Origin of the sequence: Sulfurimonas sp. (assembly GCF_041563495.1) — a bacterium.
Classification (GTDB): Bacteria; Campylobacterota; Campylobacteria; order Campylobacterales; family Sulfurimonadaceae; genus Sulfurimonas.
The window spans coordinates 115,344-173,014 of record NZ_JBFFMZ010000005.1 but is presented as its reverse complement, the minus strand read 5'-3'; the positions used below and the strand labels follow the sequence as shown (position 1 = coordinate 173,014).

The following is a 57,671-nucleotide window of genomic DNA, read 5'->3' as shown; positions in this document are numbered from 1 at the left end:
CAATGAGAGAAAGTATGAAGAGGAAAAAGAAGATTAAATCTCTTTAACAGCTTCATCCATATTTTTGTAGAATTCCACTTTATCAAACACGCGTGTTTTGTTAAGTTTAAGCAGTTGGGCTTTGTCTGCATCTTTTGCGAGTATCATTACTTTTATATCATCTATCTGTAATTTTGAGATGAGGTCTTTGAGCGTAAAAATAGCAGTTATATCTATAAACGGTACATCCAAGATATCAATGATAACGACTTTTGTATTTAAAACGGAGTTGGCCGTGCTCTCAAATGCAGTGCTTGAGCCAAAGAAAAATGCACCGTTTATCTTAATGACTCTCACATTTTTGTCTGCCAAGTCGTACTCCGAATCTGTTAGTATATTTTTATGATGAGTGTCTACAAGGGTTATCTTTGCTTCTTTTGTGATTCTATAAACTATCAGAAGAGATGCAAGGACTATACCGACTCCAACAGCAGTTATAAGATCGACAAAGACGGTTATGAAAAATACTACAAGCATTACACTTAAATCATTTTTCGGAGAATCCTTCCAGACAGATAAAAATCTATAGTCTAAGATATCAACACCGACTTTTATAAGTATACCCGCTAAAATCGCAAGAGGTATCTGAGATGCAAGGGGAGCTAAGAATAAGACAATAGCTAAAAGAATAAGAGAGTGAATCATTCCCGATATCTTATGAGTTCCGCCGCTTTTTATGTTTATAACAGTTCTCATAGTAGCACCTGCACCGGGAAGAGAACCCGTAAGTGCACAAATAGAATTTCCTATTCCTTGACCTATAAGCTCTTTGTTAGGGTTATGTTTCGTACCCGTTATAGAGTCGGCTACTATGGAAGTTAAAAGGGTGTCTATCATCCCCAAAACAGCCAAAGTAATAGCTAAAGATATAACGGTCGTGTAGTGTTGTAAATCCATAGTGGGCATTACAAACGAAGGCAGACTAGCAGGAATCTCACCGATAGTGTTTACGTTTAGGTTTAGATAGAAGCTAAAAGGTGTTAGAACTATAAGTGCAATAAGTGGAGTAGGTATTACTTTGGATATTTTACTTGGTGTAAAAAACATGATAATCATAGTGGCAGTAGCTATGATAAAAGCACTAAGATTTGCACTTGAGATATTTGATGGAAGTGTCATGAGTATATGAACTATAGATGCATCACTTGCAAGACCTAGATATGGGTTTATTTGCAAAATAATAATAATGATACCGATTCCACTCATGAAACCTGATATTACAGGATACGGAATATACTGAACAAACTTACCGATTTTGGAGATGCCAAAGATGATTTGAAAAATACCAGATAGTAAAATAGTTGTGACTATAAGACCTAAGTTACTCTCAAGAGCGATAACCGCTGCAGCAATAACTACTGTCATCGGTCCCGTGGGTCCTGATATTTGTGATGGCGTTCCACCAAAAAGTGAAGCAAAAAATCCTAAAATAATAGCACCGTAGATTCCTGCAGTAGCGCCCAAACCACTGGCAACACCAAATGCGAGACCTAAAGGTAGAGCAATGACTGCAGCTGTTATACCACCTAATAAATTTTGTTTTATATTCACTGTTTTTTGTCCATACAATTATTTGAACGCATTATATATCTACTTGCCTTAAGACAATACTTAAACACCGAAAATGTGATATTTAAACTTGAATTATTCTAAATGTTGATACTATTGTGTAAGTATCAATATTTAGTTAGTCAGAGGCTTATAATGAAAAAAATTGTCATTGATCCCATCACAAGAATTGAGGGGCATCTAAGAGCTGAGGTAGAAGTTGATGAAGATGGTGTTGTCCAAGAGGCATATGTCAGCGGGCAGCTTTTTCGCGGTATAGAAATTATATTGAGGGGTCGTGACCCGCGAGATGCAGGACTTATGGCAGGCAGGATGTGCGGTGTCTGTACAAACTCTCACTTTAGAGGAGCAATTTCGGCAGTTGAAGATGCATACTCCATACCCATTCCTAAAAATGCTGAGATTATCAGAGACCTCATAGCAATGGCTCTTTTTATACAAGACCATGTAGTTCATTTTTACCATCTTCATTCATTAGACTTTGTAGATATAACATCTGCCTTGCAAGCTGATGCGAAACTGACTTCAAAAGAAGCACACAAATACTCAGATAAACCCTTTAGAAACTCTCATTCTCATTACGAAGAGACAATAAAAAAGCTGCAAAATTTTGTAGATGCGGGTAAGCTAGGTCCATTTTCAAACGGCTACTGGGGGCATAGTGACTATAAACTCACACCTGAGCAAAACCTTGTTATGATATCTCACTATCTTGAGGCTTTAAAGTTTCAGACAAAGATATCAAAAGCAGTGGCCATTTTCGGCGGTAAGACTCCGCATCCTCAAAGTTTGGTCGTAGGCGGGGTTACAAGTGTTGCCGATATGCTGAATCCTCAAAGACTAAACGATTATCTTTTTGTTATAAAAGAGGCAAAAGAATTTATAGACCGTGCATATCTTCCGGATGCAAAACTTCTTGCAACTGCTTACAGAGATGAGATAAAAGCAGGAATTGGCCGTGCAAACGGTAACTTTATGTCAGTAGGCGGTTATGAGTTTGAGGGAGAGCAGAGACTCTTTTGTAACGGCGTAATCTATGGACATGACTTTGAAAATATAGAAGAGTTTGATGCAGATAAAATCACTGAAGAAATAGACCGTGCTTGGTACAAGGAAGATAAGGTGATGGGACATGAAGTTTGTTATACAGACTTAAATGAAGACGGAAGCCTGAAAACAGCAAATAATGATGATAAGTATTCTTGGATAAAAGCTCCAAGATATGACGGCAAAGTCATGGAGACAGGACCGCTTGCAAGGGTCTTGATTAGTTATAAAAAAGACAACACACTTATCAAATCTTTTGTAGATGAGTTTTTGCAAGACACTGATTTAGAGTTAATAGATTTATCTAGTACAGTCGGTAGAAATGCTGCTAGGGCTATAGAGACACTCTATATATGCGAGTATATTTTTAAGCTTGTATCTAGACTCATACAAAACATTAAATACTACGATACGGATACTTGGACCAAGTATGATTTTCAAACCTTAGACACAGAAGCAAAAGGTCGTATGTTTTTGGAAGTTCCGCGAGGTACACTGTCGCACTTTGTAAGTATCAAAGAGCAAAAAATAGAGAACTACTCTGTAATAGCTCCTACGACTTGGAATGCTACACCTAAAAATTTCGATGGAATACGGGGAGCTTATGAAGAAGCACTTGTGGGAATTAAGATAGAGGACAGTTCAAAACCGCTTGAAGTTTTAAGAGTTCTTCACTCTTTTGATCCATGTCTGGCTTGTGCGGTTCATATAGTAGATACTAAAGGTAAAGAGCTTAGTCGTTACAAAATAAAGAGTCTATAAAGAGCAGATTATAATTTTTTAGGGTTTGTTTTTTTCTTTCTCTCTTTACGTTTATATTGAAGTCGTTCACTGAGGTCTCTTATTTTATCCATATCTTGTTCTTTCATCTTAACTTCTGCATGTTGGATGCTTTCTCCAGGGTCTATGTCTAACATGTCAGATTTTTTCATTGCCAATATCTGTGATGGAAATACACTGCGATGTCCTGTCATCAAAAAACTGATAACTACGGATATAGCCGCATAGTGGGCTACTTCTATGCCAAAGAGTTCCATTGCCATAATGGTCGCTGCGATAGGCGCGTTTGTAGTCCCTGCTAAAACACTAACAAAACCAAGGGCTGCAAAAAAAGCTATATGGTCACCCATGAAATTTCCAAATAGATTACCGCTTGTTGCACCGATATAAAAGATTGGAGTAACAACCCCGCCGCTTCCGCCAAGACCCAAAGTGACAGAAGTAAACAGTGTCTTAAGAATAAATGCATACCAGGGAATGTCATCGGCAAACAGTTGATTTGGCTGTAGTGCATTATCTATGGTATCCAGTCCCAAGCCAAAATATTCATCTCCTACTATAAATGAAAGTAAGATTAAAATAGTTCCACCAAGAAAAGCTTTAACATAATTATTAAAAGGAATCTTTCCAAACATTCTGCTTGAGCGTTTCAAAAAAGTTATGGTAAAGTCAGAGATAAAACCAAAAAATAGTCCGGCTAACACAACTTGAAGAATAAGAGGAAAATCAAGTGCTATACGTTGATGAAAGTTTATATCAAAATAGGTATATTGGATTCCTAGATATTGAGCGGTTGTAAATGCTGAAAAACCTGCTATAAAAGAGGGAAGAAGTACTTCATAACGTATTAAGCCTATGATGAGAACTTCGACTCCAAAGATAGCTCCTGCAATCGGTGTGCCAAATACAGATGCAAATCCGGCACCGATGCCGCAGATAACAAGCTTTTTACGGTCCTCTTTTGTAAAGCGAAAAATGTCTGATACAAAAGAAGCCATCCCTGCACCAATTTGTGCTCCAGGACCTTCTTTACCTGCTGAACCGCCTGAAAAAATTGTCATGACGGTAGCAAGAAGTTTGATTGGAATAACGGCGATTTCTATCTTACCGTTTTTTTTATGTACTGCCTCAATTACCTTTTCAGTGCCGTGACCATCTGCATCCGGGGCAAACTTTTTTACTAACCAGATTGTTGCAACAAGCGCGAAAGGGAGTAAATAATAGTTTGGAAACGGCAGTAAATCCTGACTATGCTCCGAAAACTTCAGTATTTTTAAAAAGAGCGTAACACTTGCTCCAATGATTATCCCGATAATGGAAGAAAGGAAAAGCCACTTAGTAACACTTATAAAGATAGTTGTTTGCTCAATAGTGTGTTTTTTCATATATAGGGTATTGTACTCTATTTTATGAATTTATTGATAATCAAGTATAAATATTAGTAAATTATTCTGTCTTTTTTTTGTAGCCATGTTTCAAATAGTTTTGCATTGATTTTATGATCAATCTGCTTAAGTACTAAATCATTGTTTTGACCTTGTAGCATCTCATAAAAACGTTTATCATCAAAACCGCCTTTTGCAGCTTCCTCTTCTGTGGCACCGTAATAAACAGTATTGATCCTTGCCCAAAAAATAGCACCTAAACACATAGGACAAGGCTTGCATGTTGTATAAAGTATGCATCCGGATAAATCAAAACTATCAAGTTTTTTACTGGCTTCTCTTATTGCATTTATCTCAGCATGAGCAGTAGGGTCGTTACTTCTTAGAACTTCATTATGTGCCTGAGAGATTATTTTGTCATTCTTAATGATAACAGCACCGAAAGGACCGCCTTCATTAGCAAGCATTCCCTTTGTTGCTTCGTTATAAGCTATTTTCATCCATTTGTTCATAGCTTATGATACCAGAATTAGATTTCAAAACTACGCAACATGTTAGTTTTAATATCTTCTAGTTTTAACTCTTTGTTTACAAAAAGCTCATTTGCCAAAACACCTTGACCAAGAAGCATATCTGCTCCATCTTTAAAAGTAATGTTTTTTTCTTGTGCCAGACGTAAAAATGGTGTAACTTTTCCGTATATGGCATCTGCGACAAATGATGTATTCTCAAGGGCATCTACTATAATCTCCTTTGGTGCAGGAAGCTCTTCATCTTTTAGTCCTGCACTTGTTGTATTTACAACTAAGTCGTACTTTTTCGTAGAGTAACTTTCCCAGTCTGAAGTATTACAGCCAATCTCTTTAAAGTAAGAGAGTCTGCCTTGACTTCTGTTTAAAACAGATACTTTGATGTTGTCCTGCATAAATCTGGATGCTAATGCTTTTGCAGTTCCGCCTGCTCCGAGAATAAGGACATTATTAACTTTACCAAAGTCCTTTATAGCATACATAAAACCGTCGGCATCTGTGTTATATCCGATGAGTCTGCCGTTTTCGTTTATGAGAGTGTTTACCACACCTATATTTTTTGCAAAACCTCTAACTTCATCACAGGCTTTGTATGCTTCTTCTTTATGAGGGACAGTCACGTTTGCACCGCTAAGGCCAAGAGAGAAAAAAGTTTTTTTTAATTTTGATCCATCAAGAAGATGAACTCTTGTATAACACGCTTTATAGTTTAGTTTTTTAAATACACAGTTGTGCATAAGAGGAGAGTGGGAGTGTGATACGGGATCACCAAAGATCGCAAACAATTTCATTTAGTCTAAATCTTCTAGTGAATGTACAAGAGCTCCAAGTTTGTTTGTTACTTCTAAATATTCAAGCTCGTTTTGGCTGTCAGCAACAACACCTGCACCTGCTTGAAGCACAACTTTGTCATCTTTTACCATAGCTGTTCTTATCGTTATGGCAGTGTCCATGTTTCCGTCAAATCCGAAGTAACCTATACTACCGCTGTAAAAACCACGTTTGATTCCTTCATACTCGGCTATAAGCTCCATTGCTCTGATCTTTGGTGCTCCTGTCATTGTCCCTGCTGTAAATGTAGCCATAAAAAGGTCAAACATATCTTTATCGTCATCTAATTTTGCAGTAACATCTGAGACGATATGCATAACGTGAGAAAAACGCTCAATGTGCATCATGTCTTCAACTTTTACAGTTCCTGTTTTTGCAACACGGCTTACATCATTTCTGCCTAAGTCAATAAGCATTAGATGCTCTGCTAACTCTTTAGGGTCAGCTAGTAGCTCTTCTTCTAGCTCTTTGTCTCTGTGTTTATTTTTACCTCTTTTTCGTGTTCCTGCAATTGGACGAAGAAGTAATTCTCCGTCACTGAGTCTGACCATAACTTCAGGAGAACTTCCGACAATGTTGAAGTCATCATATTCAAGTAAAAACATGTATGGAGAAGGATTCTTGGTTCGAAGTATTCGGTAAAAACTAAAAGGGTCAACTTTGATTTTTCTTGTAAAACGATTTGTCATAAGTATCTGAAATACATCACCGCTTCTAATCATCTCTTTAGAATCTTCAATCATTTTGAAAAATTTTTCTTTTGAGTGGGCAAAACTGCCTTTGTCAGAACCTATGTTTTTCTTCATATGAACATATTCATAAGGACTTTTTAGTGATTCTTCTATGGAATCAAATTTCTGGCTCAACTCTTCTAGCGTACTGACAAGAGTGATTTGGTGATTTTTATGTGAATATACCAAAATAAGTTTAGGAAGCATTAAATCAAGATCAGGTGTATTTAACTCATCTGTCAAGTTATCCATACTTGAACCTAGTTTTGGCTCAAAAACTTTGACCATATCGTAACCGATATAACCTATAAAACCATCAACATAGCCAATCTTCAGTTCAATTGTTGCTTCTTTATATTTTGTAGTATCTATTTTGCTGTAATACTCTTTTAAAAATGTAAAAGGATTTTCTTTTTTTATATGTTTAACACCGTTGGCATCTGTATAGATAGTTTTATCGTCTATATATTGGAGCCTCTCTCTTGCTCCTATACAGATAAAACTATAGTTTCCATCACTCTGTCCAGCACTCTCTAAAAGGTGAGAAATCTCACCTTTGAACATACTTTTCAGTTTAGAATAAACGGCAATAGGCGCTAGTTGGTCTAGTATAAATTGTTTAGAGTATATCATTGTTGTTTAATTAAAAAAGCACCGGCTTCTATGTTGCTTCTAATAGTTCTTAGAGCAGCTCTTGCTTCTTTTTCAGTATAAAAAGGTCCAACTAAAACTTTGTTTAATGTTTTAGAATCTTTAGTTACTTTGTGAAACTCATACTTATAACCTTGGTTCAGTATAGAGTCTAAGAATTTTTTGTTTGGTGCGTATTTTGAAAAAGAACCGACTTGAACGAAGTATGCTTTTACATTAGAGACTTCAGCTTTTGGAGCCTCTTTTTTAACAGAAGTAACTTTTTCCGGTGTCGGTTTCGTTGGAGTTTTTACTTTTTGTTCTTTAGGTTTAGCAATAGCTTTGTTGTCTAAAGACTCTTGTTTAAGTCTTTGGGCGATTTCATCCAGGTTATCATTATTTTTTGAGTCTTCTTTGATTACTTGTACTTCTTCAAAAAGTGGTTCATCTTTAGGTCCAGAGATTGAGTTTGCTTCTTCTTTAGGAAGAGGAATGGGCTGTGGCAGATTGTCTTTTGCATCCGGAGTCAGGGTGCTCATTAACATTACTACAATGATTAATATTACTCCAAGTGTAGCTACAGCTAAAATGATTTTTTTATTACCGTTCGTAGATCCACCCCTATTTAAAATAATATCGTTTAATTCATTTTTTTCATTCATAAAATCACCCTTTTAGTTTTCTTGTTATTATCATACCAAAATTTTTTAATTATTACATATGTTTCGACCAAGAAGCTCCACGCTCCTTGGCATAAACTTCGTAAGGAAGCGTTAAAATATTATATTCATCTGGCATATCCGCATTTGGAAACATTCTCCATTGTTTAGGTTGTTTCGCTGCAAGTTTCATAGAGATCATTTTACCAAGCTGTATAGCTTCTTGAAGGGTTGTATGCCCTTTGTGGATATAGACATGCAGATGACCTTCTGTTTTTGTTTGATAAGCTGTAAAGTTTATATAACCTTCTTCACGAAGAAGAAGTTGAGCTTTGTGATAAAATCGTTCAGGATCTCTTCCATTGTAGTCTATAACAATATTTTCTACTTTATTACGACTGTTAACAAGAGAGTGTGCAACGGTGATTTCACCTTTAATATGTTGGTTGATGATTGACTGTGTCAATGGAGCATTTACTTTTTCAAACTTGTTGTAAAAAGTACGACCTTTAAAGGTTAGTTTATCCACTACTGTATCACGTTTTATCCAGTAGTGGTCACTGACCATTTTAATAAGTTTTAAGTCCATTGCAGTCATTTCATCCCTTTAATTTTATTTTATAAAATGAAAGGTTTCCTTTCATCTATTAAGTACGATGTCGGAACTAATTCCACCATCTACGTTAACACTGGGTTTCCTTCGGCAGGAAGCCCAAGGCACTAGTGCCTTTTAAATTTTAGTAAGTTGATTGATTATAAATTACAAAGTTTTGAGCTAAAGCTTTTAGTTCTTCTTTTATACTGGCTTGAAGTTCAGTGTTGTTGATATCATCAAGTACATCAGCCATTTTATTAGCAATAAATTCAAACTCTTTTTCTTTCATACCACGAGATGTAAGAGCAGGTGAACCTACACGGATACCAGAAGTAACAAACGGACTTCTAGTCTCACCGGGTACTGTGTTTTTATTGATAGTTATACCTGCATTACCAAGAGCTGCATCTGCATCTTTACCAGAAATATCACTACCTACAAAAGATACTAGAATCAAGTGATTGTCGGTACCGCCTGATACCACATCATATCCGCGTTTCATCATAACTTCAGCAAGAACCTTAGCATTAGCTTTTACCTGTTTAGCATACTCTTTCCAAGCCGGAGAAAGATTGTATTTAAAACCGACGGCTTTTGCAGCAATGACGTGAACAAGAGGTCCACCTTGAAGTGCAGGGAAAATTGCAGAGTTCATTTTCTTAGCAATCTCTTCGTCGTTAGTCATAATCATACCGCCCCTTGGACCTGCAAGAGTTTTGTGCGTCGTAGTAGTTACAACATGAGCGTGAGGGAACGGACTAGGATGCTCTCCTGCAGCTATAAGACCGGCAATATGTGCGATGTCTGCAAATAAAATTGCTCCGACAGCATCTGCTATTTCGCGGAATTTTTTGAAGTCAATTTCACGAGCATAAGCAGAAGCACCACATACAATAATCTTAGGTTTAGTGATTTGAGCAATATCCATAACTCTGTCGTAGTTGATACGACCGTCAAGCTCAACACCATAAGTAAAAGAGTGGTAGTTTTGACCGGAAAAACTTGGTTTTGAACCGTGAGTAAGGTGACCACCGTGACTTAAGTCCATACCAAGAAGTTTATCGCCTGCTTTTAATAAGCCTGCATAAACAGCAGCATTTGCCTGAGAGCCTGAGTGTGGCTGCACATTTGCAAATTTACATCCAAAAAGCTCACATGCTCTGTCAATCGCTAACTGCTCTACACCATCAGCATATTCACAACCTCCGTAGTAACGCTTAGCAGGATAACCCTCAGCATACTTGTTTGTGAAAACAGAACCCATAGCTTCCATTACAGCAGGAAGTGTAAAGTTTTCAGATGCAATCATCTCTAAGTGGTCAGTTTGACGCTCTAGCTCTTTTTCACACAACTCAAAAATTTCGTTGTCGTACTCTTTTAAAAAACTCATGGTAAAAATTCCTTGTTAAAATTCTATGGATTATACTCAAAGTATCATAATAAAAGACTGAATGAATCTTTGATTGATATAGGAAGCTGATGTGAATTACACTAGTTTTAATTTTTAATATTATTGTATGTTGCACGGTATGTTATAATATCACATGAAAATTAAGAAAGAGAAATTTGCATGAACATCATAGGTAAAAAAATTATAAAACCGCTTGGTGCAGTTTCTCTGCAGCGAAAGTTGTTTATGTTTATTGTTGTCGCTTTATCGTTGATAATTATCATTAGTGGCGCATTTATTTATAAGTTGGTCAACAATACATGTATGAAATCAGAAAATACACATATTGCAGTAATCGCTGAATCCTTAGCTCCTAGGGTAAGTGTATGGTACTTTATAAACAAGCAAGCTGACAACTCCCAAATGAATGAGTTTTTAAAAGAGATGCTAGTTTCGTATAAGCTGGAATATATAGCCTTTAGAGACAAAGATGGAGTTCTTATATCTGAGAGTAATACGTCAGAATATGTAGCTGGTGATTCTTATAATGTAAAATATAAAAAAGATATATACTCTCCACAAAGCGAGAATCTTAAAAACAGCATGGGCACTATTGAAATAGTTAAAAGTAATTATATGTTGAGAGAACTATCATACAAATATACTACAACAGGGATTCTTCTCGCTGCTTTATTAGCTTTGTATTTTTATTTAGAGATGCGTTTATTAAAAGGTCTTCTAATGCCTTTAAGCAGAATTGCAACAGAAATAAAAGGATATATGCCTGGTGATAAGCTAATTTTTAAATCGTTCGCTTCAAATAAAGATGATGTTATCTTTGAGATTGTGAACGGTTTTTTGCATATGCAGAAAAATATTGATGATGCGATGAGAGAAAAGGCAATCGAAGAAGAAAACAATAAAGCGAAAGACTCTTTTTTGCTTAAGCAGTCACGCTTTATTGAGATGGGAACGATGATAAGTAATATTTCTCATCAGTGGAAACAGCCTCTTAATATAGTTGAACTTTGTATCACTGATTTAACGCTTAAAGGTATGACAGGAGAAGTTGATTCCAAGTATCAGGAAAAACTTTTTAACGAGATTCATAATCAAGTGGTTTTTATGTCAAAAACTATTGATGTTTTTAAAAATTTTCTCAGTGAAGAACATAATGAAAAAAATGTTGAGGTCTTTTCTATTAAAAAAGCTATATTGGAAAGTTTACAACTGCTAGACAGTATATTTGACAATAAAAATATAGCCATCGAAGTAAATACAGATGAAGCTTCTTTTGCATATGGATCAATCAGTGAAATAGAACAGGCTATTTTAGTCATACTTCATAACGCCGTTGATGCCATATCAGGCACAAATAAAATAAATGGCAAGATAATTATTGACTGCACGGTTGAAGAAGAAAATAATGTAATTAAAATCTATGATAACGGCGGGGGATTTGATCCTGTGAATCTTGATAAAATATTTGATGCATATTTTACGACTAAGCATCAAGCACAGGGTACAGGATTGGGACTTTTTATAACAAAAACAATTGTTGAAATAAAGTTTAGCGGTACCATAGAAGCATATAATTATAAAGATGGTGCGCTTTTTGTTATTAAAATCCCTTTAGCAAAGCAAGAGGAAAAAAGTATTTAGCCTCTTGCAGCTTTTTTAGCTTTTTTTTCTTCTCTTTTTTCTTTTAAAGTTTTAGTTGCTGCTGTTTTAGCAGATTTTTGAACGTCTTTACCTTTTGCCATAATTATCTCCTCAATTTAAGATATAACATTCATTGTATCGTAATTTTTTATTAATAAGGAAGGTTAATGAAAATGTTGGATGTTAGTTTGAGAGAAAAGGGCAGAGTTTGTATGCCCTTTAAGCCTTAGAGTAGTCCTACTCTTCTTCTGCAGTTTTTTCTTCGTTATGTACAGGTTTCATTGCAGGGAACAATAAAACGTCTCTGATTGAATGCTCGTTTGTCAACAACATTACAAGTCTATCTATTCCGATTCCTTGGCCTGCCGTCGGTGCCATCCCGTAGCTAAGTGCATCTATAAAATCTTCATCCATCTCATGAGCCTCATCATCACCGGCATCTTTAGCATCTACCTGACCTTTAAATCTTTCATATTGATCAACAGGGTCATTTAACTCGCTAAATGCATTTGCAATCTCTCTACCTGCAATAAAAAGCTCAAATCTCTCTGTAATATCAGGATTTTCATCACTTCTGCGGGCAAGCGGAGATATCTCAACCGGATACTCTGTAATAAAAGTAGGGTCAATCAGTTTAGCCTCAACAAACTCGTCGAAAAGTTCACCTTGGAGTTGACCCAGGTTCATACCAGGTTTTACAGTGATCTCTTTAGATTTTAAAAATTCTATGATTTTTTCTTTATCATTTACTATCTCTGCGGGAACTCCACCGATAGTTGAGAGTGATTCTATAAGCGGAACTTCAGTGAAGTTGTCAAAATTCACTTCCATATCGCCATAAGGAAGTAAAGTAGGCAGGTTTAAATGATCAAAAAGGTATTCAAAGTACTCTTTTGTTATTTTTATTAAATCTTTGTAAGTCTTGTAAGCCCAGTAAAACTCAATAGATGTAAACTCAGGATTATGAGTTGCATCCATACCTTCATTTCTAAAGTTACGGTTTATTTCAAATACTGCTTCAAATCCACCGACTATTAGTCTTTTAAGGTAAAGCTCCGGAGCGATTCTTAAAAATCTGTCTATTCCAAGAGCATTGTGATGTGTGACGAACGGTTTAGCATTAGCTCCGCCTGCTATGGGATGCATCATCGGCGTTTCTACTTCCAAAAAGCCTTTGTCTTCAAAGAAGCGTCTAGTCAGTGAGATTACTTTTGAGCGAATTTTAAATGTTTTACGAACATCGGCATTCATAATAAGGTCAAGATATCTTTTTCTATATCTGATCTCCTTATCTGTTACACCGTGAAATTTTTCAGGCAGCGGCGCTATAGCTTTGGTTAAAAGTTTTAAATCGGTAGCATGAAGTGATAACTCGCCTTTTCCGGTTATAAAAGGGTAACCGTTTACTTCGACTATATCACCGACTTCAATGTTCTTTTTGAAAATTGTATTATAAAAATCTTCAGGAAGATTGTCTCTTGCTACATATATTTGAAGCATTCCACTCTCATCCTCTATCTTTATAAAGCTTGCCTTACCCATAATTCTAAAAAGTTTAATTCTACCACTTACACAGTAGTGACGATTTTCATCTCTTTTATCTTCTTTATCCTCTATATCAGAGTTTACATTTAGATATTTTTCAATAGTTGTATTTCTTTTAGACTCATTAGAGTACGGGTTAAAACCAGCCTCTTTTAAAAGCTGTGCTTTTTCTATTCTTTGTTGTATAAACTTATTTTCAAAAGCCAATATTTTTCCTTTTAGTTATTAATTGCGTGAAATGTGCTTTAGTGATTTTACTATGCTTATTTCACTATTTTTTACATTTACTGCAGATGCCGTATATTTGCATCGAATGGTCTTGCATCTTAAACCCAAGCTCATTGGCAATATGGTGTTGTCTGGCTTCTATTTGCTCATCTACAAACTCAGTAATAGTTCCACACTCTGTACAAATAAGATGATCATGGTGATTCTTGGCACCAAGCTCATATTTTTTACCTTGAGCACCAAAAGATAGTGATGTAACCATGTTGGAATCTTCTAACAATGAAAGAGTTCTATAAACTGTAGCTATTCCGGTTTTTAAGTCCGGAAATTTTTCTTGTATCAGGTGATGAAGTGATTCCGGTGTCAGATGCTCATCTGAGTTGTAAAGAGTTTCCAGAATAACTTCTCTTTGAATGGTGAATTTTAGAGAGTTTTTCTTAAGAAGAGATTTAAAGTCACTCAATAACTGTTCATACTCAATAGTTCTATCATTAAAATCAGTTGTAACTGTAGACATAATTATTCTTTCTCCTGCATCTGAGATTTTATTTCCTCTGCATTGTCTTTTGCCATGTCACTCACTTGGTTTTTTGTATCTTCTACTATTTTTTGGGTTGATGTTTTAATAGTGTTGTTTACTTCATTAGTAACTTTATCTATACCGTTGTTAATGTCATCGCTTATTTCAACCGGGTCCAGTTTCATAATAAATGCACCTGTACTGATGAGAACAGGAAATAAAATGCTATTTTGCATAGGAACTTCTATGGTTGATTTTATAGCCTTTATATTATAAGCTGCATGTGCAATAACAGCGGCAATAAGAAAAAACTTACTTGCACCGAATACAAATCCTAATATTCTATCAAAGATGCCAAGTCCGCTTAACAGGCTGAGTTTTTTAAATATGTAACCTACAGTTATCATAAAAATCCAAAAAACTGCCAAAGTAACTAAGAAACCGGAAAAATTGATGGCAGCACTATTTTCAAATTTAAATACCATATCACTTATATATTGACCTACACTGTCTCCAACACGAGAAGCTACAAAAATACCACCAATGATGCCAATAAGTCCAAAAGCCTCTTTGAAAAAACCGTTAAGTATCCCTTTTAGACCAAGCATTAAAATAATTATTGAAGCTATTAAGTCAAAATAGTTAAATTCCATCTATCTCATCTCCGCATGCACTTGATTTTTACCGCTTTTTTTTGCTTTGTAAAGGGCTTTGTCTGCTCTTGCAATAAGAGTGTCAGGAGTGTCGCCTTTAGCATATTTCGTAGTTCCTATGCTCATAGTAACTCTAAGACCTTCACCCTTATAAATAAGTTTGTTTCCTCTTACCAAATCAAGCAGTCTGTTTGTGATTTTTTTACAGTGTGAGTCATCTATACGGTTTAGTATGATAATGAACTCTTCACCGCCGTATCTGAATACTTTATCACCGTCTCTAAGAGTTTTCTTTAAAATATTTGCTATGAAAATCAAAACTTTATCTCCGGCTACATGACCGTATTTGTCATTAATATTTTTAAAATCATCAATATCCAACATAAGCAGATGAAACTCATATGGAAGGTTGTCGTTTGAACAGACATTTTTGAGATAAGATGATAAAGCACGTCTATTGAAAACTTTAGTAAGTGAGTCTAGATTTGATTTCTCTTCAAGTGTTTTTACTTGAGTTGTTAATTGCGAAATAATTTCATTTGCTTTTTTAACTTCATCACTCATATGAGATTGGATTTCATCGAACTTACTTGTTAGTGAAGGTAAGTCTATATGTTGTGCGCTGCATTCCATAAGAGTTTTTTCATGCATTTTAGTCAGCTTGTCTATATTTGCGTTTGTATTAGCATATGAAGATAGACTTTTATTTGCGATATCTTTATAGGCATTGTGAAATACAGTCTCTGCAAAACCGGCACTGCTCATATCTTTTTCATTAACATTCATAATGATTTGAGCAGATTCAATAAGATAATTAGCAACTTGTTCCTTTGTTGCTTCATCCTTTTGTTCTTCTATAATTGTTGAGAGTTCTTTACACATTTCATTTGCGAGAGATATTAATTCATCTTTTTGCATAGTGATATCCTAGATAAAATATTGTCGCATTATACTTAAGACAAGCATAAGAAAAGCTTTTGTTGTGTTAATAAAATATTATTTATGTTTAATCAGAGCTATTTTAGGTGTTTTGATGTAGAATAACAAAAATTATAAATTTAAGGTTCTATTATGAGTATTTGGAGTCCAACAAGTTGGAGAGAAAAACCAATTTTACAACAACCAACGTATCCAAACAAAGATGAATTGAAAAGAGTTTTAAAAGAGTTAGGGGACTATCCTCCTCTTGTTTTTGCGGGAGAAGCTAAAAGACTTAAAGAACAACTTGCTGATGTTTCACAAGGAAATGCTTTTTTACTTCAAGGCGGAGATTGTGCTGAGAGCTTTAGTGAGTTTCATGCTGATAATATTCGTGATACATTTAAGGCTTTAATGCAGATGGCTGTAGTGATGACTTACGCGGGCGGCGTTCCTGTGGTAAAAGTTGGTCGTCTCGGCGGTCAATTTGCAAAACCACGTTCAAGTGACACAGAGACAGTTAACGGTGTCACTCTTGATTCTTACCGGGGTGATATTATTAACGGTGTAGAGTTTACGCCGGAAGCCCGTACTCCAGATCCACAGAGAATGATAAAAGCTTACAATCAGGCAGCAGCTACTCAAAACTTACTTCGTGCATTTGCTACCGGTGGTTTGGCTGATCTTCATCAAGTTCACAAATGGAATCTTGCTTTTGCACACAAGAGTGAAGTTTCAGAGAAATATGAAAAACTGGCAGAGGAGATTGAAACTTCTCTTAGGTTTATGCAGGCTTGCGGTATAACATCTAAAACATACAGAAACCTTAGAGAGACAGACTTCTATACATCACATGAAGCTCTTTTACTTCCATATGAAGAAGCCTTTACTAGAAAAGACTCAATCAGTGGTGATTGGTACGATACTTCTGCTCATATGCTTTGGATAGGTGATAGAACCCGTCAACTTGACGGTGCTCATGTTGAGTATTTAAAAGGTGTTAAAAACCCTATAGGTGTAAAAGCCGGACCCACTATGGACCCGGAAGATCTAATCAGATTGTGTCAAACATTGAATCCTGAAAATGAAGCTGGACGTTTAAATGTTATTGTTAGAATGGGAGCGGACAAAGTTGGTGAAGGCATGCCGAAACTTATTCGTGCGGTTGAGAAAGAAGGTATGAAAGTAGTTTGGAGTTGTGACCCGATGCACGGTAATACTATTAAATCATCCACTAACTTTAAAACACGTCCTGTAGATGCAATACTTAAAGAGATGAAACAGTTCTTCCAAGTGCATAAAGCTGAAGGAACTTACGGTGGAGGTGTTCACTTAGAGATGACAGGTAAAAATGTTACTGAGTGCATCGGTGGTTCATTTACCGTAACAGAAGAAGACTTAAGTTCTCGTTACCATACTCACTGTGACCCTCGCTTAAACGCAGACCAGTCTTTAGAGTTGGCATTTTTAATTGCAGATACTTTAAAAGAAGCAAAACGTTAAGAGTTGATTTGCTCCTCTTTTTCTTGAATACCTAAGAGCTCTTCGACTTTTTCTTCGTAGAGCTCTTCAAGCTTTTGAAGCTCACCTGCAAGTGTAGTTATCCCAATATCCTCATAACATTTTGGATCTGCCAGACACTCGTTTTTCTCTTGCATCTGGATTTCTAACTCTTCTATTTCAAGCGGAAGTTTTTCCAGTGCAATTTTTTCTTTAAATGTCAGTTTTAGAGTTTTTGGCTTTTGTTTGATCTCTGCTTTTTCAACTTTTTCTTTTAAAGCATCAGATTCCATCTCATCAAGTTCTTTTAACTCTTTTTCCAGTTCAAGATACTCGGAATATTGTTGATAAGACTCTTCAATATGTTTGTCTTTTTTAAAGATAAAGAGTTTTTTCGCAATCTTGTCTACAAAGTATCTGTCATGGCTTACGATGATTACGGCGCCTGCAAAGTTAGTAAGTTGCTCTTCTAAAATGTTGATAGTAGGAATATCAAGGTCATTTGTCGGCTCATCCAAAATCAATATATCAACATCTTTAGTAAAGAGAAGTGCAAGTGCTATACGGTTTTTTTCTCCACCGCTTAGGACACCTATCTTTTTATCCAAAAACTCTCGCGGAAACAAAAAGTTTTTCAAGTAACCAAAGACATGCATATCTTTACCGCGCACACTGACTCTGTCCCCGCCATGCGGACAAAAAGTCTCCATAAGGTTTTTATTATCATCGAGCATCTCACGATGTTGGTCAAAGTAACCTATTTTGAAATCACCCTGTTTGATTTTGCCGCCAGTCGGTTCTAGTCGTCCGAGAAGCGCTTTTAACAGTGTAGATTTGCCGCTTCCGTTTGGTCCTACTATGGCTATAACATCTTTTTGAAGTATACGCGTCGTAAAATCTTTTAAGAGCTCTTTATTTCCAAGAGTAAGAGACAAATGTTCTACTTCAAATAGCATCTTTTGTTTGTTTATGCTTTTGTCCCGGTTAAAGTGTTTTGCTTCACGTTGAAGCTCTACCGACATTTTACGAATCTGTGCAGGATTTGTTTTTGCATTTTGGCGGAGTTCCATCAGACGTTCTTTACGGCCTTCATTTCTTTTTAATCTGGCTCTAACACCTCTTGCATACCACGCATTTTCTCTTTTTAGCATGTCAAGAAGATTCTCGTGCTGTTTTTGAAGTGTTCTGATATATTCGGCTTTTTGCGTAAGGTAGTCACTGTAACCGCCGCTATATTCTCTAAGTGCGCAGTCTTCAACCTCTATGCTTTTAGTAGCGATTCTATCTATAAAGTACCTGTCGTGGGATATAAAGACAAGAGTAAATTTTTCTTTTAGAATAAGGTCTTCCAAAAACTCGACCATGTAAACATCAAGGTGATTGGTCGGTTCATCAAGAAGCAACACGTCAGGTTTTTGCAGAAGCAGAGATGCAAGAGCAACACGGCGTTGTTCACCACCGCTTAGTAAGATTATGGGCTTGTCCTCATACTGTTTTAAATCAAAATGCTGGATGATACGCTCTATCTTGTCGTCTAAGTTCCAAGCACTGTGATGTTCTATATAGCGCGATAGGTTTTCATGCTCGTCTATAAGTTTTTTGTTCTCAAAATCATCCGCTAAAAGCATTGAGAGTTCATTGTACCTCTCTTTTGCGATGTTGAGCTCACGCAGACCGTCTTCAACAGCTTCTCTGACGGTATGACCCTCTTTAAAGTTTGGTCTTTGGTCTAGCATCTTGACTTCTAAATCATTTTTAGTGATTCTGTGTCCGCCGTCTTGGTCAAGAGAGCCGTTTATGATTTTCATAAGAGTAGACTTTCCACTACCGTTTTTACCTATGATAACGATGCGCTCACCCTCATCTACATGAAAATTGACCTCTGTTAAAATCTTTTGTGCCGAATAATGTTTTGAAATGTTTTGTAGGTCTATTAATGCCATGAGATTTTAAGATTTCCTTTTATATAGGGCTTAGAAATTTTTTCGCTATTGTAGCATTTTTACTAAGAGAAATTTTTTACTAATGTAGCTTTATGGTTATAATCTTTAACGGCGTCTATTGTTTCATAACAAAACTATATGTGATAAAACAGTTTTTGATAAGTTTTAAAGTAGTAGTATTTAGAAATACTTTTGCATCATTAAGGATATCCAATGACAAAAAGTGAACTTAAACTCTATAACGGAAAAAACGGGGCTAAAGCTTATATAGCCTATAAAAGCAAAGTATATGATGTGACCGACAGTCCTCTTTGGCAAAACGGTGAACATGAAGGCGTACACAGTGCTGGCATTGACCTGACACCAATGTTGCAAAACGCACCGCATTCTGTTGAAGTCTTTGATGACTTTATGGTTGTTGGAACTTTGGAAGAAGAACCTCCACTCAAGGAGAGTGTATCTGATGAAGATTATAAAAAACACCTAAGAACCTGGTATAAAAAATACCATCCGCATCCCATGATAGCCCACTTTCCTATTGTCTTGCATCTCTTTGCATCCGTATTTGATTTAGTCTTTTTTGCCAATCCAAAAGAAGCCTATGCAATAGTGATATTCTATACTTTTTTTGTTGCTACAGTATTTGGATTAATTGCTATGTTGCCAGGCCTTTTAAGCTGGTGGATAAACTACGGTCTCTCGAAAAGCAAACCTTTTGTCATAAAAATCATTGTTTCAATATTGACACTTTTACTTGGAGTAATAGGAATAATCATCTATATGGAAAATCCTAATGTGGTTTATGAAACGTCTGCTCCAAGTGTAATATACCACTTTATTATCCTCGTGACAGGAGTAAATGTCATAATCCTTGGATACTACGGCGGAAAAATCACATGGGGTGACAGTTCTGAGGGTGAAGAAGTAAAAGAAAAAGAGAGTCAAAAAATAAAAGAGATTAAACAAGAGGGTGTTCTTGGAAAATTGACTCTTGCTAAAAAATATGAAGCATCTTTTATCTCAGAAATCTCTAAAGCTCCGGTTTCATTAAATCTAAATAAAGAGATACAAAGTTCTAAAAAAAGAACTAAGAGTGTTGCTATTTTAATCGGTGGAGCTGCAGGGACAGGCATAGATACTCTTGAAAAGATTCTAAGTGATACCCTAAAAAAGAGCGGATACTACATATTTTCAAGTAAGGAGTATATGTCGAGAGTGCGTGGAGGAAGCAACACCACACTTATCCGCGTCTCGGATGCACCGCTTGAAGCACCGTGTTGGGAAGTCGATCTTTTTATAGCCATAGATGAACTCTCCCTTAATCATGCTAAGCATAGATGCACGGAAAATACACTTATTTTAGTAGATGAAAGTTTTGCAGATCCGAAAAAATCACTTTGTTCCATAGCTATGAATAAAACGGCTAAAAAACTCGGTAATGCACGTTATAGCAATACCTTTGCAGCCGGTGTTATATTTGGACTTTTTGGTATAGAATTAAAGCCTTTGATTGAAAATGTAGCCCAACATTTTAAAGATGACAGTATAAATGAAGAGGCTGTAAAACTTGGGTTTGAAGCTTCTAAAAGTATAGACAATTCCAAGTTGCCGTCTTTTGTAGATGCAGATAAAGAGAGGCTCGCTAAACTGCATCTTATGGATGGAACAACAGCTTCGGGCTTTGGATTTTTAGCAGGAGGTTGTAACTTTGTTGCATCTTATCCGATGTCTCCATCAACGGGAGTTCTGAATTTTATGGCTTCAATGTCTAAAGAGTTTACAATAGCGTTAGAGCAGAGTGAAGATGAGATAGCATCTCTGCATATGGTTCTTGGAGCATGGTACGCTGGTGCGCGTGCTTTGACAACAACATCCGGCGGTGGTTTCGCTCTCATGGGAGAAGCTTTGAGTCTCTCTGGTATGAGTGAGATGCCAGCAGTCATATATCTGGCGCAAAGACCGGGTCCTGCTACAGGTATGCCCACACGAAGCGAGCAGGGTGATTTAAACATGGCACTTCATTCTGGACACGGACCATTCCCTCGTGTCATACTTGCACCCGGTTCTTTGCAAGAGTGCATTGATTACGGATATCTTGCCTTCGAACTTGCAGACAGGTATCAGTCTCCCGTTATTTATCTAAGTGATGAGTATTTGGCAGAAGCAATGGGCATGATAGATGATGTTGATTTTTCCGCATATGAGCAAAGAAGATATATTTGCCACATAGATGATGAATATGAAAGATATGTCGATACCCAAAGTGGGGTAAGTCCGAGAGGAGTTCCTGCTTTTGGTGATGGTCTTGTGTGCGCTGAGGGGCATGAACACGATGAGAGAAGCCAGATAACTGAAGACTACAACAAACGTGTGCAGATGGCAGATAAAAGAGCAAGAAAAGAAGAAGCTCTAATAGCCGAGGCAATAGAACCTGAGTATATCGGTGGTGGAGATATTGCAATCGTTGGTTGGGGTTCTACAAGAGGAGCTATAAAAGAAGCTATTGCAATGCTTGATGAGCCGAGTTTGACTCAAGTCCATTTCAGATGGATTCATCCGCTAAATCCAGAGCACCTTGAAGTGCTTAAAAAATATAAACACATCATCATGGTTGAGAATAATGCCGATGGAGCATTCTCTAATCAGCTTAAGATGCACGGTGTTAAGATAGATATGATGATTTTGCAATACAACGGATTTTCATTTTTTGCTGACCAGCTAAGAGAGATGATATCCAAAGAGATAAAGGAGCTGTTATGAGCCATGTATTTGACCGTCAAAATGTGGATGTAGCTTGGTGCCCCGGATGCGGTAACTTCGGTATCTTGAAGCTGATAAAAGAAGTCCTTGAAGAGTTGGGCTCAGATCATCGCAGCAGCGTGATAGTCTCAGGAATAGGGCAGGCTGCTAAAACACCTTACTACATAGATGTAAATATGTATGGAGTTCTACATGGCAGGGCACTTCCCGTAGCAACTGCCGTAAAAGTGGCAAATCCTGAGTTAAATGTCATAGCTGAGGGCGGAGACGGAGATATGTACGGAGAGGGCGGAAACCACTTTTTGCATACCATCAGACGAAATGTGGATATTGTCCATATAGTGCATAACAACATGGTTTACGGACTTACAAAAGGCCAAGCATCTCCTACAAGTCAAAAAGGATTTAAAACTAAAGTCCAGGTCGATGGAGTAGGCAATGAACCGTTTAACCCTTTGAGCGTAGCTTTGGCTTTAAGGGCAGGATTTGTATCTCGGGTAAACATAGGAAACCCTGCACATGCAAAAGAGGTGTTAAAAGCGGCTTTTATGCATAAAGGTTACGCTCTTGTAGATATCTTTCAGCCCTGTGTCGTTTTTAATAAGACAAACACATACAAGTGGTTCAAAGAAAACACTTATATGCTAGATGCAACTTATGATAATAGTAATATCTCAGCTGCTATGGATAAAGCTTTTGAAGAGATGCCGATGCCTCTTGGCATCTTATATAAGAATGAGAGTGTAACATTTGAAGAGCGCATAAGAAAAGGGGATACAAAGCCTCTGTATGCATCTGAGCACGACCTTAAAGAGATTCAGAAGAAGTTTGAGGCTTTTTAAACTTCTTATCATGGAATTTATACCATTTACAGCGCTTTTTATTTTTTATTGAGTAAATATTGTAGGTAAATTTTCTACTACATTCTTGACACTCAAATGTAGCACGGTTTTTAAACTTGTTGTACTGCACAAATAAGAAGTTTCCTATTTGATCGCCTTTTTTATAGATGATTTTTTCATTTTTTGCGTAAGCTTTTTCCGCGAGCAGTGCATCTTCACGCTGTTTTGTCAGCCAAGTAGGTTCTGCATCTTCTTCAAACTCATATTCCATCTCATTTTCCATTATAAAAAGGTAGTTTGTCTATCACGACATCATGAGAGTTTACATATTGTTCGCAGTTTTTCCCGCCTAGTTTTTTGCAGGCTTCTTGCCACTCTTTGGAATGCCCGTCATCTTTGGCAGAGCCTCTTTGCCCAAGTTTAAAAACAAGAGCATGAGCATACTCGTGTGCTATGACATTATCGACCATATAGTCCATACTCTCCTGCATGACTTTTTTGTTGAGATATATCTTTATTTCACCGTTCTTATAAGCGGTAAGACCGTATAGTCTGCCTTTGAATCTGTCTGTAACTATGAGAGGGACTTTAAATGCAAAACCGTAGTTTTTTTGCATAAGGACTAGTACTTCTTGTTCTTTGTCTGCTATAAGTTTTTTATAGCTTTGGGGAAGGTCGTTTGTCCTAAACATATAACTTTCATAATAGTTTTTAGAAAGTAATAAAATAGCAATAACAATAATAGCTAAAAAGATTAATTCTAATTTTTTCAAAAACATTAGATTATATTTTCTCCAACTTCTGCTCAAGAGCATCATTACATATCTCTTTTGCAGTAAACCAGTCGGCTATTCCTTGGTCATTATATTGGTATTCTATTTGTTTTATGGGGATTACACTGTTCCTGATTTTTGAGCGCACTATACCCATAACTATAAAACTTAGCAGAAGCGTTGCAATAGCTATAAAATAATCATACATAAGCCAAACGACAATAGAGATAACATATATAGAATATTGCAAGAAAATTCTCAGAGCAAATGATATAAATCTGCATTTTTTGGAATAAAGTTTTGGAGTCGGTTCCATCATCTCTATAAAATCATTATCCATAATATACCTCTATTTATTAGTTGGAAAATTATACCTAAAATAGATAAATTTGAATCTGACTAAACTTATGTGAGTCTAAATGACTAAACTTAGTTGATGTTACTTGTAACTATTAACTTTTTTTTGATAAACTACGATAAATTTTTACACAAGGATATTAAAGATGGCAAAACATCAGTTTCAAACAGAAGCAAACCAAATATTAAATTTAATGATTCACTCACTATATTCAAACAAAGAAATTTTCATACGTGAGTTGGTTTCAAATGCTTCAGATGCATTGGATAAACTAAATATGTTAGTTCTAACGGATGATAAATATAAAGACGTTACTTTTGCTCCTCGTATAGATATTGTTGCAAACAAAGAGGCTAAGACTTTAACTATTAAAGATTCCGGTATCGGTATGAACGAAGAAGATTTAATGAACAACCTTGGTACTATTGCAAAGTCGGGTACTAAAGCATTTTTAGAAAATCTTACTGGTGACCAGAAAAAAGATTCTAACCTTATCGGTCAGTTTGGTGTCGGTTTTTACGCTTGTTTCATGGTAGCTCATAAAGTTGAAGTCACAACTAAAAAAGCTGGTGAAGAACAGGCATTTCTATGGACAAGTAAAGGTGACGGCGAGTTTGACATAGAAAACACAACTCAAGAGGGTCACGGTACGACTATCGTAATGCATCTTAATGATGATGAGAGCGAGTTCTTAGAGACACACAGAGTTGAGACAATTATTAAAAAATACTCTAACCATATTCCATTCCCTATCTTTATGGATAAAGAGAACTTTGTTCCTGCGGTTAAAGATGATGAAGGAAACGAGACTGAACCTTCAAGAACTGATATAGAAAACACTCAGATAAACCGTGCAAACGCACTTTGGACTATTTCAAAAAGTGAAATCTCTGATGATGAATATAAAGATTTTTACTCTTCAATTGCTCACTCATCAGAAGAACCATTAACTTGGATGCATAATAAAGCTGAGGGCGCTATAGAGTATACTACTCTTTTCTACATCCCGTCAAAAGCACCTATGGACATGTTTAGAGTTGATTACCAAACTGGTATTAAACTTTATATCAACCGTGTATTTATTACTGATGATGAAAAAGAGTTGATGCCTACTTATTTGAGATTTTTACGCGGTGTTATTGACTCTAAAGATTTACCTCTGAATGTATCTCGTGAGATTTTACAATCAAATGCAGTTATGAACAAAATTAAAAATGCATCTGTAAAAAAAGTTCTCTCAGAACTATCTAAAATGGCTAAAAAAGATCCTGCAAAATATGAAGAATTTTTTGCTGAATTTGGAAATGTACTTAAAGAAGGTCTTTACAGCGATTTCGGTAATCGTGAGAAAATTTTAGAACTTATGAAGTTTAACACTCTTAACTCTTCTGAGACTTTGATGATTGAAGATTTTATTAAAAATATAGATGAAGATAAAAAAGAGATTTATTACATAACTGGTAAGACTTCTGTAGCTATGTTAAAATCTTCTCCGGCATTAGAGAGATTTAAGGCTAAAGGTATTGATGTTTTAATTCTAAATGAAGAAGTTGACACTATTATTTTCCCTATGGTGACTGAGTATAAAGATTATAAATTTGTACATGTTACAGATGCTAAATTTGAAGAGAGTGAAGAGGAGAAAAAAGCTGAAGAAGAGATTGCAAAATCTTTTGAAGGTTTGGCAAAAGAGTTTAAAGATGCTCTAGGTGAAGCTGTTAAATCAGTAGAGACTACTTCAGATTTAGTTGAATCTCCTGTTAAATTAAAAGAAGATAAAGAAGACCCTGCCTACATGATGGCTCAAATGATGAAACAGATGGGACAAGACAGCGGTGCTCCTGCTCCTGCTCCGATTCTTCAGATAAATCCTAAGCATGAATTAATAGTAAAACTTAAAGATTCAGCTGATCAAAACCTCATTAGTGATGCTGCTCATGTATTGCTTGATCAGGCAAAGCTGTTTGACGGTGTAGAACTTGATGATACTGCAGATTTTATCTCAAGACTAAATAGAATTATTACAAAAGCATTGTAATTTTTTTTATATGAGTGCATTTGTAGCACTCATATAACTATTTCATATTTATGTTGGGTTTTAATATATTAAATTAAGAATATATGATACTTTATTACTATGAGCATAAATATGATTCTAGAAAGAAGACAGGAAATAAATAGAGAACTTCGTGACTCTATTGAAAAAACTCTGCAGGAGAGTACTGAATTTCTTCAAAATAATCTTGACAGTTCACAAATACTTGATTACAAATATACTACTGATGAAGCTGAAAAAGAGATGGGTCTCGAAGCTGACCTTGTAAATGAGTTGGTAGAAGATTACGTCATTCAAATAATAAAATCAAAAACACAGTTTCTTCAATATATACAAACATTACAAACAGCCAAAGAAAAATTTATAGAACCTGACTATACGCTGCTTAGAGAACTGTCTCATAAAAATTTAGGTGTTGCAAAAAATCTTCGTATCAAAGATGCTATCCATATCTTAAATGAACTTATGAAAAAAGATGATTTAGCGTATCTTACATTATGCGTTAAAATTTTAGAAGCCTGTGCTATTAGACTGAACCCAAAATGTGCATATAAGACTTTAAAGTTAATAGATATAAAAAATTCATTAACAAATTATTTTAAAGAGTGAGATACCTGTTCTAATAAACCTTTTGGTATTTTTTTAATTGTTTGTTCTTTGTCATCTAAAGGAAGGGCAAATGCAAGAAGTATAAATACAAATGAAAAAACCACACCACCTAGGATACTAAGTATAAGCTTTAGTTTAAAGTCGTTCATGTTTGTATATACCTTTAAGATTAATCAGGGATTTAAATTATAACATGTTAAAATCATATATGAGAAAAAAAACACTGCTTGCAATCATTTATCTTTGTGTCACAGGTACTCTTATTGCAAAAGAGCCGCTTTTGGCAATGCTTGACAACACTTTCTCAAATGAAGTTCAAAAGTTCGGAGTCGGCAATTATACTTTTGAATGCAAGCCCTATGGCATATTGACTTTAGAGAAGCTTTATAGCGCTGCTAAAGAAGGCTCATCATGTCAGACAGCTATAGATGAGTTTTACACTAAAAAACCAAAGTTAAAATACTATTCAGATATGATTTTAGAGCGTAAACAACGATATCACATAGAGATTAAAGATACAGAATGTATTATTTATGCCAAAGGGCAGGTGACTCTTTCAGAATTGCTTTTAAATGAAGGTTTGGCCATAAAAAGACCAACGTTAAAAGATGAAGAGTTCGATGAATATTTTACCTTAGCACAAAGAAAAGCTAAGATAGAAAAAAAAGGTTTGTGGGGAGAAAAGATTTTCAGTAGTTGTATTGAAGAGTTATATAAATAATCTAATGTTCTTGATTGGTCATATATATCCAAAATTCTTTGTGCGTATGGCCCTTGTTTAAAAAATATAGTTGAAGTATAGTTACTCTGTATAGAGTGATGATCATCTTTGCATATGGGACAAAAAGACTAAGTCTGACCAACATAGACTGCTCTTTGTCTCCTTTTGATTCTATCATCTCCTGCATACCTATATTTTTACTAAGATACACCCCAAATAGGATTGAAAATAGGAAGTTCAACGTAAGTCCAAAAATTATATATGCAACAAAATCTTGTTCATGTATTCCTGCGATCATAGTTCCTCCATTAAATTTTTAGTTGTGTATTTTAGCAAATTTATGCTTTTTTATTCATAAGATTTAATCTTATTTTTTGTAAAAAAAGTTCCAAACGGTATAAGCGAAGCTACGAAAAAAATGATATTTTCACTAAATGCCCATTTACTTTCATGCCATGCTTTTACCAATAAAAGGCAAAAAAGTATAAATAAAATACCGTGAATCATTCCTGCTATTTTGACAGCCATTGGGTAGCCAAAAGCGTATTTCATCGGCATTGCAATGAAAAGTAGTAAAAGGTATGAATAGCCCTCTATCGAGTTGATTTGTCCGAATTTTTTAACACTGTTATTTGTCATTTGTCATCTTTGTTTAAATTGTGTGTCGAAGTATATAATCAAAAAGTAACAATTGCACAACTTTAAAATATTACTAAAGAATAGAAAACTTTATTTAAACTTCTTTATACTATACTCTCTAGCAAAATTGTAACAAAGGTACATTTATGGAAACTAACCTCGTATTAGAGGGCTTTAAATTTATGGGTTTAGGGATGTCAACCGTTTTTCTTTTTCTTATCATACTGATAATACTGATGAACGTAATGTCGGCTCTCGTACATAAATTTTTCCCTGAACCGCAGGCGAATTTAGATTCAGCAACAAGCACAGAAAATAATAATAACAATAATAAAAAGATAATTGCAGCCATAACAGCAGCGATTTCTCACCATAAACAAGGTTAAGGATTATAATGGCTAAAAAATATATAGACGTAATGGATACAACTTTCAGAGATGGATTCCAGTCAGTTTTTGGTGGTCGTGTACTTATGGATGATTTTTTTCCGGCAGTAGAGGCAGCTAAAACGGCAGGAATAAACCACTTTGAATTTGGTGGTGGGGCAAGATTTCAATCTTTATACTTCTACCTAAGAGAAGATGCATTTGAGATGATGGATAAGTTCCGTAAAATCGTTGGACCGGATGCAAACCTTCAAACTCTTGCTCGTGGTGTAAACACTGTAATGTTAGATACGGGTTCTAAAGAACTTATAGATTTACATGCAAAAATGTTCAAAAAACACGGTACTACAACAATTAGAAACTTTGATGCACTTAATGATGTTGAAAACCTAAAGTATTCGGGGGAGAGAATTTCTCATCACGGACTTAAGCATGAAGTTGTTGTTACAATGATGGACCTTCCTCCTGGATGCCACGGTGCACATACGACAGAATTTTATGAAAAAACTCTTCGTGAAATCTTAGACAGCGGTATTCCTTATGACAGTATCTGTTTTAAAGATGCTTCCGGTACTTCTAACCCTCAAAAAGTTTTTGACACTATCAAAATGGCTCGTGGTTTAGTTCCTGAAGGAACACACTTACGTCTTCATACTCATGAGACTGCAGGTGTGTCTGTTTCTGCATACATGGCTGCTTTAGAAGCCGGCATTGACGGTATTGATATGGCAGCTGCTCCTGTAAGTGGTGGAACAAGTCAACCTGATATCTTAACTATGCTTCATGCGACAAAAGGTATGGATTATGACCTTGGCGGATTAGAAATCGGTAAAATTCTTACTTATGAAAAAGAATTACAAAACTGTCTATCTGATTATTTTATGCCTCCTGAAGCTACGATGGTATCTCCAATCATTCCATTCTCACCAATGCCGGGCGGTGCATTGACTGCAAATACTCAAATGATGCGTGATAATGGTATTCTAGATAAATTTCCTGAAGTTATCGCTGCTATGCAAGAAGTTGTAGAAAAAGGCGGTTACGGTACATCAGTGACTCCGGTTTCTCAGTTTTATTTCCAACAAGCACTTAACAATGTTATGCAAGGTCCTTGGCAGGCTATCGCTCCAGGTTATGGAAAAATGGTTCTTGGTTATTTTGGTAAAACTCCGGTTGCTCCAGATCCTGAGGTTGTAAGAATAGCATCTGAGAAGTTAAACTTAGAGCCAACAACAGAAAAAGCTCTTGATCTGGCAAATGCAGATGAGAGTAAATCTTTAGAGACTTGGATTAACAAGCTTAAAGAAGAAAATATAGAAATTACAGAAGAAAATATATTTATAGCAGCTGCTTGTCAGGAGAAAGGTATTTCTTTCTTAAAAGGCGAAGGCGAGTTAAACGTTCGTAAAATATCTCAAATGAAAAAAGATTGTGAAGGAAGTTCAAGTATGGGTAATGGAAATTATACAGTAGTAGTCGATGGTCAAAAGTTTAGTGTTCAAGTTGCAGAGGGTGACGCAAATATTCAAGTAACAGCAGTAGAAGGGGAGAGTGTAGCACCAAGTACACCTGCACCTGCAGCGGCTTCTGGCGATGAAGTTTCTATCAAAGCTCTTTTACCTGGTAATGTTTGGAAAATTGTTGCTAATCCGGGTCAGAGTGTAAATGAAGGTGATGTGATTATGATTTTAGAATCAATGAAAATGGAAATTGATGTTGTTGCACCTCGCGGTGGTGTAATAAGATCTATCAATGTTGCAACAAACGACAAGGTAGTAGAAGGTCAAGTCGTAGCAGTATTAGGATAAGTATATGAGATTTTTTGTTATAAAACTGTTTGCACTTGTACTTTTTAGCCTTGGTACGCTTCATGCAAATGCAACCGCTTCAGCTGAAGGTCTTTCAATGCATCAAGAAGAGAATTATAAAACCAAACCTTTCACTGAAATGGTTACCGGTTTTTTAAAATCTACGGGTATTGTTGCTTTGATAAATCCGGATCCAAATGAATTGAACTCTCATGGTGAAAAAATGAGTGATTTCCATAAAGGAATCGGTCGTGTCATCATGGTCTTAGTCGTATTCTTGTTATTTTATCTGGCAATCAAAAAAGGATTTGAACCTCTTTTACTTTTACCTATTGCGTTTGGTGGACTTTTAGCCAATATTCCCGTTGCCGGTATCGCAGGTGAACACGGTTTCTTGGGTGTGATTTACAACATGGGACTTTCTAACGAGATGTTTCCTATTATCATCTTTATGGGTGTCGGTGCAATGACTGACTTTGGTCCTCTCCTTTCAAACCCTAAAACTGCACTTCTTGGAGGTGCTGCTCAATTTGGTATTTTTGGAACATTAGTTGGTGCGGTAGCATTGTCACAAGCAGGATTTGTGGACTTTACACTTCAACAAGCTTCAGCTATATCTATTATCGGTGGAGCGGATGGTCCGACATCGATATTTATCGCTACTAAACTTGCACCTGAGCTTTTAGGAGCTATTGCAGTTGCATCTTATTCATATATGGCAATGGTACCGATTATTCAGCCTCCAATTATGAAAGCGCTTACTACTGAAACTGAGAGAAAAATCAAGATGACGACACTTCGCCATGTTTCACGTTTAGAGAAGTTGGTTTTCCCTATATTGGTTCTTGTTCTTGCTATTTTGGTGTTACCTGAGGCTACGCCGCTAATCGGTGCATTTATGTTTGGTAACTTCTTAAAAGAGAGTGGTGTTGTTGAGCGTCTGAATGATACTCTTCAAAACGCACTTATCAACATTGTAACTATATTCTTAGGTCTTGGTGTTGGTTCTAAACTTGCAGCTGATCAATTCTTGGTTCCGGATACTATGTTTATTATGGCTCTTGGTATTATTGCATTCTCGGTTGGAACTGCAGCCGGTGTTATAATGGCTAAGATTATGAATCTGTTCCCTGGTCACAAGATTAATCCACTAATCGGTTCAGCTGGAGTGTCTGCTGTTCCAATGGCGGCTCGTGTGTCAAATAAAGTCGGTATGGAGTATGACCGTAATAATATGCTTTTAATGCATGCAATGGGTCCAAATGTTGCAGGTGTTATCGGTTCAGCTGTTGCTGCCGGTGTACTTATCTCACTGTTTCAATAACTAAATATAGTTGTTGAAATGCGGCTGTTCATCTCTTTTGATGGATAGCTATCCTTTCTAAATTAAAAAAATACTAACTGTTCATAACTTCCACGATTAGAGGTATTACGTTATGGCTTTTTGTTTTGTCAATAAAACCGTTTGCCCCGAGCATTTCTGCTTCTCTTTTGTTGTTGCTACCTGTCATTGAGCTATTTACTATTATAGGTATATCTTTACTTCCAGGATTCTTTCTTAATGTTTGTATTACTGTAAATCCTGACATCTCAGGCATCTCGATATCTGTAATAATAGCCGGAATTATTGAAGGGTCTTCCATAGCTAGAATATAATCAACTAATTTTTTCCCATTATCAAAGAGTCTCATCTTAATAGCTGCATTTTTGAAAATTTGTACTAAGTGTCTTTGTGCTGTTTTTGAGTCTTCTGCTATTAATACTTCGCCATTTAGAAGTTTATGAGGCAACGGTGTGTCTTGAATATTGGAAGGTGATTCATGTACGTCTACCATGGCTTGAGGAATTACATCAGCTAAAAGTTTTTCATAGTCTAAAATAAGACATAAACTGCCGTCTTCAAGTCTGGTGTCATTCATTACAACACCTTCTTCTTTTAGTCTATAGCTGTCAGGCGCATGCATCTCATTCCAGTTTTTCTTTATAACTCTGTATGCTGACATAATTCTAAGACCTATAATAATTCCATTAAAGTCGCAAATCAAAATATTTGATTTGGATCTCTCTTCTTTAGTCAGAGTTGTACCTAACCACTCAGGAAGGTTTAATATCGGTATTTGAAGACCGCGAAGGATAATTGTTCCCTCAAGAAGAGGATGTGCTGATGGTATCTGTGTTAAGAAGTGATTTTTAGATTCAACAACCTCTCTTGTCTTGAACACATTTATTGCATAGAATGCAGAATCTTCGCTATTGTTAATTCGAAAAACTAAGAGCTGAAGTTCGTTGTTTTTTGCTAGATTCGTAGTAGCATCTACCTTGGACAAAACAGACATAGGCACCCTTTAATTAAAACTTACTAGATAGTACCAAAAAAAAAATGAAATATGCTTTAATGTTAATAATGAAATGGTAAAATAATCATAATTTTAATAGAAGGTATTAATAAGTGAAAATTTTAGCTATTTTATTTTTGATGTTCAGTCTGTCTCATGCAAAAATCTATTATTCAAAAGTCGAACCTTATGAGATTAGAGATATCTCTTCAAATGTTTCAGGTTTGGTTCTATCAATAGATGAAAATATGATAGGTAAGAAGTTAACGTCGGATGCGTATATAACAATAGATTCTGAGTTAGATGCCAAAGAACTTGCGTTTATAAAAGATAAACTTGAGTATTTAAGAGAGATTATTAAAGTCAATGAGAATGTTTTAGTTAACTTAGAAAAATCTTTAGTTAGAAAAAGAGAAAACTATAAACGTATAACTGATTTAAAATTTAAGTCGGCTGTAGAAAAAGATAAAGAGTATTATGATCTTATATCTAATGAAAATCTATACCTAAGTACGCAAAAAGAGATACAGAACTTAAAAGTTCAGATTACAGATTTAAAACTTAGAGAAGCACATTTAAAAAGAAGTGTTTCTGATAAATATCTTAGTGATAAGGGTTTCGTATTATATGAGATTTCGGTAAAAGTGGGTCAGGTTGTCGGTGTTTCGACTCCTTTGGCAAAAGTTGCCGATACTTCAAAAGCAAAACTTACGATATATCTTGATGAAGAAGACGTTGCAGATGCAAAAAATAAAGTCGTATATATAAACGGTGAAAAAACATCTTATAAAATCTCAAGGTCTCTTAATATTGCAGATTCAAAAAATATTTCAAAATATATGGCTCAAATAATAATAGATTCTCCAAAGCTTTTTTCAAAACTTGCTACTGTAGAGTTAAAAGATAAGTAAATGTCAGAAACTCTAACAGCATGCCCGCTTGACTGTTATGATGCATGTGGTATATCATATGAAAACGGTAAAATAAAAGCTTTTAAATCAGGACATACAAACGGTTTTTTATGTCCTCATATGAATCATTACGAAAAGCATGAAATTATTAATCTTCCAAGATATAAGGGTAAAGAGATCACTCTTGAAGGAGCACTGATTCATTTAGCACAGATGCTGCGTGAATCAGAACCAAAGAGTGTTTTACACTACAGAGGCAGCGGTAACTTTGCACTTATGCAAGAAGTAAGTGACCACTTCTTTGCCTCCTACGGAGCTACACTTACAGAGGGAACATTGTGTGATGGAGCAGGTGAAGCAGGTATAGTCGAAGGAAGAGGCTCAAACAAAAATATGCCTATCTCAGAGATAGAAAAATCAGAAGTTGTTATATTTTGGGGAAGAAACCCTCATACAACATCGAGTCATCTTCTTCCTCTCATAAAAGATAAGACTATTATCGTAATAGATCCCGTAAAAACAAAAATAGCAAAAATGGCAGATTTGCATCTTCAGGTAAAACCTAAAGGTGATCTTCATCTTGCAATGCTTCTTAGCAGGTTTTTACATATTGATCATGGTTGTGATATAGAGTATCTACAAGAGCATGCTAGTGAATTTGAAGAGTTTTATGAACTGACTCAAACCATTCGCATTAAGGCTACACTTGAAGAGATAGACGTTACTTTGGGACAAATAGGCAAAGTCTTAGAACTTATCAAAGATAAAAGAGTAGCGATAGTCTGCGGTGTCGGGATTCAAAAGTATCGTGACGGAGCTGAGATTATGAGAGCTATTGATGCTTTTGGAGTTATGCTTGGACTTTTTGGCAAAGAGGGCTGCGGAGTTGCTTATCTCGGTTCTTCAAGAGAGCATATAAGCTCACCCTTTAACACAAACGCTAAACAGCGGGTATCTAAAGTAAATACGGAGTTTTCCAACTTTAAAACAGTTTTTATTCAGGGAGCAAATCCGCTCTCACAGATGCCAGACAGCCTGAGGGTTAAAGAGTCAATAAGTAAAGTTGAAAATGTAGTGTATTTTGGACTTTATGAGAATGAGACAAGTGAAATTGCCGACTTGGTGATCCCTGCAAAAAGTTTTTTACATAAAGATGATGTCAGAACATCATATTCGCACAATGCTATGATGTTTATGAATAAAGTACAAGATTCGGATGCAGGAATAAGTGAGTATGAGCTAAGTTCTTATTTGTGTAAGTATTTTAATATTGACATTGAGGGTGAAGAGTTTTATCTGAATCATTTCAAAAGTTTTGGTGCTGAACAAGATGATGGCATCCGGCGGGTGAAAAATAGAGAAGAAATTCCTTACCAAGATGGTTTTGATACCGATGATGGAGAATTTCTGTTCTTAGATGAGTTTGAAACGAACTTAGAAAAAAGTGATAAGTTGCATCTTATAACTTCAAAGAGCTTAACAAGCCTAAACTCTCAGTTTAATCGTGAGAGCAATGTTTATCTCAACAGTTCTCTTGGCTTTAAAGATGATGAACTCGTAAAAATAACATCAGACAACGGCAGTGTAGAGCTAAAAGTAAAACTCAATGATGATTTAAGAGATGACTGTGTGCTTATATTTAGCGGGACAAAAGGTGTCAATAACCTTACATCTTCTAAACACTCTTATGAGGGTAAGAGTGCAATATATCAAGAAAATAGAGTTAATGTTTCTAAAGTTTAGTCTTTAGAAGTCATTTGTAATATAATACATAAATAATTAGAGGTAATAAAATGAATAATATAAAAGAATTAGATAAAAAATATGTTTTACCTACATATGCAAGAGCAGATGTAGAGTTTGTAAGCGGGAAAAATGCAAGACTTAAAGACTCTGAGGGCAAGGAGTATATAGATTTTACCTCCGGAATCGGTGTTGTTAGCGTAGGTCATGCAAATGAGAGAGTAAATAGTGCTATTTGTGAGCAGTTATCAAAAATAACTCATATCTCAAACCTTTACCACATTGGACCACAGGCCGAAGCTGCACAAAAGATAGTCGAAGCAAGCGGTTATGATATGAAATGTTTCTTCGGTAACAGTGGAGCAGAAGCAAATGAGGGTGCCATAAAGATTGCACGAAAATTTGGTGAGAGAGACGGTGAAGTAAAGAGATATAAAATCATAACTTTGCAAAACTCATTTCACGGTAGAACTATCACTACGGTAAAAGCTACGGGTCAAGAAGCGATGCATAACTATTTCGGTCCTTTTCCTGACGGTTTTGTATATGCCGATAACATTGACCAGGTTGAGAGTCTTCTTGATGACCACACAGCGGCGGTAATGATTGAACTTGTTCAAGGTGAAGGCGGAGTTCAGCCCCAAGACAAAGCCGAAGTCCAAGCTTTGGCAAAGATGCTAAAGTCTAAAAACATACTTTTGATCGTAGATGAAGTTCAAACTGGTGTCTACAGAACAGGAAAGTTTCTAGCATCTAATCTTTACGAGATTGAACCAGACATCATTACTTTGGCAAAAGGTCTTGGCGGCGGTGTTCCTATCGGTGTCGTTATGACATCTCTAAAAGATATTTTAGGTGCAGGTGATCACGGTTCTACATTTGGAGGCAACTATTTAAGTTCAACAGCGGCTTGTGCAGTTGTAGATGTCTTAAAAGAGTACTCAGACAGTGGAGAGTTGGAAAAAACCATAGACTACTTTAACCAAGAGCTAGAAAAGTTCTACAGTGCCAATAGAAGAATGTTTACTTCAAGAGTCGGTATAGGTATGATGTGCGGACTGCGTGTTAAAAATGCAGAAACATTGGCTCAAATCATGTCAAATGCAAGAGATGAAGGTGTTATGGTCTTAAAAGCCGGAAGAAATACTTTAAGACTTTTACCGCCATTAACAATTACAAGAGAGGAAATAGATGAAGGCTTCAAGTCTCTTAATCGCGCTGTCAGTTCTTTGTAGTACAGTTTTTGCATCTGATGCAAAAGATCAGCCCCTAGATGCATATATCTCGAAAAACAAGAAAGAGCAGTTCAAGTATGACTACGACAAAGTAGAAAGTGACAGCTCTAAACTTCGTGATTCTTGGATAGCACCGCTTAACCTGCAGTACAGTTACTCTAAAAGTAACCCTTATAGCCAAGAGCAGACTTCAGAAAATGCTGCCATAAAGATGGATCAGCCTATTTTTCAAAGTGGCGGTATTTATTATGGGATTAAGTTTGCAGAGGCTTCAAGAATCTACTCAAACTACTCTGTAGAGGTTGCCAAAAGAAAACTGGTAAAAGATGCTATCTCACTTTTGATGCAGATAAAACAAATGGATTTGAAAATTCAAAAACAAAATCTTCAAATCAAAAACTCTGAGATAAATCTGGCTCAGATTAAAGAGCAGTATTCAAACGGGCAGATAGATTCAGGTTTCTTAGATAATGCAATGATTGACAGAAATACCGTTATACAGGCTCTTTATGACCTTGAGACAAATAAAGAGAGACTCATCTCAAAGTTCAATGCAATCAGTGATATGTCATATGCAGATGCTAAGATACCGCATTTGGAAATCTTGGATGAAGAAAAATTCTTAAAGTACAATATTGTTTTAAATATGTCTGAGAGCGACATAGAAAAAAACAAGTACAACAAAGACGTGACAGTTGCTAAATATCTTCCAAAGATAAGTATTACAGCCGGCTATAACTGGAGTAAAAGTGAAAATAATAGATATCAGTTTGGTGCAAATGAAAAAGACTATTATGATTATGGTGTAAAAGCTTATATTCCTATTGATATAAACACATTTAGAGATATAGAGTCTTCAAGAATAGATTATTTAAAATCAAAAGTAGTCATAGAAGACAGAAAAAGAGAGTTAAAAGCACTTTTTGAACAAGTCATGCAGAATATTAAAAACTTCAATAAAAAGAAACTCCTTAGTATAGAAAACAGAGAACTTTATGAAAAACTGCTCTCAGAGACAAAAGATATGTACAGTGCAGGATATAAAACAAGTTATGATGTTGATTTGCTGCAAAACTCAGTCGAAATACAAATAATAGACTTGTCAATTTTTGAGATAGATAAACAGCTTGAACTATTAACGCTGTATGAAATGTATAAGCATGAAATTTAGCGAGTATATGAGCGAATGGCTCTATGGTAAAGAGGGCTACTATGCAACTTATAAAAACATAGGAAAAGAGGGTGACTTCTACACCGCTGTAAGTACGAGCAAGTTTTTTGGCGGAAGTGTTGCAAGACACATCATCTCTTTGGTTGATGAGGGCTTTTTAGCCAAAGACGGAGTCATCTGCGAGATAGGTGCTCACCACGGTTACTTTTTAGCTGATGTAATCGAGTTTATATATACTCTCAGACCAAAACTCTTAGACACTTTAAAGTTTGTCATCATAGAGAGATTTGATGACCTTCAAAAACAACAAAGAGAGTATTTTGAAGAGTCTTTTGGTGATGTAGTCTCTCTTACTCACTACAAATCTCTGAGTGAGTTAAAATGCAAAAATGCTTTTTTCATAGCAAACGAGATATTTGATGCATTTCCTTGTGAACTTTACTTCAAAGGTAAAACTGCAAGAGTCGACGGTCACGATGTCGAGTTTGATGTAGACAATGAATGGGTAGATGCAAAAGCTAAAAAATACCACAAAGACAGAGGCGAGATAGCTATCGGTTATGAAGAGTTTGCAAAAGAGATGGCTGAGTCTTGTGAGAAGTTTGAGTTTATGAGCTTTGACTACGGTGAGATGATGGCTCGTCCTGACTTTTCTATACGAGTTTATGCAAAGCACAAAGTCATACCGTTTTTTGATGAAGAGATTAAGCGTGATGAGCTATTTGGAAAGTCTGACATAACTTACGATGTCACGTTTGAGCATGTAAAAGATGCTTACACAGAAGCAGGTGTAGAGTTTATAGAACTAAAAGCTCAGATGGTCGCACTTGTGGATATGGGAATACTAAACCTTTTAGAGATGCTAAAAGATAATGCAGATGAAAAAATCTACGAACAAGAACTTCAAAAAGCGAAGATGCTGATAATGCCGAACTTTTTGGGCGAGAGATTTAAGATGATAAGGTTTAGGAAGAATTAAAGGCGATAGTTAATTTAATGCTTATTGTGTAGAGACTTTTAAAAGAGATTAAAACTAATATTTGCAAAAATATTTGCGGACAAATTCAATACTTTATAAACTATGGAAAAAACATTTTATAGATATTTTCTAAGACAGCTTCATTTTTTTCTTCTGTTTTTTTATCTGCTTTGTTAAATATTTTTTCATATTCATATATTTCTAAAGCTTGTAAAAATTCATTTGATTTATCTTCAATCTCATATTCTATATCTATAATTTCTTCAGGTTCAATGCTGCTTGAATTATTTTCTTCAACATGATTTTTAAAAAAAATCCAATTATTCAATATATCTTCAAATTCTTTTCTCGCTTGAACAATGGAGATACCTTTCTCTTTAGAGATTCTTTTACAAATGTTATCTATTTTGTTATGCATTGAAGAGTCGATAGTTGATTCTTTTAAATTATTTTCTTTTAAAGTGTTTTGTCTGGGATTTTTACTATTAAGTACTATTGCAACTGACTCTAATATTTCATTTGGGATAATGTTTTTATGTTTAGTAATTGTAGTTTTGATTTGTCTTCTTATTAAAGTTGGGTTATATATTGTCTTGAATTTTATGTTATATTTAAGGGTGAAATCTTTTAAATTTGTTATATTCCCTTTCAATATACTCATTAAAATAAAATCATTTTGCTTGGACAAATTTACCTCTCTTTAAAACAGTTTATAGATGGTATCATAATTATAGTTTTATATACAAGTTTTTCATATATATATGTAAACTAAATATGTAAACTAAATATGTAAAAATAATTGTATTTTTTTATTAAACTCCCATATAATTGGGTGTTTAAAATACTACTTGTATGTATTATATATATGTATATTAATTAGGTCGTTATTTCAAAACATATGAGATTTTTACACTAAACTCTTTTGGAAATTCAAACAGCGCTTCTTCTATGATGACTGGGAAACTTTTAGATATAGCTTCCATAGCCGACCTTTTAAAAATGCTTCTTCCGGAGACTATTTTGATTCCTTCTACATTTCCGTCTGAGAGGATTTTGAACTTAACATCTACAAGACCTTCTATGCCTCTTCTTCTAGCCATTCTCGGGTAAGACTTGTTATCGTTTATTTTTTTTATCAAATCATTTATAAATTTATTTTGCTTTGCTAAGAGGACATCTTGATTTATCTCAGTCTGCTCTTGTACTAAAACTTCTTCTTTTTGAGCTGTTTCCTCAATAACTTCTTTTGTCTCTTCAATAACTTCTTCAACTTTCTCTTGCACTTCTTCCACTACTTTTTCTTCCACGATCTTTTCTTCGACAATAGGCTCTTTTACAGGCTCTTCTTTTATCGGTTCTGGAATCGGTTTAGGTTTTGGTTTAGGTTTTGGTTTTGGTTTTGGTTTTGGTTTTGGTGTGATTTTTTTCTCTTGCTTTGGTTTTGGAGGATTAGCTTGAGCTATCACTGTAAAAGAGACTTTTCTGACATCTTGTACTTTTGCATCTGTGCTTAACTCGGTGTCTGCATTTAGAAAATAGATAATTGATACAATGATAGCCAGATAAGAGAATGCACTGATTATAAACGATGAGATATATCTATTCATGATTTTCTCCTATATTTATGTAAGTAGTTATACATTGTCGGAAGATAAAAAAGATTCAGTATCGTTCCCCACAAAAGACCAAATCCCATGGTCACGGCTAACGGCTGAAAAGTTACGGCTTCTGCCGTTGCAAAAAATATCAGGGACGAAAGACCTATGATAGTCGTGACCGAAGTTATTATAATAGGTCTGAATCTTCTGGGTGCAAGGTCAAATATATCTTCTTGTGTCTTGGCATGTTTTATAGTTGACATCATAATGATCCCGTCATTGACAATAACACCGGCAAGTCCCAATGCACCAATGAGTGAGGGTAGTGATATGTTAAGACCCATGATAAAATGCCCTGCGTAAACAGCCAAAAGAGAAAAAGGGATAACTGACATGACTATCATTGTTTCTCTGATGGAGTTAAAGAGGTAAAGGATTGATATAAAAATAAGAATAATTGCAAATGCCGAAGCTAAAATCATCTCCGTCTGCATAGTGTTTTTTTGTTCTCTCTCACCCTTAAACTTTAGTTTTATATCTTTAACTTTTTTTAGTCTTTCAATAGTCGGAGCCATTTTATCTAAAACTTCACTCGCTGTTATTACGGAAGGGTTTACATTTGCAAAGACAAAAAAGGTTGTCTCTCCGTCATCTTTTACAAGTCTCTCTAGCGATTCCACTTTTGTAAACTCACAGATATCTTTTAACTTAACATAGATGCCGTCTTTAAGAGGGATTTCCAGTCTTTTGAAGCTCTCTAAATCATCTTCGATGTTAAATGATTTAACTTTTACATTTACAAGCTCATTACCGTCAAAAATTGTGCCTATCTTTTTTGTTAGATATAAACCGGAAATGTATTTACCGAGATAGCTCTCAGTAATCCCAAGTTTTTCACCATAGGCATTTAGTTTTAGTTTTATTTCATCAGGTCCTACTTTGACGTTGTCACCGAAGTATTTTATACCTTCAATTTTAGAAAACTCTTCTTCTATCTCCCTGATTGTTTTTAGTGCTTTTTGATGGTCATTGCTTATGACACCTATGCGGATATCAGCTTTTGTATTTCCTATCTTGTTCTCTACGACCATCAAGTTGCTCAGTTTAAATCTCTTTTTGTATTTTTGCTCTTTTAGCCAAGTTCTAAGGTCTGCAGAAATATCTTGTGAAGATTTATCTCTTATTCTGTCTTTTGGATCATAATAAAAACTGAGGTACGGCGTTATGTATTTATCGACAAAGTTCGAAGGCTTCATTTTGTGCAGTTCAAGAGATATATATCCTACATATGGATATACCTCTGCAGAGCCAGTCGCACTTCTTCTATAGCCCGCAGTAGAGCTTACATGATGTACGAAAAATCTCTCTTTTTGCTCTAAAATACTTTTTTCCAAAGTCTGTACGATTTCAAGTGACTCTTCAAGAGTAGTCGTAGGTTTTGCTTTAAATGTGATGTTAATAGAAGATGCATCAAAAGGTTGAAACATTTGAAATTTTGAAGTTTTGACACCGTAGAAAATTAGTACGGGTACGATTATGACAAATGTAAGTAAAAAAGTTTTTTGATATTTGACAAGCTGTTTTAAAGCTCCTTGGTAAAGTCTGTTTGCCTTCTCCCAAGAGAGAGTTCTTGATTTACTAGAAAGCGTATGCGAAGCATGTATAGGTAAAAATATAAATGACTCTATCAGAGATGCGATGACAAGTGCTGAAAATGCGATTGGTATAAGCTGTATAATCTCTCCAAGTCTTCCACTTAACATAAGCAGCGGTATAAAAGAAAAAAGTGTAGTCAGTGAAGCTATAGTCACAGGTTTGGCTACTTCTTTTGTACCTAAAAATGCAGCTTCTCTTGGTGCATAACCTTTTTCTATGTACTGTTGTATATTCTCACTTACTACAATGGCATCGTCAACGATGATACCAATGGCTATAAGCACACCTATTAATGAGTTTACGTTTATGCTGTAGCCTGTAAAATAAAAGTATATAGCACCCATTACAAAAGATGTAGGAATACCCAAAGCTATGACAAAAGCTATGCGTATGTTTATTAGGACTGCGGTTAGAACCGTTATTAGTATTACGCCTAGTAAAATATTGGATATAACGATGTTTAGTCTGTCTTTTATTACTGTTGATTTATCCATTCTAATATCAAAATGAACTCCATCAACACGCATTTTGGATATAAGTGTTTTTATCTCTTGGGAAATTTTAACTGCATCACCTTTTGGGTTTTGTGATACCGCAAGAGTTATAGAATTTTTTCCGTTCATACTAGCAAGTGTTGCAGAGTCTTCATATCTTTTATTGATTTTTGCTATATCTTTTAGTGCAATCTGTTGATCATTTATGTTTAAGATAGTATCTTCAAGTGAATGAGAGAGTTTTTTGTCATTTTGAGTAGAGATATAATACTGCTGTTTAAGGTTTTCTATCTTTCCAAGCGGAAATATATAAGAGACTTCCGAGAGTACACGGATAACCTCATTTAAAGAGATATTGTAAGCATTAACCTTTTTCTCATCTATCAAGATTTCATAAAAAAGTTCAGAGTCTCCAAAAATAGTAACATCAGATACATCTTTAATAGAAAGAAGTTGGCTTTTAAATTTTTTTGATAAATTTTTTAGTTTATCTCTTGAAACCTCAGAAGAGAGCATCGATACATGCATGATACTTCTTGAGTGTGCAACTCCTCGCACGACAGGGTCATCCATATCGCTCGGAAGATTTACTTTTATAAGCGAAATAGCATCTTCGGTTTTTCTGATGACATCAGCCTTATCTGCTCCTTTATTAAGCTCTAGGATTATGCTGAATCTGCCCGGAGATATAACAGATGTTACACTCTCTACACCGACAATGTTTTTAACTTCGTCTTCAATCTCTTGAACAGCCATCTTGTTTAAAGTGTCTACGGAAGTACCTGTGTATGAACCTCTGATTGTGACAGAGTTAGGTTCGATAGTAGGTGATATCTCTTTTGGAATCTGAGTATATGCAAAGATTCCTACTCCAAATAGTAGAAAAAATAGAATATAGTTGATTTTATAATTATCAATAAAAAAGTTCAACACCCTTTCAAACATCTATCAGTTTCCCTCGTTTTCATACATATAAGATTCATTTGCCAAAATAGCTGCTCCGTACGAAGTTGTTATTTGCGGGAACTCAGGGATAAATATCTTCTTCCCAAGTTCGTTTTCAATTGCGTGGACTAAACCGCCGTTTAAAGCAGGTCCGCCGTCAAAATAGATGTTTTCTTTTATACCCACTCTTTTTACAAGTTTTATAATTCTTTTTGCTATAGAGTAGTGAACACCTGCGACAATATCTTCAACAGAGTTGTCATTTCCCAAGAGTCCTATGATTTCAGACTCTGCAAATACTGCACAAGTGCTGTTTATTGCAAGTGGAGTACCTTGGGATTTAAAATGATAATCACTTAGTTCATCAACTTCAAGTTCAAGGTTCATTGCAACTACATCTAAAAACTTTCCGGTTCCAGCCGCACATCTATCATTCATAGCGAAGTTTACTACATTTCCTTCATTATCGAGTGAAATTGCCTTAGAATCTTGACCTCCGATGTTTATTATTGTCTTTATTTCACACTTTCCCTGCGCTGCAGCTCTTGCTCCGATTGCATTTGCAGTGATTTCACTTATGTTTTCATCAGCTTCTTTGAAGAGTTTTCTTCCGTATCCTGTTGCTACTGTATATACCAACTCTTTTTCATCTATATTAAACTCATCAAGAAGTTCTTTGAGACTCTGTTTAGCATATTTGTAAAACATACTTCCGCTTGCACTTATTTTATGCCCTACTAACTCTCTGTTTTCATCTACAAGTGCTATTTTAATAGCAGTTGAGCCTATATCTATTCCTGCAAAATACTGCATTAACGCTTCCTTCTTCTATTTTTAAGTGATTCTACAAATGCTTCAATTCTAGTTGTAAGCTGTCCTAAATGACTTGGAGAATAATCACTCTCAAGATAGATGATAGGTATGCCCTCTCTCTCCATTGCTTCTAAAACAGATTTTTGTTCCATCTCATAGACCTGACACCCTGCAAATGCCTGGTAAACAACACCGTCTGCTTTATAATCTTTTACTAAATCAATAATTCTTCTTTTTCTGTCTTCATTCTTTGTAAAAATAGGGCAGGTGCAGCCTTTTAAGTATCTGTCTGCAACACCGTCAATCATATCGTTTACAAACCACTCATCAACACTAACCATATCGTTAAACATCCTGTTTGAAGAACATGTTTCATCTGCGACAATTATGGCATCTGATTGCTCTATGATTAGAGGAATTTTTAGATTTGGAAAGATTGGAGGTGAACCTGTATAGACAATTCTCGGACTTCTTTTATGTGCTGCATTAAATTCATCTTCTACTCTTTGTTCGCACTCTTTTGTTAGTGCATCTACGGCTTCTATCCAGTTGTCTATCTTATCAAAGAAAAAAGCGTTGGTTACTAGGAACATATCAACTCCAAGTATGGGAGAGTTGGAATTTTTTCTCAGTATGTTTAGTTTATGGTAGAGATGCTGAGCGTAGCCTACTTTTTTAATCGACTCTTTTAATTTTTTTCTTGTTATGTTTTTATTTAAATTGCCTGATAACTCTTTTGTGAATTTTCTTACACTTCGTCTCCAGTATTCACGGCTCTCTTCGCTCTCTTTTGTCCTTGGAAACTCCATATCATAAATGCTATACCCCATATCTTCTATAATTGCACCAGATTTTGCTTTTTGGTCACACGTTGTAGGAGATACTATAACATCTGGTTTATCTGAAAAGTTGTCAGATGCAAAAAGCCCAACTGTTGCCTTTACCAGAGGACATGATTTTGAGGGAAGCAGGTCGCTTCCTATCTCATCATCTGTGTAAAAACCGTTACACATCCTTAGCGGAACGGCATCCAGTGCATAAATTATCTCAGATGGCACTTGGATGCACATAGTTCCTACTTTTACTTTGTTACTATGCAAAGGCTCGTGTCTGCAATGCACACTCTCGTAAAGATTGTAAAAATAATCCATCGCTTTTGGAGGTTCTTTAAACTCATGTTTTATTTTTTCTAAAATGGTTTTAGCTTCCATAGCTTTATGACGGTTTTGCTTCTCTTTTGGAGTCTCTATTTTATGTTCTCTGATTTCTTTAGTCATTTTTTTTCTCCAGTTCGTCCATCTGCATTCTTTTTGCAAAACCGCCTTTTGTAGATTTGAATATCGGGTAGTTTATAAGGTCTACATGCAGAGCATCATCTTCAGGGCAAGCCGCCACACATTTCATACATAAGATGCAATCATCTCTTAAAATATTTGTACTCTTTACATCATCTGCTATATCTTTTATCTGCATATCGCAGACGTTATAGCAGTCACCGCATTTTGTACATTTGTCACCGTCTTTTTTTAGTTTTAAAAGTGCCGCATCGCTAAAGATGTAGTGCATAGCGCTCATTGGACAGAAAAAACAGAAAAATCTTTTTTTGATAAATGAACCCACAACAAATAAGCCTGTAAATGTAAGACCCAATGTAGTGAGAATCATCGCACTTTTAGTAGAAAAATCCAAACTCCATTGTGAGACATCACCGACAAAAAGAGGAGTTATCATCCTTCCAGGACAAATTGTGCAAAATGCAGTTCTCCATTCACCCCCAAGAAGTCCCATTCCTACAGCCATAGGTGCTAAGATTACGAGTGCAAGCATTATGTACTTTATCTTTTTTAATTTGTTAAACTGTGGCTGCGTGTAAGTACTGTATCTGATGCCGAGTTTTTTTCTAAGACCTGTCAGCCAGTCCTGCATCGTGCCAAGCGGACAAGCGTACCCGCACCAGGCTTTGTTAAAGACTATAAACCATAGTAAAAAGGTTATAAAGCCAATTAAGACAGAGATGCTTGCAACACTAAAAAGCACATCTAAAGGGCGAGCCAGTTGATGTTGCAGAGGTAAAAAGTAACACATTCCCCCAACTTCTCTATCGTAACCGCATGAAAATACAGGGATGCTATTTCCAAGGTTAATAGCAAAGTATCCGCCGTATATAAAGATTACAAAGAAAAACAACTGCAGCCAAAAACGAAATCTTCTAATATCTGCTTTGTTTATAAAATCCCTAATTCTTTTCATTGAACCTTACCTCTTTAAAAGGTTTCTCTCTTCGTCTTCTAAACCAGTAGATTATAAATCCCGAGAGTATTGCCGTAGCAGTTACTGCTAACAATCCATAGGCATATGATTTATATGAGCTATCCCCCGGATAATAAAGCGAAGTATAAGTTGATAAATATTTTATTTTTTCATACTCCTTATCATCATGCGTACCTTTAGCATCTTGCGTATAAGTCGCAGTTAAAAGAAACTCATTTTTATGTCTTCTGTCAAACTTGTTCCACTCTGGAAAATAATCTTGTATCAGTCTGAAAACCGCTATCCCGTTTTTGTCCGTTTTTACGCTTTTTGACCATCCTGTTTTTGTAGAGAGCGTAAGAGTGGCACCTTGAACAGGTTTTGAGTTTAGCAACACTTTTAGTCTGATATTTTCTCCTGAGTATAGACGATGATAAAATGTCTCACCTTCTTCTCTAAGTCTTAGAATATCAAACGGTGCTTCTTTGACGCTGTGAGCGGACATCTTCTCATTGTCATAAACTGCATCGTTGCTATGGTTAAATCTCAAGTATTCAAACTTTGCCGTTTTGCTGTAGAGTGTGTCATCTTTAACGCTCTTATCTACATAAAAAAGATTGTAGTATCCGTTATGGGGCATTTTAAAACTCACTGATTTACACCCGTCTTCTTTTGATTGTGTGAGTTTTGTTGTTTGCAGGTTTGCATCCAGGAGATAAAGCTCGGCACCGATATCGCCTATGCAGTTTTTTTTGCCTGAACTATCTTCAAAAACCGGCCACATTTTCTTTGAAGGTACATAGTTTCTTCCTCCACCGTGATTGTGTCCTCCGCCATATGATTTTTTCTTTTTAGCGGCAGGGTTTTTGTCTGAGAAATATATGACATCTTCTGCAGAGGCTTTTTTGAGAGTTTTATGAGCTCTTCTTTTAAAGTCTTGTGTGGCATTTTTGTATGCTTCATCAAAGCTGACTATTTTTCCGCCGTATTTTTTCATAAATACATCAGCATCTTCTTTTGAGGCAAAAGCAAATTTACTGCTTTTTGTCATTACACCTTTTGGTTTAGCTCCTAAAACATAGAAAGCTATTTTTGCATCTGTGAATTTCAGGCTTTTAACATCTACGACCTGAAAATCTTTCAGCGGAGTTTTTTTAACTTCCATCTCTTTTACAAGACAATGCATTGAGCAAAACTGTTTTGTAATTCCATCATGTGTAGCTACATGGTTGGCTTTGTAAAATTTTGCCAAACCCATACCGCAGGTCGTACAAGATTTTTTATCTTTACCTGATTGTAAAATAGTTACTTTGTCTCTTGATACGCTTTGAAATACTTTTGCACTGCCGCCATGATTGCCGTGACCGCCTGAAGCTCTGCCGTATGTGTCTATGATGTACCCTCTGTACATATTTACACTTAAAAATAAGATGATTAGAGACGCTGCAAAAGGATAAGCAATGATTTTTCTCATCTTGGTAGCATCTAGAAGTTTCATTCTTTTATAAAGTATAATCATTGCCCAAATTATTGCTACCCATTTTAGTAAGCCAAAGATATGCAACCAGCTCTCACCTCTGTTTGCAAGAGATGCCACATCTACGCTGAAACCAAATCCTTGAGCAAAACCTTCTACTATTTTTTCATATCCTTTTATAAAAAATGTCTCTAATGAGTGAGCGATTGAACCTAAGATGAAGAGTGGAGCGTAAGAGTAGCCAAGGTCGTAAAATACATTTTTAAAATCTTTTTTCAAAATCTTGGATGCTATAAACATACCGATAAGAGCAGCTACAATCGTAAAGAGCATCGCATAAAGAAATGCAAATAAACCTACGGGATCGATTGGTCCAAAACTAACGTAGCCTTTGAAAAACTCAGCCGTTTTTGACCAGATCATATCACCCGCAGCATTACTTCGCCCGATTCCATGATGAAATGACATGGTAATAGGAATAGCTGCCAATATAAGAATAAATGTCCAAATCTCTGCTTTTAAAATTTGAAATTTTGAAAACAGAGAAAAAGATGGTTTTTTAGTTTTAAAACTAACAGCTTCACATGCCGCAGAACAATCCATACACAAAGTACAGTCGGTCATAGAGTTTCTTTTGTCAAACGTAAATGGTTTTAGGTTGTATGGGCAGGCAGTCGCACACTCAAAAGTCTTACAATCATTGCAGGCACTTTTATAAGTTCCCAACCATGTAAAAGATAGCTTGGAGTAGGCACGTGTTAGTGTTCCGATAGGACAGACATACTTACAGTAACTCATATCTTTATATAAAAAATATATAACAAAAGAGAGCAGTGTCATAACCGTAAATAAAATTGCAGTGACAAGAGGCATTCTGTAGAGACCAGGAAACATGTAGTTAACGGCCCACCAACCTATAACAAGCAGCAGTATCCCTATGTATCTGTTTTGCATCCATTTTGGCATCGTCTTTTTTAAGCCGAACTTTGTGATGTATTTCCCCATAAAACCGTGAGGACAGATGCCGCAAAATACTCTTCCTAATGTGGGCAGCGTAACCACCATAAACAAAGACCAGAAGATTCCCCAAAATACCGCCCAGGTAAAGATATTGTCTTTACCTGTATGCGTGTAACCAAAATAAATGGCATATAAAAATAGAGCTAAGACTGCTATTTTTAGAGTCATCAAGAATTTTTGGTTTTTGAATAAAAAACCTATTACCGGTTTGCCGTAAATATCATCTTTATCACGTTTAATAAAATCTACCATTATTTGCCTCTTTTTAAAGTACTAAAACACCGTTTAAGACTAACAAGCCTACTGTTACCAGTAGAAGTGCAGCAATTCTTTCTATCAAAAGTTTGTAAGAGGAAAATTGAATCATCATTCCTTTTACCACCGTTGATAAAACAAAGCCGTAAAATATAATTGAAAAAATAACAGCACCGACTCCAAAGAATAGTCCAAGACCTATGGAGTTGTAGATGCTGGAGCTGTTTGCCGCTACCGCTAAGAGTGCCATTATCGGAGCACACGGGTTTACAGACATCGTTGCACCAATAGTAAAAAAACCTATCTTGTTTAACTTCGGTTTTTTTATTAGTGGTGCAGAGTTAGCACAAGAGTTACTTGAATGAAAACTTTTGTATAGCAAATAAACTCCCATAGAAATTGTGCTGCTGCCAAGTATGATGCTAAAAAAATGATTGTCGTTTAGCATCTGCTTTACCCAGACAGAACTCAAGTAAGCAACAATCGCTATAAGCGTATAGCTAAATATTCTACCCAGGCTAAAAGGTAAAATAACTCCAAGTGCTTGCTTAGTATTGTTAGAATTACCGACAAGCAGAGGGCTTAGAAAAGGCATACATGAAAACATACATGCCGTAGCTCCGTAAGAAAGCCCTATGATGAATATAGAAAAAAAAGTTGTATATTCCATTAGTGTTTATTTCACTTTAGTTGTTTTTTTTGGTAACGATTCCAAGGTTTCTAAACTGTTTTTCTTCGAGTGTGTCTAGAAGTGAAACAAACAAATCAAATTTTGCTTCTTTGTCACAGTTGATATTAACAGGTATCTTTACTTCATATTTAGCCAGTTCTTTTGCAACGTCCTGTTTTAAGACTTTTACCTTGTCAAATAAAATATCACCGTTTTGTTTGATTGTAATAGTGAGATTTTTTTTGTCACTTTGTGCAGCTGCTGTTTTTGCGCTAGGAAGATCAACTGGGATTATTCCTTTGGCAACAAATGTAGCAGTTGTTAGGACGATTACAAGAAGAACAAGCATAATATCAATAAACGGAACTACATTTATAGAGTCAAACTTTTTAATCTGCACGTTTCGCCTTTTCTTTTATATCCCAGTGTGCTAATACAACTTCTATTTTCCTTGCCAGATGATTATAAAACACTATGGCAGGAATAGCTACTATAAGCCCCATTGCAGTGGCTTTCAGAGCAAGTGCCAAAGATGTCATTATCATCTTTGCATCCAGAGTATCGCTCTGTCCCATTGCATAAAAAGTGATGATGATTCCAAATACGGTTCCAAGCAGTCCGATATACGGTGCATTGGAACCAAAAGTCGAGATGATGTTGATGTTGTTGGTAAGTACAATCTCAAGCTCTTCTTTTGTCTCAAAACTATTTACATCAACTCCTCTGTAAAACAGGATTCTCTCTATCCAAAACCAAAAAGTCATAAAACTCATAACTCCAAGAAGCCCGATAACACCGTAGTCAACAATATCTTTTAGTAGTTCTATGTTCATTGTTTTTACCTATTTTTTAATTAAAACTTAGCCGATAATCCTGCTGTATATACTATCCCTGGATTTACAGTTATAGATAAATCCTCATAATTGTATACACCGTCTTCATTTCTGTCACTGCTTGACCTTGCTGAGTTGTAGTAGTGTTCATCAAACACATTATCCACTCTTGCAAATACGCTAAGCTCGTAATCACTGACTTTCATCTTGTAATCTGCACCAAGATTTAGTGTAGTATTACCTTTGATTTTAAGACGATTTAAATCATCTGCATAATAATCAGATTTTGAGTTGACTTCCGCCGTTAGTTTCAGGCTTTTCATCGCTTGATAGTTTAAAATCAGATTGGCTTGATGTTTTGAAGTTCTTGGAATAACATTTCCTGTTATATCAAAGTAAGTTGCACTTGATGTTCTACTATTACCATCTAAGTCTATTCCAAAGTTAGCGTAGTCAGTATATGTAGCATCTAAATAAGTATATGCTAAGTTAAATGAAACAGTTTTGCTCAAGCCACCTTTTGCAGAAAGCTCTAGTCCTCTGTGTCTTGCTCCACCAATATTATCCCACATATCAGTAGTAGATGTATCTCCATAGTTACCTGAAGTTTTCATAATAAAATCTTTTCTATCAAGTTGAAAGATAGAGACATCGTATGAAATTCCATTTTGTTTAGTTCTGAAACCAATTTCATAATTTAGAGATTGTTCTGGTTTTAAATCAGGGTTATTTAGTGTACTTCCCCATGTACTTGTACTTCCTGCATATAATTGTGATACTGTTGGCGCTCTAAAACCTGTAGAATAATTCACATAAATACTAGAAGATTTATCAATTTGATAGTTTCCACCAATTCTATAAGAATAAACTTTAAAATCATTGTTAAAGTTGTTGTTAAGATAATCTGCATATTTTAAATTGATTAAATCATATCTAAGATTTGCTGTAGCGGTAATATCTTTTGTAATACCTTGCTTATATTCTCCATAAATTGCATATACATTTTCATCTGTTTTATCATCACTTTTAAAATCACCTGTTTTAAAATAATCTGCTGTTGTTGCAGGTGGTCTATATGTTATAAGTGCCTGATTAGCTCTATATGTTGTTTTGTTTTTATACTCATTTGCTCTTAAATCAAGTCCAACAAGTGTAGCAAATGATTTAGAGGTAGTCCTATATTCGCTTTTTATACCTCTTTGTATCTGTTCATAATGGTTGTCATATACATAATCATTGTCATTATAAGAAGACTGAGTAACACCTGCTCCATCTTTTGTTTGCGGGCTAGACATATATTCTGTAGTATCTGTATATATATAGCCATTTACAAGTAAATTTGATTTATTGCTAAAATCTTTAGAGTAAGTTAAAAAGAGTTTCAATAAATCTACATTATAACCTCTAGTATAGTCTCTACTATCTTGATTACCATTATAAATAGACTTAGGATTTGTCTTTGCTTCTGTTTCACCACCGACTGTACCGTGTGAATCTTTTTCTCTATCTGAGTACTCAATACCAAAAGTTATATCAGATGAGTCATCTATATAGTACTGAAGTTTTCCGTTAAGATATTTTGTATCATAATCTGAGTCTTCATGATAACCGTCACCTTTTCTCTCACTTGCCTGAACATGAAAACTTAATGCATCATTTGCATAACCGGTTCTTGCAAGAAGTTTTCTGTAACCGTAACTTCCGACTTCAGCGGTTGCATAGTTATGATTATATTTTGCGCCTTTTTTAGTTGTAATGATAACGGCACCGGATAATGCATCGTCACCAAAGAGATAAGAAGCACCACCTTTAATAACTTTGATACTTTCAATGTTATCTAGGTCAATATTAACCTTACCGGTTCTCTCAAACACGGGTACACCGTCTATTACAACTGCAACACCTGGTTTTTCACCCATATACATTTGATTTTCCACACCTCTTAAGTGAATCTTTAAAGAATCGCCTGTTGTATACTCTGTTGTAATACCAGGTATTGATTGTAAAATCTGTTGAATGTTCTCTTTATGAGCCTCATCAACAGTTTCTCCACTGATTGTTGCAGTACTTGATACTTCTGTTTTCTTTGATTCAAACTTATCATCAATGGTAGATGACTCGACTTGTATAGTCCCTAAATCAGATGCCGCTAAGTTTACAGCTAATATACAAGCAACAGATAGATAAATGCTTTTTCTCATTATCATTCCTTTATTAATTAAATAACTGGAATGAATTGTAATCTTAAAGTGTTAATTTTATGTTAATTTTAATTTAATGTTAGATTGTGTTAATATAAATTATTTTTTAAAGATAGTGGTTAGATTTTGAAGTTAAGAAAAGACCCGTGTAGTATAAGAGGGGACTATAACCCTCCTATCATCTTTATAAGTTCTTCAGGTCTGTTAGAGTTTTTAATAGCATTATCTTTTGTTATAGTTCTTTTGTGGAGTAATTCTATTAACTGTTGACTTTGCGTAGTCATATTAGTCTCTTTTTGATTTAGTTGCATCTGAGAGTAAATCTGATGAACCTTATCTTCTCTAATTTGATTTTGAACTGCCGGATTAGTTATGAGTATCTCTTGTGTTGCCACTTTACCGCCACCTACTCTAGGTATAAGTGTCTGAGATATGACAGCTATAAGTGAAGAGGCAAGTTGTGCTCTGACCTGTGCTTGTTCTTCACCGTCAAAAACATCAATAATACGGTTGATTGTTCCCGGTGCCGAGTTGGTATGAAGTGTTCCAAAAACCAAGTGACCTGTTTCAGCCGCTGTTAGGGCAGCTCCGATTGTCTCAGCATCCCTCATCTCCCCGATAAGTATGATATCCGGGTCTTGTCTCAGCGCATATTTTAATGCAGCTGCAAAAGAAGCAGTGTCTTGTCCTACATCTCTTTGAGAGAAGAGAGATTTAATATTTTTGTGAACAAACTCAACAGGATCTTCAATAGTGATGATATGTCGTCTCTCTGTCATGTTTATTTCGTGAAGCATGGAAGCCAGAGTAGTTGACTTACCGCTACCTGTAGGTCCGGTTACAAGGATAAGACCTTTTTCTTTTTTAACCAGCTCTTTAAAAATTGGGGGGTTTCCATATTCGTCAAGTGTCGGTATCTCAATCGGAATCATACGAAATGCACAAGCTATTCCACCGATAGTACGGTAATAGTTGGCACGAAAACGACCTACATTTTCCAGTTCGAAAGAAAAGTCAAGTTCGTTGATTTCTTCAAAGATTTTTTTCTGTTTATCTTCTATAAGTGAATAAGCCATCTCTTCGATCTCTTTTGCATTTAAAACAGCCAAGTTAAGAGGTCGTAACTCTTTATCTATCCTAATCTGCGGCTCACTTCCGACAACAAGATGCAAATCACTAGAACCGTAAGCCAAAACACTTTTAAGCAGTTTTTTTATGTCAACTACTTTTTTTAATTCTTCAACTGCTTCACCCATAATAAGACTCTCCTACTTACTCGATTATTTTTGGAACTATGAAAAAATGGTCACCGCTAAGTGGTGCATTTTTTAATATATCGTCACTTATATTGCTGTCACACAGTGGAGTATCTTCTCTAGTGTATGTTCCATTATCGTTCATAGCAAAATTATCATCAACACCTTCAGTATTTAATTCACTTAAATTATCTACAAAGCTTACTATTTCTGAGAGCTGTCCTATGATTTCTTCTCTTTTGTCATCTGAAACTTTTAAAAAAGAGAGCTTTTCCAGTTTAGTTAGTAATGCGTCATCTACTTGCATATATGTCCCTAATAATATTATTTTATACGATTGTAACAAAAAAATTCTATGTGTTTGATGAAACTTTAACAAACTATGCGATATTATTTTGAACTTTTTGAATTTATGTAATAAGTAAGGAATATTTTTGAGTATTAAAAATAATATTGATATGGTAAGAGAAGAGTTAAACTCTGAAGAGAAGTTTTTTGAAAAAGCAGTTATTACAGAAAAATTTGTAAAAAAATACAAAAATGTAATGATTGCGTCTGTTGTGGTATTAGTTGTCTTTGTTGGAGCAAATATAGCGTATGATATAAACAAACAGGGTCAAATAACAGATGCTAATGAAGCTTTGGCAACTCTTAGTAAAGATGCAAAGAACTCTGAAGCACTTTTAACATTAAAAAGCATTTCACCTAACTTGTATGATGTTTGGACCTATTCTAATGCCATTGCAAAAAAAGACTTAGAAACTATGAAAGAACTGAAAAAATCTTCGGCTGTTTTGGTTGGAGATTTAGCAACTTATGAATTGGCACAAGAGTCTAAAGATGCAGCATCTTTAGACTCTTATGCTTCAAAACAAAATGCGGTATACAGAGATTTGGCTTTAGTTCAAAGTGCTATTATACTTATGCATAATTCAGAACTTGAGAAAGCTCATGAAAAATTATCGCAAATATCACCTCAGTCATCACTAAATAAGATAGCGCAAGCACTTCTTCACTACGGGGTAAAGTAAGATTTTGAAAAAAACATTTGTACTAGTTGCCAGCGTTTTTATTCTGTTTTTTGCAGGATGCAGTTCCAAGGAAGTTTTTGAACCGAAACTTGTGAAAGACGACTGGGCTTTTCATGGTTCTAGAGATGAGAAAATTGTAGATGTTTCTTCAGATGTAGCCATGCTTGAAAACAGAAAAGTGCTTTTAAAAGATAAAACAATCGATACTACTATAGAAGAGTCATATAGACTTATAGGAAGTAGTGACGGTTGGGTACTTAGTTCTACTATAGATGGACAGTTAAATATAGATTTTATAGCAGATAAATCTATGAAAAAGAAGTTCAATCTTAAAAAAACTATTGCCGGTGCAAGTATTAAAGATGATATATTAGCAGTACTTTTTGCAGATAACGAGATGGCTCTTTACTCCATATCACAGCATAGTCTTCTTGTTAAGATTCAGGGTACTTCACCGGTGGTAGTTGATTCTAAAATTGTAAACCCGTACTTTATGAATGATCTGGTTCTATTTTTAACTCTTGATGGAAAAATTGTAATCGTTAATTCTAAACTTAAAAAGAAACTAAGAACTACCATAGTCTCATCAGAAGAAAACTTTAACAACATAATCTACTTTAACGTTGTTGATAATAAACTGATTGCTGCTACCGGATACAAGATTCTTTCAATGGCTGAGAAAGAGGTAAGAGTCAAGTATGAGGTAAGAAATATAGCTTATTCGGACAAAACTATCTACATAACTACAAAGCAGGGCGAGATAATCTCTTTAACACCTGATTTACAAGTAAATGCAAAAGTGAAGTTTCCGTTTGCCCACTTTTTAGGTCTTATCGTTCATAAAGATAAACTGTACGCTTTGGAAAAAGAGGGTTATTTGATTGAGCTCTCAAAAGATTTACAAAAACATAGTATATACGAAGTTGATGTAGATGATGGTTTTATATTTGTAGGAGATAAAACTTTTTATATAGATGATGAGTATATCTCACTTGAGCAATGAGTTAGAGGCTTTTTTAGAATACATAAGTGTAACAAGAGCACTTAGTAAAAAAAGTGTAGAAGCTTACAAAAGTGATTTGTCATCTATAGAAAATGAGTTTAATACTTCATTGATTCATCTTGAATCTAACAGTGTTCTAAATATTTTATCAAAGTATAAAAATAAAAGAACACTAAACAGAAAACTATCTGCAATAAACGCTTTTTTTGATTTTTGCTACAAAAGCCATTTTAGTAGCGAAAAGACAAAATATAAGTTTGCAAAAATTCCAAAACTGCTTCCTAAGTTTTTATCATTTAAAGAGATACAAAATGCCCTTACGCTGGTAGACAGAAGTTCATGGCTTGGACTGCGTGACTATGCTTTGATAATGTTTTTGTTTGCATCAGGAACGCGTATAAGTGAATGTCTGGCTCTAAGACAAGAAGACATAGAAGAGGGCTGGCTTCACATAAGGCATGCCAAAGGAGAAAAGGAACGTATCGTTCCGGTTGCAAAGGTAGCGTTAGAAGCAATTAATGCCTACCTTTTGCAAAAGCCAAAAGACAATGAATATGTTTGGTGCAATTATAAAGGAGATTCATTGAGCCGCATCTCTGCATATAAGATAACGCAAAAATACCTCGGTGTATCTCCTCATGTCCTTCGTCACTCGTATGCAACATCACTTATAAGCGGTGGAGCAGATTTACGGGTCGTTCAAGAACTATTAGGGCACGCTTCTCTTTTAACAACGCAGATATATACACATATACAAAAACAGGATCTTAAAGAAACTGTCGATGTTTGTCATCCCTTGGCATAATAAAGGTAAAATAAAATATGAAAAATTCTATTTTCTCAGTACCGTTTTTAAAATCACTGTTTTTTATACAAAATGAGTGGCATCAGCACGGCGTCTTTTTTCATACTCTTAGAGTTGTATACTATACTATAAGAGCTAAAGACTTTAAACTGATTCCTGCAGCATTTTTACATGATATAGGTAAACCGTTTTGTGCTTTTAAGAAAGATGAAGATGACATAATACATGGAGAATATAGTTTTACAGACCACGAAGAAGTAAGTTATCAGATAATAAAAAACTGGCCCTTTATAAGTGAGTTTACAAAAAATATTGTTCGTTATCACTATCTTATCCGAGATATTAAAAAGAGCAAAAAAGAAAACTTTCAAAGGTACGAGCTTAAAAAGTCTGTTTGGGAATCTCTTGATGATGAAACAAGAGAAGAGTTGGAAAGATTCTTGCTTTATGATGATTTAGGTAAGGGAAAAAAAAGAAGATAATAAATTTGATTTTTTATGTAAAAATATATGTATAATCTGTTTATTTGTTCACATGACATAGTTTTTTATATATATTTTATTTTATTTTTCAATTAAAAAAAGCAAATTTATTTTGTTTTTCAAATATTACTCGGAGTTTTTCAAAAATGATGAAAAGGTTTATACCGTTTTTAGTTATACTTAGCTTGGTTGCCCTTATTGTAACTATATTCCTTTCAGTCGCTTCTCAAAAGCAGATGATAGTCATCAAAGAGGGCAACGCTAAAAAATTACCCATAAAAATGGTTGTTAATAAATATCAAGACAGTGATTGCGGTATGGTGATTGATAATCTAAATTACATTTCACAAGTTATTTCACCTAACGGTAAAACTTGGTTTTTCCATGATCATGGCGGATT

General features: G+C 35.3%; 55 protein-coding genes (2 of these 55 cut by a window edge). 22 read left to right on the top strand and 33 right to left on the bottom strand.

Annotation, left to right across the window (positions count from 1 at the left end; genetic code table 11):
- A protein-coding gene (locus ABYK18_RS07090; protein WP_373035958.1) for a hydrogenase small subunit crosses the window boundary here: on the top strand, window positions 1-37 show its end. It extends 2,384 nt beyond the left edge of the window; 37 of the gene's 2,421 nt are visible here — the last part of the coding sequence; the start codon falls outside the window, past its left edge; it ends in the stop codon at window positions 35-37.
- On the opposite strand, the gene ABYK18_RS07085 is transcribed toward ABYK18_RS07090, so the two are convergent.
- On the bottom strand, window positions 34-1,590 hold the full coding sequence (locus ABYK18_RS07085) for a SulP family inorganic anion transporter (RefSeq protein ID WP_373035957.1): 1,557 nt from the start codon (window positions 1,588-1,590) through the stop codon (window positions 34-36). The two genes, ABYK18_RS07090 and ABYK18_RS07085, sit on opposite strands and share 4 nt — an antisense overlap.
- Before the next feature lie 153 nt (window positions 1,591-1,743).
- Here ABYK18_RS07085 and ABYK18_RS07080 point away from each other — a divergent pair, with 153 nt between their 5' ends.
- Window positions 1,744-3,417 carry a nickel-dependent hydrogenase large subunit gene (locus tag ABYK18_RS07080; protein WP_373035956.1) on the top strand — a complete coding sequence of 558 codons (1,674 nt, stop codon included), beginning with the start codon at window positions 1,744-1,746 and terminating at the stop codon, window positions 3,415-3,417.
- Between the two features lie 8 nt (window positions 3,418-3,425).
- Here ABYK18_RS07080 and ABYK18_RS07075 read toward each other — a convergent pair whose 3' ends face one another.
- The 7 genes from ABYK18_RS07075 to ABYK18_RS07045 form a co-directional block, all read right to left on the bottom strand.
- Window positions 3,426-4,820, bottom strand: a complete 1,395-nt coding sequence (locus ABYK18_RS07075) for a chloride channel protein (protein WP_373035955.1) — start codon at window positions 4,818-4,820, stop codon at window positions 3,426-3,428.
- Window positions 4,821-4,873: 53 nt separating this feature from the next.
- On the bottom strand, window positions 4,874-5,332 hold the full coding sequence (locus tag ABYK18_RS07070; RefSeq protein ID WP_373035954.1) for a nucleoside deaminase: 459 nt from the start codon (window positions 5,330-5,332) through the stop codon (window positions 4,874-4,876).
- Between the two features lie 17 nt (window positions 5,333-5,349).
- Window positions 5,350-6,141 (bottom strand): shikimate dehydrogenase, encoded by a 792-nt coding sequence (locus tag ABYK18_RS07065; RefSeq protein ID WP_373035953.1) that lies wholly within the window; start codon window positions 6,139-6,141, stop codon window positions 5,350-5,352.
- The gene (locus ABYK18_RS07060; protein WP_373035952.1) at window positions 6,142-7,545 is read right to left on the bottom strand and encodes an anthranilate synthase component I family protein; all 1,404 of its coding nucleotides are present in this window, start codon (window positions 7,543-7,545) and stop codon (window positions 6,142-6,144) included. It lies immediately after the preceding gene.
- Complete coding sequence (locus ABYK18_RS07055; protein ID WP_373035951.1) at window positions 7,542-8,204, bottom strand: SPOR domain-containing protein; 663 nt, start codon at window positions 8,202-8,204, stop codon at window positions 7,542-7,544. The genes ABYK18_RS07060 and ABYK18_RS07055 overlap by 4 nt, the downstream gene beginning before the upstream one ends.
- A gap of 52 nt (window positions 8,205-8,256) precedes the next feature.
- A complete protein-coding gene (locus ABYK18_RS07050; RefSeq protein ID WP_373035950.1) occupies window positions 8,257-8,799 on the bottom strand; it encodes a DUF1882 domain-containing protein in 543 nt (180 codons plus the stop codon).
- Between the two features lie 139 nt (window positions 8,800-8,938).
- A complete protein-coding gene (locus ABYK18_RS07045; protein WP_373035949.1) occupies window positions 8,939-10,186 on the bottom strand; it encodes a serine hydroxymethyltransferase in 1,248 nt (415 codons plus the stop codon).
- Between the two features lie 180 nt (window positions 10,187-10,366).
- On the opposite strand from ABYK18_RS07045, the gene ABYK18_RS07040 reads away from it, so the two are divergent.
- Window positions 10,367-11,848, top strand: coding sequence for a sensor histidine kinase (locus ABYK18_RS07040; protein WP_373035948.1), 1,482 nt, complete (start codon window positions 10,367-10,369; stop codon window positions 11,846-11,848).
- Window positions 11,849-12,085: 237 nt separating this feature from the next.
- On the opposite strand, the gene lysS is transcribed toward ABYK18_RS07040, so the two are convergent.
- The 4 genes from lysS to ABYK18_RS07020 form a co-directional block, all read right to left on the bottom strand.
- Complete coding sequence (gene lysS, locus ABYK18_RS07035; RefSeq protein ID WP_373035947.1) at window positions 12,086-13,600, bottom strand: lysine--tRNA ligase; 1,515 nt, start codon at window positions 13,598-13,600, stop codon at window positions 12,086-12,088.
- Between the two features lie 64 nt (window positions 13,601-13,664).
- Window positions 13,665-14,138 carry a Fur family transcriptional regulator gene (locus ABYK18_RS07030; protein ID WP_373035946.1) on the bottom strand — a complete coding sequence of 158 codons (474 nt, stop codon included), beginning with the start codon at window positions 14,136-14,138 and terminating at the stop codon, window positions 13,665-13,667.
- 2 nt (window positions 14,139-14,140) lie between these two features.
- A complete protein-coding gene (locus ABYK18_RS07025) occupies window positions 14,141-14,794 on the bottom strand; it encodes a CvpA family protein (protein WP_373035945.1) in 654 nt (217 codons plus the stop codon).
- Window positions 14,795-15,712 (bottom strand): GGDEF domain-containing protein, encoded by a 918-nt coding sequence (locus tag ABYK18_RS07020; protein WP_373035944.1) that lies wholly within the window; start codon window positions 15,710-15,712, stop codon window positions 14,795-14,797. It lies immediately after the preceding gene.
- Between the two features lie 150 nt (window positions 15,713-15,862).
- On the opposite strand from ABYK18_RS07020, the gene ABYK18_RS07015 reads away from it, so the two are divergent.
- Window positions 15,863-17,215 (top strand): class II 3-deoxy-7-phosphoheptulonate synthase, encoded by a 1,353-nt coding sequence (locus ABYK18_RS07015; RefSeq protein WP_373036040.1) that lies wholly within the window; start codon window positions 15,863-15,865, stop codon window positions 17,213-17,215.
- Here ABYK18_RS07015 and abc-f read toward each other — a convergent pair.
- A complete protein-coding gene (abc-f, locus tag ABYK18_RS07010; RefSeq protein WP_373035943.1) occupies window positions 17,212-19,155 on the bottom strand; it encodes a ribosomal protection-like ABC-F family protein in 1,944 nt (647 codons plus the stop codon). The genes ABYK18_RS07015 and abc-f overlap by 4 nt on opposite strands.
- Window positions 19,156-19,368: 213 nt before the next feature.
- Here abc-f and ABYK18_RS07005 point away from each other — a divergent pair, with 213 nt between their 5' ends.
- Together ABYK18_RS07005 and ABYK18_RS07000 are read left to right on the top strand one after the other, a co-directional pair.
- On the top strand, window positions 19,369-21,915 hold the full coding sequence (locus tag ABYK18_RS07005; protein ID WP_373035942.1) for a 2-oxoacid:acceptor oxidoreductase subunit alpha: 2,547 nt from the start codon (window positions 19,369-19,371) through the stop codon (window positions 21,913-21,915).
- Window positions 21,912-22,757, top strand: a complete 846-nt coding sequence (locus tag ABYK18_RS07000; RefSeq protein ID WP_373035941.1) for a thiamine pyrophosphate-dependent enzyme — start codon at window positions 21,912-21,914, stop codon at window positions 22,755-22,757. The genes ABYK18_RS07005 and ABYK18_RS07000 overlap by 4 nt, the downstream gene beginning before the upstream one ends.
- Here ABYK18_RS07000 and ABYK18_RS06995 read toward each other — a convergent pair.
- From ABYK18_RS06995 to ABYK18_RS06985, 3 genes are read right to left on the bottom strand one after another with little or no spacing between them, the layout of a single operon-like run.
- Window positions 22,723-23,040, bottom strand: coding sequence for a hypothetical protein (locus ABYK18_RS06995; RefSeq protein WP_373035940.1), 318 nt, complete (start codon window positions 23,038-23,040; stop codon window positions 22,723-22,725). The genes ABYK18_RS07000 and ABYK18_RS06995 overlap by 35 nt on opposite strands.
- Window positions 23,030-23,536, bottom strand: a complete 507-nt coding sequence (locus tag ABYK18_RS06990; RefSeq protein WP_373035939.1) for a SprT-like domain-containing protein — start codon at window positions 23,534-23,536, stop codon at window positions 23,030-23,032. The genes ABYK18_RS06995 and ABYK18_RS06990 overlap by 11 nt, the downstream gene beginning before the upstream one ends.
- A 4-nt stretch (window positions 23,537-23,540) precedes the next feature.
- The gene (locus ABYK18_RS06985) at window positions 23,541-23,870 is read right to left on the bottom strand and encodes a hypothetical protein (protein WP_373035938.1); all 330 of its coding nucleotides are present in this window, start codon (window positions 23,868-23,870) and stop codon (window positions 23,541-23,543) included.
- Window positions 23,871-24,033: 163 nt separating this feature from the next.
- Between ABYK18_RS06985 and htpG the strand changes: the two genes are divergently transcribed.
- Together htpG and ABYK18_RS06975 are read left to right on the top strand one after the other, a co-directional pair.
- Complete coding sequence (htpG, locus tag ABYK18_RS06980; RefSeq protein WP_373035937.1) at window positions 24,034-25,926, top strand: molecular chaperone HtpG; 1,893 nt, start codon at window positions 24,034-24,036, stop codon at window positions 25,924-25,926.
- 111 nt (window positions 25,927-26,037) lie between these two features.
- Window positions 26,038-26,553, top strand: a complete 516-nt coding sequence (locus ABYK18_RS06975) for a hypothetical protein (RefSeq protein ID WP_373035936.1) — start codon at window positions 26,038-26,040, stop codon at window positions 26,551-26,553.
- On the opposite strand, the gene ABYK18_RS06970 is transcribed toward ABYK18_RS06975, so the two are convergent.
- On the bottom strand, window positions 26,538-26,702 hold the full coding sequence (locus ABYK18_RS06970; protein ID WP_373035935.1) for a hypothetical protein: 165 nt from the start codon (window positions 26,700-26,702) through the stop codon (window positions 26,538-26,540). The genes ABYK18_RS06975 and ABYK18_RS06970 overlap by 16 nt on opposite strands.
- Before the next feature lie 59 nt (window positions 26,703-26,761).
- Here ABYK18_RS06970 and ABYK18_RS06965 point away from each other — a divergent pair, with 59 nt between their 5' ends.
- Window positions 26,762-27,274 carry a hypothetical protein gene (locus tag ABYK18_RS06965; protein WP_373035934.1) on the top strand — a complete coding sequence of 171 codons (513 nt, stop codon included), beginning with the start codon at window positions 26,762-26,764 and terminating at the stop codon, window positions 27,272-27,274.
- A 1-nt stretch (window position 27,275) separates the two neighbouring features.
- On the opposite strand, the gene ABYK18_RS06960 is transcribed toward ABYK18_RS06965, so the two are convergent.
- The gene (locus ABYK18_RS06960; protein WP_373035933.1) at window positions 27,276-27,572 is read right to left on the bottom strand and encodes a hypothetical protein; all 297 of its coding nucleotides are present in this window, start codon (window positions 27,570-27,572) and stop codon (window positions 27,276-27,278) included.
- A gap of 50 nt (window positions 27,573-27,622) precedes the next feature.
- A complete protein-coding gene (locus ABYK18_RS06955) occupies window positions 27,623-27,913 on the bottom strand; it encodes a DUF3817 domain-containing protein (RefSeq protein WP_373035932.1) in 291 nt (96 codons plus the stop codon).
- Window positions 27,914-28,059: 146 nt separating this feature from the next.
- Here ABYK18_RS06955 and ABYK18_RS06950 point away from each other — a divergent pair, with 146 nt between their 5' ends.
- Genes ABYK18_RS06950 through ABYK18_RS06940 form a run of 3 tightly spaced genes read left to right on the top strand, consistent with a single transcriptional unit; the run spans window position 28,060 to window position 31,431 of the window.
- The gene (locus ABYK18_RS06950; protein ID WP_373035931.1) at window positions 28,060-28,299 is read left to right on the top strand and encodes an OadG family transporter subunit; all 240 of its coding nucleotides are present in this window, start codon (window positions 28,060-28,062) and stop codon (window positions 28,297-28,299) included.
- A gap of 8 nt (window positions 28,300-28,307) precedes the next feature.
- Entirely contained in the window at window positions 28,308-30,107 is a 1,800-nt protein-coding gene (locus tag ABYK18_RS06945; RefSeq protein WP_373035930.1) for a biotin/lipoyl-containing protein, read from the top strand.
- A gap of 4 nt (window positions 30,108-30,111) precedes the next feature.
- A complete protein-coding gene (locus tag ABYK18_RS06940) occupies window positions 30,112-31,431 on the top strand; it encodes a sodium ion-translocating decarboxylase subunit beta (protein WP_373035929.1) in 1,320 nt (439 codons plus the stop codon).
- 73 nt (window positions 31,432-31,504) lie between these two features.
- Here ABYK18_RS06940 and ABYK18_RS06935 read toward each other — a convergent pair whose 3' ends face one another.
- Window positions 31,505-32,443, bottom strand: a complete 939-nt coding sequence (locus ABYK18_RS06935) for a chemotaxis protein CheW (RefSeq protein ID WP_373035928.1) — start codon at window positions 32,441-32,443, stop codon at window positions 31,505-31,507.
- A gap of 113 nt (window positions 32,444-32,556) precedes the next feature.
- On the opposite strand from ABYK18_RS06935, the gene ABYK18_RS06930 reads away from it, so the two are divergent.
- Genes ABYK18_RS06930 through ABYK18_RS06910 form a run of 5 tightly spaced genes read left to right on the top strand, consistent with a single transcriptional unit; the run spans window position 32,557 to window position 38,482 of the window.
- Window positions 32,557-33,354: an HlyD family efflux transporter periplasmic adaptor subunit gene (locus ABYK18_RS06930; RefSeq protein ID WP_373035927.1), complete on the top strand. Its 798-nt coding sequence runs from the start codon at window positions 32,557-32,559 to the stop codon at window positions 33,352-33,354.
- Window positions 33,355-35,097 carry a molybdopterin-dependent oxidoreductase gene (locus tag ABYK18_RS06925; RefSeq protein WP_373035926.1) on the top strand — a complete coding sequence of 581 codons (1,743 nt, stop codon included), beginning with the start codon at window positions 33,355-33,357 and terminating at the stop codon, window positions 35,095-35,097. It begins immediately after the preceding gene.
- Between the two features lie 50 nt (window positions 35,098-35,147).
- A complete protein-coding gene (locus ABYK18_RS06920; protein ID WP_373035925.1) occupies window positions 35,148-36,332 on the top strand; it encodes an aspartate aminotransferase family protein in 1,185 nt (394 codons plus the stop codon).
- Window positions 36,289-37,503, top strand: a complete 1,215-nt coding sequence (locus ABYK18_RS06915) for a TolC family protein (RefSeq protein ID WP_373035924.1) — start codon at window positions 36,289-36,291, stop codon at window positions 37,501-37,503. Before ABYK18_RS06920 ends, ABYK18_RS06915 begins: the two co-directional genes overlap by 44 nt.
- Complete coding sequence (locus tag ABYK18_RS06910) at window positions 37,493-38,482, top strand: SAM-dependent methyltransferase (RefSeq protein ID WP_373035923.1); 990 nt, start codon at window positions 37,493-37,495, stop codon at window positions 38,480-38,482. Before ABYK18_RS06915 ends, ABYK18_RS06910 begins: the two co-directional genes overlap by 11 nt.
- A gap of 100 nt (window positions 38,483-38,582) precedes the next feature.
- On the opposite strand, the gene ABYK18_RS06905 is transcribed toward ABYK18_RS06910, so the two are convergent.
- From ABYK18_RS06905 to gatC, 13 genes are all read right to left on the bottom strand, one after another.
- A complete protein-coding gene (locus tag ABYK18_RS06905; protein ID WP_373035922.1) occupies window positions 38,583-39,170 on the bottom strand; it encodes a hypothetical protein in 588 nt (195 codons plus the stop codon).
- A gap of 196 nt (window positions 39,171-39,366) precedes the next feature.
- The gene (locus ABYK18_RS06900; protein WP_373035921.1) at window positions 39,367-40,089 is read right to left on the bottom strand and encodes a TonB family protein; all 723 of its coding nucleotides are present in this window, start codon (window positions 40,087-40,089) and stop codon (window positions 39,367-39,369) included.
- Window positions 40,086-43,175 (bottom strand): efflux RND transporter permease subunit, encoded by a 3,090-nt coding sequence (locus tag ABYK18_RS06895; protein WP_373035920.1) that lies wholly within the window; start codon window positions 43,173-43,175, stop codon window positions 40,086-40,088. The genes ABYK18_RS06900 and ABYK18_RS06895 overlap by 4 nt, the downstream gene beginning before the upstream one ends.
- A gap of 3 nt (window positions 43,176-43,178) precedes the next feature.
- Entirely contained in the window at window positions 43,179-43,988 is an 810-nt protein-coding gene (locus tag ABYK18_RS06890; protein ID WP_373035919.1) for an acyl-CoA dehydratase activase, read from the bottom strand.
- Window positions 43,988-45,265 (bottom strand): 2-hydroxyacyl-CoA dehydratase, encoded by a 1,278-nt coding sequence (locus ABYK18_RS06885; RefSeq protein WP_373035918.1) that lies wholly within the window; start codon window positions 45,263-45,265, stop codon window positions 43,988-43,990. Before ABYK18_RS06885 ends, ABYK18_RS06890 begins: the two co-directional genes overlap by 1 nt.
- Window positions 45,258-46,238 (bottom strand): 4Fe-4S binding protein, encoded by a 981-nt coding sequence (locus ABYK18_RS06880; RefSeq protein ID WP_373035917.1) that lies wholly within the window; start codon window positions 46,236-46,238, stop codon window positions 45,258-45,260. Before ABYK18_RS06880 ends, ABYK18_RS06885 begins: the two co-directional genes overlap by 8 nt.
- On the bottom strand, window positions 46,225-48,987 hold the full coding sequence (locus ABYK18_RS06875; protein ID WP_373035916.1) for a nitrous oxide reductase accessory protein NosL: 2,763 nt from the start codon (window positions 48,985-48,987) through the stop codon (window positions 46,225-46,227). Before ABYK18_RS06875 ends, ABYK18_RS06880 begins: the two co-directional genes overlap by 14 nt.
- A 13-nt stretch (window positions 48,988-49,000) precedes the next feature.
- Complete coding sequence (locus ABYK18_RS06870) at window positions 49,001-49,660, bottom strand: sulfite exporter TauE/SafE family protein (RefSeq protein WP_373035915.1); 660 nt, start codon at window positions 49,658-49,660, stop codon at window positions 49,001-49,003.
- Window positions 49,661-49,676: 16 nt separating this feature from the next.
- Complete coding sequence (locus ABYK18_RS06865; RefSeq protein ID WP_373035914.1) at window positions 49,677-50,060, bottom strand: ExbD/TolR family protein; 384 nt, start codon at window positions 50,058-50,060, stop codon at window positions 49,677-49,679.
- Window positions 50,050-50,493 carry a TonB-system energizer ExbB gene (gene exbB / locus ABYK18_RS06860; RefSeq protein WP_373035913.1) on the bottom strand — a complete coding sequence of 148 codons (444 nt, stop codon included), beginning with the start codon at window positions 50,491-50,493 and terminating at the stop codon, window positions 50,050-50,052. The genes ABYK18_RS06865 and exbB overlap by 11 nt, the downstream gene beginning before the upstream one ends.
- Before the next feature lie 20 nt (window positions 50,494-50,513).
- Window positions 50,514-52,694, bottom strand: a complete 2,181-nt coding sequence (locus tag ABYK18_RS06855) for a TonB-dependent receptor (RefSeq protein ID WP_373035912.1) — start codon at window positions 52,692-52,694, stop codon at window positions 50,514-50,516.
- A gap of 164 nt (window positions 52,695-52,858) precedes the next feature.
- Window positions 52,859-53,950, bottom strand: a complete 1,092-nt coding sequence (locus tag ABYK18_RS06850) for a type IV pilus twitching motility protein PilT (RefSeq protein WP_373035911.1) — start codon at window positions 53,948-53,950, stop codon at window positions 52,859-52,861.
- Window positions 53,951-53,966: 16 nt separating this feature from the next.
- Window positions 53,967-54,257, bottom strand: a complete 291-nt coding sequence (gene gatC, locus ABYK18_RS06845) for an Asp-tRNA(Asn)/Glu-tRNA(Gln) amidotransferase subunit GatC (protein ID WP_373035910.1) — start codon at window positions 54,255-54,257, stop codon at window positions 53,967-53,969.
- A gap of 127 nt (window positions 54,258-54,384) precedes the next feature.
- Between gatC and ABYK18_RS06840 the strand changes: the two genes are divergently transcribed.
- From ABYK18_RS06840 to ABYK18_RS06820, 5 genes are all read left to right on the top strand, one after another.
- The gene (locus ABYK18_RS06840; RefSeq protein ID WP_373035909.1) at window positions 54,385-54,981 is read left to right on the top strand and encodes a hypothetical protein; all 597 of its coding nucleotides are present in this window, start codon (window positions 54,385-54,387) and stop codon (window positions 54,979-54,981) included.
- 4 nt (window positions 54,982-54,985) lie between these two features.
- Window positions 54,986-55,984, top strand: a complete 999-nt coding sequence (locus ABYK18_RS06835; protein WP_373035908.1) for a hypothetical protein — start codon at window positions 54,986-54,988, stop codon at window positions 55,982-55,984.
- Window positions 55,974-56,789 carry a tyrosine-type recombinase/integrase gene (locus ABYK18_RS06830; RefSeq protein WP_373035907.1) on the top strand — a complete coding sequence of 272 codons (816 nt, stop codon included), beginning with the start codon at window positions 55,974-55,976 and terminating at the stop codon, window positions 56,787-56,789. The genes ABYK18_RS06835 and ABYK18_RS06830 overlap by 11 nt, the downstream gene beginning before the upstream one ends.
- Before the next feature lie 17 nt (window positions 56,790-56,806).
- Window positions 56,807-57,271, top strand: a complete 465-nt coding sequence (locus tag ABYK18_RS06825; protein ID WP_373035906.1) for an HD domain-containing protein — start codon at window positions 56,807-56,809, stop codon at window positions 57,269-57,271.
- A 146-nt stretch (window positions 57,272-57,417) separates the two neighbouring features.
- Window positions 57,418-57,671, top strand: partial view of a hypothetical protein gene (locus ABYK18_RS06820; RefSeq protein WP_373035905.1) — the 5' portion only. 253 nt of this gene lie beyond the right edge of the window; only the first 254 of its 507 coding nucleotides appear in the window; it begins with the start codon at window positions 57,418-57,420; the stop codon falls past the right edge of the window.

Excerpts from the sequence above, each read along its gene's own strand:
- ABYK18_RS06955 (WP_373035932.1), bottom strand. The coding sequence starts at position 27,913 with ATGACAAATAACAGTGTTAAAAAATTCGGACAAATCAACTCGATAGAG.
- ABYK18_RS06920 (WP_373035925.1), top strand. The coding sequence starts at position 35,148 with ATGAATAATATAAAAGAATTAGATAAAAAATATGTTTTACCTACATAT.
- htpG (WP_373035937.1), top strand. The coding sequence starts at position 24,034 with ATGGCAAAACATCAGTTTCAAACAGAAGCAAACCAAATATTAAATTTA.
- ABYK18_RS06945 (WP_373035930.1), top strand. The coding sequence starts at position 28,308 with ATGGCTAAAAAATATATAGACGTAATGGATACAACTTTCAGAGATGGA.
- gatC (WP_373035910.1), bottom strand. The coding sequence starts at position 54,257 with ATGCAAGTAGATGACGCATTACTAACTAAACTGGAAAAGCTCTCTTTT.
- ABYK18_RS06875 (WP_373035916.1), bottom strand. The coding sequence starts at position 48,987 with ATGGTAGATTTTATTAAACGTGATAAAGATGATATTTACGGCAAACCG.
- ABYK18_RS06850 (WP_373035911.1), bottom strand. The coding sequence starts at position 53,950 with ATGGGTGAAGCAGTTGAAGAATTAAAAAAAGTAGTTGACATAAAAAAA.
- exbB (WP_373035913.1), bottom strand. The coding sequence starts at position 50,493 with ATGAACATAGAACTACTAAAAGATATTGTTGACTACGGTGTTATCGGG.
- ABYK18_RS06940 (WP_373035929.1), top strand. The coding sequence starts at position 30,112 with ATGAGATTTTTTGTTATAAAACTGTTTGCACTTGTACTTTTTAGCCTT.
- ABYK18_RS06870 (WP_373035915.1), bottom strand. The coding sequence starts at position 49,660 with ATGGAATATACAACTTTTTTTTCTATATTCATCATAGGGCTTTCTTAC.
- ABYK18_RS07080 (WP_373035956.1), top strand. The coding sequence starts at position 1,744 with ATGAAAAAAATTGTCATTGATCCCATCACAAGAATTGAGGGGCATCTA.
- ABYK18_RS06995 (WP_373035940.1), bottom strand. The coding sequence starts at position 23,040 with ATGGAAAATGAGATGGAATATGAGTTTGAAGAAGATGCAGAACCTACT.
- ABYK18_RS06825 (WP_373035906.1), top strand. The coding sequence starts at position 56,807 with ATGAAAAATTCTATTTTCTCAGTACCGTTTTTAAAATCACTGTTTTTT.
- ABYK18_RS07070 (WP_373035954.1), bottom strand. The coding sequence starts at position 5,332 with ATGAACAAATGGATGAAAATAGCTTATAACGAAGCAACAAAGGGAATG.
- ABYK18_RS06895 (WP_373035920.1), bottom strand. The coding sequence starts at position 43,175 with ATGTTTGAAAGGGTGTTGAACTTTTTTATTGATAATTATAAAATCAAC.
- ABYK18_RS07045 (WP_373035949.1), bottom strand. The coding sequence starts at position 10,186 with ATGAGTTTTTTAAAAGAGTACGACAACGAAATTTTTGAGTTGTGTGAA.
- ABYK18_RS06935 (WP_373035928.1), bottom strand. The coding sequence starts at position 32,443 with ATGTCTGTTTTGTCCAAGGTAGATGCTACTACGAATCTAGCAAAAAAC.
- ABYK18_RS07055 (WP_373035951.1), bottom strand. The coding sequence starts at position 8,204 with ATGAATGAAAAAAATGAATTAAACGATATTATTTTAAATAGGGGTGGA.
- ABYK18_RS06975 (WP_373035936.1), top strand. The coding sequence starts at position 26,038 with ATGATTCTAGAAAGAAGACAGGAAATAAATAGAGAACTTCGTGACTCT.
- ABYK18_RS07030 (WP_373035946.1), bottom strand. The coding sequence starts at position 14,138 with ATGTCTACAGTTACAACTGATTTTAATGATAGAACTATTGAGTATGAA.
- ABYK18_RS06915 (WP_373035924.1), top strand. The coding sequence starts at position 36,289 with ATGAAGGCTTCAAGTCTCTTAATCGCGCTGTCAGTTCTTTGTAGTACA.
- ABYK18_RS06910 (WP_373035923.1), top strand. The coding sequence starts at position 37,493 with ATGAAATTTAGCGAGTATATGAGCGAATGGCTCTATGGTAAAGAGGGC.
- ABYK18_RS07020 (WP_373035944.1), bottom strand. The coding sequence starts at position 15,712 with ATGCAAAAAGATGAATTAATATCTCTCGCAAATGAAATGTGTAAAGAA.
- ABYK18_RS06970 (WP_373035935.1), bottom strand. The coding sequence starts at position 26,702 with ATGAACGACTTTAAACTAAAGCTTATACTTAGTATCCTAGGTGGTGTG.
- ABYK18_RS07075 (WP_373035955.1), bottom strand. The coding sequence starts at position 4,820 with ATGAAAAAACACACTATTGAGCAAACAACTATCTTTATAAGTGTTACT.
- ABYK18_RS06985 (WP_373035938.1), bottom strand. The coding sequence starts at position 23,870 with ATGGATAATGATTTTATAGAGATGATGGAACCGACTCCAAAACTTTAT.
- ABYK18_RS07005 (WP_373035942.1), top strand. The coding sequence starts at position 19,369 with ATGACAAAAAGTGAACTTAAACTCTATAACGGAAAAAACGGGGCTAAA.
- ABYK18_RS06990 (WP_373035939.1), bottom strand. The coding sequence starts at position 23,536 with ATGTTTTTGAAAAAATTAGAATTAATCTTTTTAGCTATTATTGTTATT.
- ABYK18_RS06950 (WP_373035931.1), top strand. The coding sequence starts at position 28,060 with ATGGAAACTAACCTCGTATTAGAGGGCTTTAAATTTATGGGTTTAGGG.
- ABYK18_RS06855 (WP_373035912.1), bottom strand. The coding sequence starts at position 52,694 with ATGAGAAAAAGCATTTATCTATCTGTTGCTTGTATATTAGCTGTAAAC.
- ABYK18_RS07040 (WP_373035948.1), top strand. The coding sequence starts at position 10,367 with ATGAACATCATAGGTAAAAAAATTATAAAACCGCTTGGTGCAGTTTCT.
- ABYK18_RS06890 (WP_373035919.1), bottom strand. The coding sequence starts at position 43,988 with ATGCAGTATTTTGCAGGAATAGATATAGGCTCAACTGCTATTAAAATA.
- ABYK18_RS07065 (WP_373035953.1), bottom strand. The coding sequence starts at position 6,141 with ATGAAATTGTTTGCGATCTTTGGTGATCCCGTATCACACTCCCACTCT.
- ABYK18_RS06925 (WP_373035926.1), top strand. The coding sequence starts at position 33,355 with ATGTCAGAAACTCTAACAGCATGCCCGCTTGACTGTTATGATGCATGT.
- abc-f (WP_373035943.1), bottom strand. The coding sequence starts at position 19,155 with ATGGCATTAATAGACCTACAAAACATTTCAAAACATTATTCGGCACAA.
- ABYK18_RS07025 (WP_373035945.1), bottom strand. The coding sequence starts at position 14,794 with ATGGAATTTAACTATTTTGACTTAATAGCTTCAATAATTATTTTAATG.
- ABYK18_RS07050 (WP_373035950.1), bottom strand. The coding sequence starts at position 8,799 with ATGACTGCAATGGACTTAAAACTTATTAAAATGGTCAGTGACCACTAC.
- ABYK18_RS06960 (WP_373035933.1), bottom strand. The coding sequence starts at position 27,572 with ATGATCGCAGGAATACATGAACAAGATTTTGTTGCATATATAATTTTT.
- ABYK18_RS06885 (WP_373035918.1), bottom strand. The coding sequence starts at position 45,265 with ATGACTAAAGAAATCAGAGAACATAAAATAGAGACTCCAAAAGAGAAG.
- ABYK18_RS06880 (WP_373035917.1), bottom strand. The coding sequence starts at position 46,238 with ATGAAAAGAATTAGGGATTTTATAAACAAAGCAGATATTAGAAGATTT.
- ABYK18_RS06965 (WP_373035934.1), top strand. The coding sequence starts at position 26,762 with ATGAGAAAAAAAACACTGCTTGCAATCATTTATCTTTGTGTCACAGGT.
- ABYK18_RS06900 (WP_373035921.1), bottom strand. The coding sequence starts at position 40,089 with ATGAATAGATATATCTCATCGTTTATAATCAGTGCATTCTCTTATCTG.
- ABYK18_RS07000 (WP_373035941.1), top strand. The coding sequence starts at position 21,912 with ATGAGCCATGTATTTGACCGTCAAAATGTGGATGTAGCTTGGTGCCCC.
- ABYK18_RS07060 (WP_373035952.1), bottom strand. The coding sequence starts at position 7,545 with ATGATATACTCTAAACAATTTATACTAGACCAACTAGCGCCTATTGCC.